The organism is Methylococcus capsulatus, from assembly GCF_036864975.1.
Classification (GTDB): Bacteria; Pseudomonadota; Gammaproteobacteria; order Methylococcales; family Methylococcaceae; genus Methylococcus.
Genome location: NZ_CP104311.1, coordinates 115,343 through 173,013, shown reverse-complemented (window position 1 = coordinate 173,013; position 57,671 = coordinate 115,343). Strand labels below are relative to the sequence as shown.

Below are 57,671 nucleotides of genomic sequence, written 5' to 3'. Positions count from 1 at the left end.
GTCGGCGGGGTGGCACTCGGCGAAAGGCTCGGGCATGTGTCCGGTGAGGCGCGGGGTCTTGCCGGTCCGGGTCATGGTGTGCCATTGGTCGCGAATGCGGCCGGTGTTGAGGACCAGCGGATAGTCGGCATCGGGTGCATGGGCCGGGGGTTGTGGCCGGACGGCGACGAATTTCAGCCTGCCACGCCTGCTGTCGAAAGTGAGTCGGGGCGTGCCTTGAGGATGTCCGGCATCGACCGGCCACTGGGTCGGCGCCAGGTCGTCGTAAGCGGTTTGCAGCCCGGACAGGTCGAAACGGCGTTGTCCGGCGCCGGCGATTGCAGAGAGCCTGGCGTGTTCGGCGAATATGTCGGCAGCGCTCCGGTAGTCGAAGGCGGCGCCAAAACCCATGCGTTTGGCCACCTCGGCGATGATCCACCAGTCCGGCCGGGCTTCGCCGGGGCCATCGAGAAAGGCGCGCTGGCGTGAGATGCGCCGTTCCGAATTGGTGACCGTGCCGTCTTTCTCGCCCCAGGCCAGCGCTGGAAGCTGAACATGGGCGAAGCGGGCCAGATCGGTGTCGCGTTCGCAGTCGGACACCACGACGAAGGGACAGGCGCTCAAGGCGCGGCGCACGGCATGGGCGTCTGGAAGGCTCACCGCCGGGTTGGTGGCCATGATCCAGACCGCGCGTATCTTGCCTTCGCCGATGGCCCTGAACAGATCGACGGCAAGATAGCCGGGCCGGTCGGCGATACGGGGAGAGCGCCAGAATTCCTGCACTTGCCGGCGGTGGCGGGGATCGTCGAGGTCGAGGTGGGCGGCGAGCTGATTGGCCAGTCCGCCGACCTCGCGGCCGCCCATGGCGTTGGGCTGGCCGGTCAGCGACAACGGGCCCGCTCCGGGCTTGGCGATACGGCCGGTGGCGAGATGCACATTGAGGATGGCATTGACCTTGTCGGTGCCTTGGGTCGACTGATTGACGCCCTGCGACCACAGCGTCACCGTCCGTTCGGTCGCGGCGAACATCCGGAAGAACCGTGCCACGTCGCTTTCCGCAAGCCCGCAGCCGGCGGCGACGGCCGGAAGGGTGGGCGCGGTTTCCTTCGCCGTGCCCAAGGCTGCGGCATAGCCTTCGGTATGCCGTTCGATGAATTCGAAGTCGAGGCAGTCGTTGTGCCGCAGATGGTGCAGCAGCCCGTTGAACAGCAGCACGTCGCTGCCCGGCCGGATGGGGAGGTGGAGGTCGGCCGCTTCCGCGGTCGCCGTCCGGCGCGGGTCGATGCAGACGATGCGGCGTTTCGGCTCGGCGCGCCGCGCCGCCAGGATGCGCTGGAACAGCACGGGGTGGCACCATGCCGTGTTCGAGCCGACCAGCACCACCAGATCGGCCAGTTCCAGGTCCTCATAGCAGCCCGGCACCAGATCCTCGCCGAAGGCGCGCTTGTGGCCCGCGACGGTGGAAGACATGCACAGCCGGGAGTTGGTGTCGATGTTAGCCGAACCGATGAAGCCTTTCATCAGTTTGTTGGCGACGTAATAGTCCTCGGTCAGCAATTGCCCGGAAACGTAGAAGGCGATCGAATCGGGGCCGTGCCGATCGAGGGTTTCGCGGAACCGGTCGGCGACCGTGTCCAGCGCCTGGTCCCAGCCGGTACGGATGCCGCCGATTTCGGGATGGAGCAGGCGGGTGTCGAGCGACAATGTCTCCCCCAGCGCCGAGCCTTTGGAGCACAGGCGGCCGAAATTGGCCGGATGATCCGGGTCGCCCTGGATTTCCACGCCCGCAGCGGTGACCGTGGCCAGTACGCCGCAGCCTACGCCGCAGTAAGGACAGGTGGTTTGGACGGTCCGCCGGAACTGAGGGTTCATGTCAGGTTCCCACCAGTGTATCCGGGAGGACGATCGCCACCATGCCGTCCTCGATGCGGACGGGGAAACGGCGGACACAGCCTTCGTCCGGTGCGACCGCCTGGCCGGAATCGAGCTCGATCACCCAGTTGTGCAGGGGGCAGGTGACGCGAGCGCCGTGGACGATGCCTTCCGACAGCGGTCCGCCCTTGTGCGGACAGCGGTCGAGCAGGGCAAAGACCCGGTCATCGAGGGTGCGGAAAACGGCAATGGCGCCTTCCGGCGTCGCGACGATGCGGGCGCCCTGGCGGGGAATGTCTTCCAGGCTGGCGATGGGAGTCCATGAGTTCATAGCACTTTCCTCAGGCGATGCAGGCATGGTTATTCCGCTCCTGGGGTGTCAGCGGCTCGAACTCGTGTTTTTCCGCACCTTGTGCGCGCTCGGCCCAGGGATCGGTCTGTGCTTTGCGCTGTGACGCCAGGAAGCGGGCACATAGCGCCTTGCGGCCTTCGGCGTCGTCGACGAGGCGGCTGTGTACGTACGGCAATCCCACCCTTTCGATCCAGTGCGCCGTGCGTTCCAGGTAGCGGGCTTCTTCCCGGTATAGTTGCAGGTAGGCTGCGGCGTATTCCATGACATCCTCATCCGTCTGTACCTTGCACAGGAAATCGGTCGCCCGCACTTTCACGCCGCCGTTGCCTCCGACATGTAATTCCCAGCCGGAGTCGACCGCCACCACTCCGAAATCCTTGATCGTGGCTTCGGCGCAGTTGCGGGGACAGCCGGACACCGCCATCTTGACCTTGGCCGGCGTCCAGGAGCCCCAGGTCATCTTCTCCAGCTCGATGCCCAGGGTGGTCGAATCCTGCGTGCCGAAACGGCACCATTCCTTACCGACGCAGGTCTTCACCGTCCGCAGCGATTTCCCGTAGGCATGGCCGGACACCAGGCCGTGCTTGCCCAACTCCGCCCAAATGGCCGGTAGCCGTGCCTTGGGTACGCCCAGCAGGTCGATGCGCTGGCCGCCAGTGATCTTGACGCAGGGGACCTGGAATTTCTCGGCCACATCGGCGATGGCCCGCAGTTCGCGCGGATTGGTCACGCCGCCCCAGATCCGGGGAACAACGGAATAGGTGCCATCCTTCTGAATGTTGGCATGGACACGTTCGTTGATGAAGCGGGATTGCGGGTCGTCCCGGTATTCGTCCGGCCATTGGCACAGCAGGTAGTAATTGAGCGCCGGGCGGCAGGTGTGGCAGCCGTCTGGCGTTCGCCAGCCCAGCGCACCCATGAGTTCCGGGATGGTTTTCAGACCCTGGGTGCGCGCGGCTTCCCGCACCTCCTCGTGGGTGAGGTCTGTGCATTTGCAGAGGGGCTTTTTGGCGGGACTGACCGAGTAATCGCTGCCCAGGGTGCTCTGCAGGATCTGTTCGACCAGACCGGTGCAGGAACCGCAAGAGGCCGAGGCCTTGGTATGGGTGCGCACTTCATCCAGCGTAAACAGTTTCTTCTGGATGATGGCATCGACGATGGTCTTTTTGCAGACCCCGTTGCAGCCGCAGACCTCGGCGTCCTCCGCCAGCCGGACGGCATGGCTTTCGGCGCCGTGGCCGGAATCGCCCATGTGGGCCTGGCCGAACAGGATGTGCTCGCGGAAGGCGGAGATGTCGGTACCGTCACGCATCATCTGGAAATACCAAGCACCATCCACGGTGTCGCCGTACAGCACCGCGCCGGTAACCTTGTTGTCGCGGACCACCAGTTTCTTGTAGACGCCGCGCGAAGGGTCCTGGAACAGCAGTTCCTCGCAACCGGGTCCACCCTGGTATTCCCCGGCGGAGAAGAGGTCGATGCCGGTCACTTTGAGCTTGGTCGAGGTGACCGATCCTTGATAGCGGGCGATGCCGAATTCGGCCAGATGGTTGGCGCAGACCTTGGCCTGTTCGAACAGCGGCGCGACCAGGCCGAACAGTTCACCGCGGTGCTGCACGCATTCACCGACCGCATAGACCTGAGGATCGAAGGTCTGCATCGTGTCGCTGACCAGGATGCCGCGCTCGCAATGGATGCCGGCGGCTTTGGCCAGTTCTATATTGGGGCGGATGCCCACTGCCATGACCACCAGATCGGCGGGGATTTCCGAGCCGTCCTTGAAACGGACGGCGCGGACCCGGCCTTCGCCCAGCAAAGCCTCGGTCTGGGCTTCCAGCTTGAAGTTGAGGCCGCTGTTTTCCAGTGCCCGTTGCAGCAGGCCCGCTGCCGGTTTGTCGAGCTGCCGCTCCATCAGGGTATCGAGCAGGTGCACCACGGTGACGTTCATGCCGCGCTTCTTGAGGCCGTTGGCGGCTTCCAGTCCCAGCAGCCCGCCGCCGATGACCACGGCGTAACGGTGCTTTTCCGAGGCTTCCAGCATCCGCTCGACGTCGCGGATGTCGCGGAAGCCGACCACGCCTTCCAGGTCTCTGCCCGGTACCGGTAGGATGAAAGGCGTCGAGCCGGTCGCCAGCAACAGGCGATCATAGCCCGCTACGGTCCCGTCTTCGGTGCGGACGCAGCGGCGGACCCGGTCGATGGCGACGACTTTCTTGCCTTTGTGCAGAGTGATACCGTGTCCGGTATACCAGGCATCGTCGTTGAGGACGATGTCGTCCAGGGTCTTTTCGCCGGCCAGGACCGGCGAGAGCAGGATGCGGTTGTAGTTGGGATGGGGTTCGGCGCCAAACACGGTGATGTCGTATTTGCCGGGCGCCAGCTTCAGCAGCTCTTCCAGCGTGCGGACGCCGGCCATGCCGTTGCCGATGAGGACGAGTTTGGGCTTGCTCATCGCGAGTCTCCGTTATCGTGATTCAAGGGTTTTTTTAAGATGTAATGCCGCGCCGGCGGGTCGGCAGGACGGCAGCGACAGGCGCAGGCCGGCCACGGTCAGCAGGGTCAGCAGCAGCGCCGCGACGGCTTTCCAGAATTGCAGGGGATTGCGCTCGTACAGCGGCAGGCGCCGCCGCGGGCTGCGCCTGCCGCCGCCTTTTTCCAGCCCGGCCTCCAGCTCGTAAGCCAGTTCCACGGCATCGGCCGGGCGCTGCGCCGGATCGGCCGCGATGGCCCGGGTCAGCACTGCGTCCAGCCAGGCCGGCAGATCCGGCCGATGGGCGGTCAGCGGTTTCGGAACGCTGAAACGCGGTCTGCTGAACGGTTCGACCTCGCCATAGGGGTAGGCGCCGCCAGCGAACATCCGGTACAGGGTCACGCCGAGCGCGAACACATCGGTGGCGATGCTGCCACGTTCGCCCTGAAACATTTCCGGCGCCATGTAGCTGGGGGTGCCGGGGACGGGATCGGCCTGGTCCTCGTCCCAGGCCGGCAGCCGGGCGATGCCGAGGTCCAGCAGTTTGAGGCCGCCTCCCGGCTCCAGCAGAACATTGTCCGGTTTGATGTCGCGGTGGACGATCTGTTGCCGGTGCAGGGCATGCACCGCTTTGCACAGCTTCAAGGCGAGATCGATCCCGGCTTCCAGGTCGATGCGCGGCCGCTGCACCAGGGCGTATTCCAGGGTGACGCCGGGATAGAAAGGCATCACCGAATAGAGCCGGGTCTGGCGTCCGGGGGGCTGCTCGAGGACCTCGCCGACCCAGGGGCTCTTCACTCGGGCCCCGATCCATGCCTCACGCACGAAGGCATCGTAATATTCCCGTTCGCTGGCGACCCGCGGATGCGGAAACTTCACCACCACCGGCTTGCCCTGGCTCAGGGTATCGGCGGCGAGGAACAATGCGCTGTAGCGTCCGGAGGAAAGCAGCCGCTCCATGCGGTAGCCGTCCATCATTTCACCGGTCTTGGGCAGTTCCAGCAGGGGTAAAGTCTCGATGGCGAGACGCAGAGTCTGCCGTTCGGCCGGTGGCAGGGCGATGACATCCACCACCAGGGCCGTGATATTGTCCTGGCTGCCCTGTTCGAACGCCCGGAGCGCCAGCGCCTCGGCCGTGGTTTCGGGGGTGGCCCGTTCCTGCAGGATCGCCTTGATCTGTTCCTGTTCGAGGCTGCCGTGCAGGCCGTCGCTGCACAGCAGAAAACGGTCGTGCGGTTCCAGCGGGTACACGCTGTAATCGATCCGGAGGCCGGGATCGAGTCCGACCGCGCGGTACAGGACATGATCCAGCCCCGGCCCACTCAGGGTGTGATCCAAGGTCAGCAGCTCTGGATCGTCGCCACGCAGGCGGTAGATGCGCGAGTCGCCCACATGTGCGAGGTAAGCCCGGCGGCCGCGGAAGATCAATCCGCTGAAGGTCGTGCCCATGTGCGCCAGCTCGGGATCCACCCGGCCCATGGCATGCACCCAGCGGTTGACCGAGCCCAGGCAACGGTCCAGCAACTGTTCCATTCCCAAGGTTTCGGGCAGGCCGTAGTAGGCTTCCATGAAACCGCGCACCGACACTTCTGCCGCGACCCGGCCGCCGCGGGCGCCGCCGATGCCATCGGCCACGGCCGCTACGAAGCCGCGCGCAGCGGCATCCCGCAGCGGTGGTTCGGCGATAGCGGCAAAGTCCTGATTGTCTTCGCGCCGCCCTTGCAGGGTGACGATGGCAGCGCGGAGGACGGGTTGGCCGGAAATGGTCATGGCGCTGTCGGGATCCGGCTCGCGGTCAGACCTGTGCTCCGGAAACTGCGCCCCAGGTCGTGCGCCAACGTTTCCTCACCAGCACGAGCCCGCCCAGGCCGAGCAGCGGGAGGACGGCGAACACGCTGAACCCGAGCGCGAAGCCATGCTGTATTTCCCACGACAGGCCGAGGGTCTTCGCCAAGAAGAAGCCGCCCACACCGCCGGCGCAGCCGACCAGGCCGGTGACCACCCCGATTTCCTTGCGGAAGCGCAGCGGCACCAGTTGGAACACCGAACCGTTGCCCATCCCCAGCGCCAGGGTACCGGCGAAGAAGATGGCGACCGCTCCCCAGCCTTGCGCCGGCAGTTCCCCCAAGCTCCAGCCGGCCACCTTGGCAGTGCCCAAGGCCTCTGGCGCCGGCCCTTCGGGCATGAACGAGATGGCCAGGTAAGCCAGCGACACCACCACGAACAGCACCTGAAGAGCGCGGATACCGCCGATGCGGTCGGCCAGATAGCCGCCGACCGGACGGAACATCGAGCCGGCGAACACCACGATGGCGACCATCATGCCGGCCGCGATGCCGGAGACGTGATACCAGTTGGTGAAGTAAAGCGGCAGGGCATTGCCGAGACCGACGAAGCCACCGAAGGTGATGGAATAGAAGAACATGAACCACCAGGCGTCCGGGTCTTTCATGACCGCGACGTAGTTCGCCAGGGTGACCGGCGTCCGTTTGTCCGGAGCATCCTTCACCAGCACCGCATAGACGATCAGGACGATCACCAATGGGATGAGCAGAAAGCCGAACACCGCCTGCCAGCCGAACTTCTCGGCCAGCCAAGGCACGATCATGGAATCGAGCACCACGCCCATGTTGCCGGCCCCGGCGATGCCCATCACCACGCCCTGGAACTTGGGTGGATACCAGCGGCTGGCCTGCGGCAGGGCCACGGCGAAACTGGCGCCGGCCACGCCCAGCAGCAGCCCCAGGATTTCGACCTCCAGTTTGGAGTGCAGGCCGAACACGAACACATAGGCGAGGCCCAGGATCACCAGCAGCTGGGCCAGGATGCCGGTCAGCTTGGGGCCGATGTGGTCGGCCATGGAGCCCAGGATAATGCGGAACACCGCGCCGGAGAGGATGGGTACGGCGACGATGGTGAACTTCTCCTCGAGCGGCAGCGCCAAGTCCTTGGTGATGTAGAGGGAAAGCGGTCCGAGCATCACCCAGACCATGAAGGACACGTCGAAATAGAGAAAGGCGGAAAGCAGGGTAGGCCAATGTCCTGCCTGCTTGAATTCTTTGAAGTTCATGACTGCTGCTCCGGGTCTTGGGCCTTACGGTGCCATGTCGGGGTGGGTCCCGAGGCAAAAAAAAACGCCTTAGGCTTCGCAGAAGGTGTTTTTCCGCAAAAGCCCAAGACGCCTTTGTCCTGGTGCCGCGCCGCCGTTGGCGCAGGCTTCAAAAAGAGATAAGCATGATCTGTACCATATTTGGGTTTAGTGTGTATAAGATTGATTTAAAAAGGTAAATTACTCAAAAGGAGACGCCGCGCAGAATCGTTTGCGACAGGATGAAGTGCAATTGTGGAACACAGCGCATCGAAATGAGGCAGAAAATCCGGTTCGCTGGCAGGAAGCGCCGGTCCGTTGTCCATTCATACCGGGCGATCCGGACCGGCCCTTCCTACGCCGCCTTCTGCAAGGTAACGGCATTGTTTTGAATACTATTACCTTGAGGCAGGGCACATGACTGGCACACTGGCCAGCAAAGGGCAGGTCACCATTCCCAGAGTCGTTCATGTCGTGCTCGGGTTGGGGGCGGGAAGCGTGGTGGATTCAAGCTCCCGGAGGATGGACAAGTGCTGCGCTTGCCTACGGAAACCAAGCGGCCCGCAAACCCCTTTGCCTTCCTCCGCGGAGCCGCCACGGTCAAGATGAGTACGGATGAGATCATGGCTCTGACGCGGGGCGGGAGCAGACGTGGTCTTGGTGGAGATGGACGTCATTCCCCCGCCTGACTTTGGCGAAGCCGGGTTGAGCTGCTCATGCAATCCGCTGCGATGGCGCCGGTTTTTTTAAAGATGGTGGCCGCTGTCCCAGACAGGCCGCAAGTATCCCGGCAGTCGGTCATCTGAAGTAAGATCGGCATTTCCGGCTCGTAAGGGGGGGCAAATGAAAAGAATTGCGGGTTTGTTGACGCTCGGCCTGGTTCCGGCTGTTTCATACCCAGGGGCCAGTCACTGTACCGCCGAGGAGGAGACGGTGTTTTCCTGCGGAGTGGGCGAGAAGATCGTATCGGTCTGCGCGTCGAAGGAGCTGTCGCCGACGGCGGGTTTCATCCAGTACCGATTCGGCCCGGAAGGCCATCCGGAAATCAAGTTGCCCGATCCGGCCGCCCATCCGGCGACAGCCGTCAAAGGCGAAACCCTGATGTATTCCGGCGGCGGCGCCTTTCTGCGATTCAGCAAGGGCGAGTACAACTACGTGGTCTATACCGGCAGCGGCAAGGGCTGGAAAAAGGACGGCGTCGTCGTTGACAAAGGCGGCAAGCTCATCGCGAATTTCCGCTGCAAGGGCGCTCCGGTTTCCGAACTCGGTCCGGACTTCTTTCAAGGGTCCGGCACGCCGGAGGATGAGCGGGAGTTTGACATTCCCTGAGGACTCGCCGGTTAGGCAGCGCCTTGGGTTTGCCCATCGGGCGGGGGAGAAGGCATGAACGGTCGATCTCGGAGGTCTTTCTTTCAGCGGCTGGAGCGCCGGCTGGTCGGGCTGGTCATGGCCATCATGGCTTACGGGCTCGAGAAATCCATCCTGCGTTCGATCCGCAGCGGCGGTGCCAAGAGCCCGTCCTGCGACACATCAGAACTTTGAACCGGCCGGTTTGGGCAAACCGATCCGGTGCATCATGATCGACCCCTCGGGACTCAGTGCCGGCGCATCGCATCGGCGATCAAGCCGAGGGTCAGCACAGCGCCTCCGACGCCAAAGCCCGCGGGGATCCATTCAGCGACCGCCGCCGAGCCGGCCGTGAGTCCGGCGGCGAGCAGACTGGCGGCGGCCGTCAGCCCCAAGGCCACACGGTGTCCGGTTCGGTGCACGACGTCTTCGAGCGTGTTGGCGCGGAATTTCACCTCGAGCTTGGGTCCCGGCCGTGCGCCGACCAGCCGCTCCAGCGCGTCGATCACCCGCGTGGCGCGCACCTGCAGCTTCTGGGATTGGTAAAGCAGAGCCTTCGGATCGAGCCGGGAACGCATGCCCTTGAACATCGACCGCATCAGGAAATGGCCGGCGATGTCGAAAGGATCGAGCGTGGGGTCCAGCCGCGCCGTGGCCATCTGGACCTGGGCCAGCGCCTTGCCGATCAGTGTCAGGGACGCCGGCATCGGGACCTCGTAACGCAGCGCGATCTCGCACATTTCCTGGAGAATCACGCCGATCTGCATGTCCGCCAGCGCTGCAGTGCGGTATTTCGCCATCAGCTCGCCGATTTCGGCCTGGAAGCGGGCGATGTCCAGGTCGCTGCGATCGGTGGAGCCGGCCAGCATCAGCGTGACTTCGCTGAGGAACACGGCATCGCCCTGCCAGAACGCCATCAGCAGTAGCATGAGGTTTTCGCGGACCTCGGGGCCGACGTCTCCGACCATCCCGAAATCGAGAAAATAGATCCGCTCGTTCCACCATTTCAGGTTGCCGGGGTGCGGGTCGGCGTGAAAGAAGCCGTCGACGAGAATCTGCTTGTAGTAGCTTTCCAGCAGTTGCCGGGCGGCTTTCGACCGCTCCGGGCCTTCCGGTGCTTCCACCACCGGCACGCCCTGGATTTCTTCCATCACCAGGATGCGCGAGGTCGACAAGTCGTTATAGATCGCGGGGACGCTGAGACGATCGTAGCCCATGAGGACCTCCCGCATCCGCGCGATGTTCTCGGCCTCCTGCCGGAAGTCGAGCTCGCGGTGCAGCGACGAGGAGAGGTGCTTGAATACCGCTTCCATGTCGATGACTTTCTTCAGGGCCGGACGCTCTCCGACCTTTTCGGCGAACACCTCCAGCAGGGCTAGGTCCTGTTCAATCTCTTCCCGGGCGTTGGGCCGCTGCGCCTTGACGACGATCCGGTTTCCCCCCACCAGCGTGGCGCGGTGAACCTGGGCGATGGTGCCGGCGGCCAGCGGTTTCGGCTCGATCGACTCGAACACGTCCTCCCAGGGCACGCCGAGTTCCCGCTCGAACACTCCGACGACTTCCCGCTCGGTCAACGGCGGCACGTGGTCCTGCAGCTTCTCCAGCTCCTCGATGTACTCGGCGGGCAGCAGGTCGGGCCGAGTCGACAGGATCTGGCCGAGCTTGGAAAAGGTGGGGCCGAGTTCCTCGAGCGCCGAACGCAGCCGTTTGGCCTGCCGCCGCCGGCCGGTCGATCCTTCCTCGTCCGGACGTCCGAACAGCTCCTTCAATCCGTGCCTTGCCATCACCGCCGCGATCTGGGAGCCACGTGCCATCAATCGAGGCTCGGTGGGCGCCGGCTCTCTGCCGCGGACGAAAGTCTGGGAGGGTTTGGAGGGCTGGTCCCCGGTCGGCATGGTATTCACGATTACCACGGTGCAGCGGGCGTTGTGACTGATGCGGTTCGGGACGTTGCCCAGCAGGAATTCCTTCCGCCCCGCCATGCCCAGATTGCCGACGACCAGCACGTCGATTTTCTCCTGCTCGGCCGCGAGGACGATCGCCGCGGCGGGATCCGGGTCGATGAGAACCCGTCCGTGGCCGCGCGCACCGGCGAGCTGGCGGGCGTAGGCGGCGAGTTCCTCGCCCGCCAGCGCGGCCCGGGTGCGTTCGGCAGCGCCGTATTCCGTGGATGCGGGATTCTCGGGCGAAATCACCTGTGCCACGAAGAGTTCGGCGCCGTACCGTTCGGCGAACGATGCGGCCCATCGGACCGCTTGATCCGCCGTTTCGGACCTGTCGGTCCCGACCATGACGCGCTGGGTTTCGGTGTGTTCCGCTGGGCTTTTCATCTGCTCTTCTCGGCTGCTCTGGGTGGATGCATTCACGGCATTCTTTTGCTTGAGATCCTCCGGCTCCGGAGGCCAGACGGTTACACCGACGCCGTCGATTCGCTTCAGTTTTCAGCGGCTTCGATCATCGTTTCCGCGATCATGCCGTATACGGTTCTCCAGGCATGCTGGACTTCCGGCGTGAATTCCTCGGCGAGGAATTCTTCCAGGGTTCCGATCAGCACGCGCGACACCTTGTCGTAATCGATACGGCTGACGCCGTATTCGTGGTGGCGTTTTCCGAGCGCGCGCAGGCCGCCGACGATCTCGGGCATCCGGTTCAACCCTTTCACGGCGGAACTCAGGATGGACATGAGCATTTTGCTCTGTGCCGTGAGGTCGCTGCGGAACATCGGCCGCAGTTCAGGGTAAGTGTCGAAGAGGTTAGCGTAAAAGCGGTCGCCGAATGCGGCCGCGCGTGGCACAAGATTGTCGAAGGACGACTGCACCAGGAAGATCGTGTCGGGAGCGGTGAAACCCCGGCAGGGGTAGAGCTGCATGGGCGTGGTCTTGCCTTTGAGTGGAACCGCAAACGGCGGATCGAGCTGAAGCGCTCCGGGGAGCTGGCTGACTACGCTGTCGCTGAGCAGGATCGGGGTGGCGAACTGCTTGGTCATGCTCTCGATCCGGCTCGCCGTGTTGACCGTATCGCCGATCACCGTGATCTGCCGCTTGCCGGGGTGGCCGATGCGGCCCAGGATGGCGGTTCCGAAATGGATGCCGATGCCGATATGCAAGGGAACATGGAATTGCTGTTCGAGCGTCGGCGCAAGCCGGCGTGCGGCCTCCAGCATTCCGAGCGCTGCGCGGACCGCATTCCGGCAGGCGGTTTCCGGGGATTCGTCGCGGGTGCCGAACGCCGCCAGGATGCCGTCCCCGATGTACTTGTCGATGAAGCCGTTGTTGTTGAGCACCGGCTCGGCCGCCGCGGTGAAATAGCGGTTCAGCATGTGCACGATGTCGTAGGGCAGGTTTTGTTCGCTGTGGGTCGTAAAGTCCCTAATGTCGGAGAAAAGCACGGCCAAATCGAGCTCCTTCCCTTCGCCGGCGCTTCCCCCATGAAGTTCTTCCAGGTCGAGCACGATGATGTCCTGGGAGTTGTCGAGCAGCCGGCGAACGACCACGTCCCCGTGCACATGGGTCTGACAGGCCAGCCGGGTAAATTCGTCCCACCCGCGTTCGGACGCCACTTTCTCTTCCAGAGGGCTTCGCGGTGAGACATTGGAAAGTCCGTCGAGAATTTGGATGCGGCAGGTGGTGCAGCGCGCCTGGCCGCCGCACTGGTGAAGATGGGGAATCCTGTGATGAATCGAAACATCGAGCAGGGTCTGTCCTTCCGGGATGTCCTCGAAAGTGATTTCATGAAAATACGTGACCTTAGGCATACGGCTTCACTCGTCTTTGGGGCACCGCCCGATAGGCTGAAAGAAGGCGTTCTTCATGCTGAGCCAAGGAGATAAGCCTTCATCGGGCCTTTACCCCGGACGTCGATGGTGCCGCGTTCTTCGAACTCGAAACGGCCGCGGAGCAGTCCGTAGGTGCTGGCGGCCACCTGCGTACGGCCGGGTAGGCCGTGCGATTCCATGCGGCTCGCCGTGTTGACCGTATCGCCCCAGAGGTCGTAGATGAACTTCTTCTGGCCGATGGTGCCGGCGATGACGGGACCGGTGCAGATGCCGATCCGCATTTTCAGTTCGGCCGGGTACTGGGCGCTGATCCGGTCGATGGTCTGGTGCATGTCCTGCGCCATGCGGGCGGCGGCGGCCGCGTGGTCCTGGAGCGGGAACGGCAGGCCGGCGGCGGCCATGTAGGCGTCGCCGATGGTCTTGATCTTCTCCAGCCCGTGCCGGTCCGCCAGTTCGTCGAAGGCCGAAAATATCCGGTCGAGCAGGCGCACCAGCTGGGTGGGCGGCATAGCCGCGGACAAGGCCGTGAAACCCACCAGGTCCGCGAACATCACCGTGACCTCGTCGAAGGTGTTCACGATATGGCCTTCGCCCTTTTTCAACCGGTCGGCGATGGGCTGAGGGAGGATGTTCAGCAGCAGCCGTTCGGAACGCGCCCGTTCCCCGTCGATCTGCTTCAGGTAAACCTGCTCGAGGTCGCGCAGCCGCTTTTTCTCCAGCACGGCGCCGATGCGCGCGCGCAGCACGATCGGATTGAAGGGCTTGGCGAGGTAGTCTTCCGCACCGAGCTCGATGCAATGGGCGATGCCCTCCACCTGGTCCAGCGCCGAGATCATGATGACCGGCACGTGGCTCAGGGCCTCGTCGGATTTGATGCGGACCAGGACTTCGTCGCCGTTGAGTTCGGGCATCAGCATGTCCAGCAGTACCAGGTCCGGCAGGGTGTCGCGGACCAGCGCCAGCGCTTCCAGGCCGTCCCCGCACGTCGTGATGCGGTAGCCCAGCTTTTCCAGCCTTCTGCGCAGCAGGTCGCGATTGGGTTCGTCGTCGTCCGCCAGCAACAGATGACCGGTGCAAAGGTTGCGGGAGGGGGCTTCGGTGGGAGGGATGCTGACCCAGTGTTCCCGCAGGCTCGGGGAATTCGCGGCCGGAGGCGGTGGGTTCGAGGGTGGTTCGGGAGGCGGATTCGAGCGCTTGCCGAAATGTTCCTCCATCATCTCCAGCCAGGTGTGGGCGGCGGAAACGATCCTGGCGAGGTCCGGCTTCAGGTCCGGCTGGCCCAGTTCGTCGCACTGTTCGGCCAGCAGTTCGCCGTAGCCGATGATGTGATTGACCGGGGTGCGCAGCTCGTGGCTGAGGGCGTGGAGATCGGGTTCCGCGTTGGGCGTGCAATCCTCGCCCAGATGCCGGTTGATCAGCGCCAGCAGGATGTAGCCGCTGCTGTGAATCTTTTCCAGGTCTGTGACGAAAGCGGCGGGCAGGGTGTCGGCGGTTTCCTCCCGGAGGATTTCGGCATAGCCGATAATATGGTTGATGGGCGTCCGCAGGCCATGGCGGATTTTAGCCAGGCCCAGTTTCCCCCGGTTGTCGGGAGGCGGCGCCGTCGTGCCGGTCATGGCGCTGGCGGCCGATGAATCGGCGTCGAGTCCGTGGGGTCCATGGTGCCTCGCAAAGACTTAAGGGTCGGCTTCGAAAATCCATGCCCGGTAAGGCTTCGAAGGGGTTTCGAGCGACCTCATTGCCGTCCGGCGCAGGTCGGATATCCCTGCCGACCCTGCCAGGCTGGTCTCTGGAAGGCGCCTTGACATTCCACCGATTTCCGTAAACGCTGTCAACGGGGGTGGGCCGCCGGGCCGTGTGCGCCGTGCCGTGTGCGCCGTGCTCCCAGACGCCGGTCACTGCCCATCGGAGAGCCGATCATGTCAAGTCGAGAGATTTCCCCGGCAAGTCCGCCCAATCCGGAGAGTATCGAGCAGGTCTCGCAGCTGCGCTGGTTCTCCTACGGGCTCGTGCTCGTGGCGATAGCCGCGATGCTGTTGTTGTCCTGGCCGAGACTGGCGGCGAACCTGTTCGCGACCGGCGTCAGCGGCCAGTCCTTCATGCCGCACGGCATGTGCTACCTCTGGGTGCCGCAACTGTGGTGGCTGCACCTGAGCACCGATCTCCTGATCGGGCTCTCCTATGTCTGCATCTCGGCGACCCTGGTCTATCTCATCCATCGGGCCCGTCGCGACATACCGTTTTCCTGGATATTCCTGGCCTTCGGACTCTTCATCGTCGCCTGCGCGGTCACCCATTTCATGGGGGCGTGGACGATCTGGAACGCGAGCTACTGGCTGTCCGGATACACCAAGCTCCTGACCGCCGTGGTTTCGGTCGCCACCGCGCTGGTGCTGCCGCTGCAGGTTCCCAAGGTCCTGAGCCTGGTCGAGGCCGTGAAGCTGTCGGAACAGCGGAAGACGCAACTGGAAGCCGCCCACATCGAGCTGGCGGAAGCGCGCGATGCGGCCCTCGAAGCGACGCGACTCAAATCGGAATTCCTCGCCAACATGTCGCATGAGCTGCGCACGCCGCTCAACGCCATCATCGGCTACAGCGAGATCCTGGCGGAGGATGCCGAAGACGCGGGGCGCGAGGAGGAACTGGCCGACCTGAACAAGATCCGCGCTTCCGGCAAGCATCTGTTGGCGCTGATCAACGACGTGCTGGATCTTTCGAAGATCGAGGCGGGGAAAATGGAGGTCTACCTGGAGACCTTCGAGGTGGTTCCCATGCTCGACGACGTGGTGGCGACCATTGCGCCGGTGGTCGCCAAGAACAACAACCGCCTCGAGGTCCGATGCGCCGAAGGCATGGGTTCGATCCGGGCCGACCTGACCAAGGTGCGGCAGGCGCTGTTCAACCTGCTGAGCAATGCCTCCAAGTTCACCCGGGACGGCGTCATCACCCTGGCCGTCGACAGGGAAAGCGTCGATGGAAGGGAATGGCTGCATTTCGCGGTCCACGACACCGGGATCGGCATCACCCCGGAACAGATGAGCCGTTTGTTCCAGGCGTTTTCGCAGGCCGATGCATCGACCACACGGAATTTCGGCGGCACCGGCCTGGGGCTGGTCCTGAGCCGCCGTTTCTGCCAGATGATGGGCGGGGACATCACCGTGGAGAGCGAGGCAGGGGCCGGCTCGACCTTCACGATTCACCTGCCCGTAGACGGCGGCGTGCCGGAAAAGGTGCCGGCCGCGGAGTCCGGATCGGCTTTGGCCAAGGGGATTCCCACCGTGCTGGTGATCGACGACGATCCGGCGGCACGCGACCTGATGCGGCGCTTCCTGGAGAAGCAGGGTCTGCGTATGGCGGAGGCGGACAGCGGCCAGGAAGGGCTGAAACTCGCCAGGGAATTGAGGCCGGGGGCGATCATTCTGGACGTCATGATGCCGGGAATGGGCGGCTGGGCGGTATTGACGGCGCTGAAGGCCGATTCGGAACTGGCGCCGATTCCGGTCATCATGGCCACCATTCTGGACGAGAGGAATCTGGGATTCGCCCTCGGCGCCACCGATTTTCTGACCAAGCCCATCGATAGGGACTATTTGGCCAAGGTGCTGCAGAAGTACCGCTGCGCCCATCCGCCTTGTCCCGTGCTGCTGGTGGAAGACCACGCCGACCTCCGGGAGCTGATGCGGCGTATGCTGGAGCACGAGGGCTGGGTGGTCGAGGAGGCCGAAAACGGGCGGGTGGCGCTCGAACGGGTGGCGGAGAACCGGCCCGAATTGATCGTTCTCGACCTGATGATGCCGGAAATGGACGGCTTCAGTTTCCTGGAGGAATTGCGCCAGCAGGAAGCCTGGCGTTCGATACCCGTGATCGTCGTCACCGCCAAGGATCTCACCGCCGAAGATCGCCAGCGCCTGAACGGCTACGTAGAATACGTGGTCAACAAAGGGACGCGGGGAAGGGAGGAGCTGCTGCAGGAGCTCGGCGACCGGATCGGCGCGTGCCTTGGGATCACAGCCTAGGAGAATCGGCCATGGCGAAGATATTGCTGGTGGAAGACAACGAGATGAATCGGGACATGCTCAGCCGGCGTCTGCTGCGGCGCGGCTACGAGCTGGTCATCGCAGTCGATGGTGCGGAAGGTGTGGCGGTGGCCCAGGCCGAAATGCCGGATGTCGTCCTGATGGACATGAGCCTGCCGGTCATGGACGGATGGGAGGCGACCCGGAAACTGAAGGCCGAAGAAGCGACCCGCGGCATTCCGGTCATCGCACTGACGGCCCACGCCATGTCCGGCGACCGCGACAAGGCCATCGAAGCCGGTTGCGACGACTACGACACCAAGCCGGTCGAATTCGACCGCCTGCTGGCCAAGATCGAAGCCCTGCTCGTCCCGCGGACCTGACCGTCACCCGGCTTTCGGAGTTCAGAATTCGAAAACCTGTCCCTGCCGGACGAAGCCGTGGAAACCCGCACCGGCTGCATCGGGCAGGGGCCCGTCCTGGTAGTGGTATAGCCACATTTTTTTCCGGATCGACGCCGGAAGTCCGCAAAGCTCATCGTAGTGCGCGTGGATGCCGGATCGCCGCGGGGCCGTCTCGCAGTCCTGGAAAATGACGTCCGCGCTGTCGTAGAGTCCGGCGAGGCGGTCGGGGCAAAATTGGGTATCGGTCGTCAGCACGATTCTGCAACGAGGCTCGGTCATTTCCGGCGCCGCGGCTTCCGGATGAACGTCGATCACCAGACCGTAGCTCGGAGCGAGCTCACGGCAGTCGAAATAATGCAGCGTCGAGAAAAGACGTAAGCCGAGGCTCCCGAACCGGAATGCCCCGCCGGGGGAAAGGCGGTGGACCGTAGAGAAGAAGTCGTCCAGACGCATCGACCTTCCCTGGACGGACGCCATGCCCCCTCGCAGCGATCGTTCCCAGAGATGCTCCGCCAGCCGCTTCTCGATGAAGAGTTCCGGCCGCATCCCGCCGGAAAAATAACGCGAAAAGCCCAGCCATTCGATGCCGCCGATATGATCGGCATGCAGATGACTGACGTAGAGGGCGTCGATGTCTTCCGCCCCGAGTCCCAGCCGGTGCAGGGCAAAGCGCGCATCGCTGCCGCAATCGATCAGGAGTTTCCTGCCCTGGCTCTCGATCAGGACATTCGACTGATAGTTTTGCAGGGCAAAGGCAGAACCGACACCGATGAACGTCAGCTTCATGAGATAACCCGCGAGCGGCCTGATCCGTTGGGGCTAGTGTATGACGGTGACGGCGCCGGATGTCAAAAAATCGGCGTCTCGGAACGGGGAGGCCGCCGCCCGTTGCGGGCGGCGGCTGGTGTCGTCAGAGGACGTCGAGGATGGCGCGCTTGACCGAATCCAGCTCGGCTTCGATGGTGAGCGGCTTCTGGGTGCACTGGGCGATGGCGGTGTCGGGATCCTTCAGGCCGTTGCCGGTCAAGGTCAGCACCACCGTGCTGCCTTCGGGGATCTTGCCGTTCCGGATGTCGCGCAGGGCGCCGGCCAGGGAGGTGGCGGAGGCCGGCTCGCAGAAGATGCCTTCGTGCTCGGTCAGCATTTTCTGCGCGGCGAGGATTTCCTCGTCGCTGCACTCGTCGAACCAGCCGCCGGATTCGCGGCTGACCTGCCAAGCCTGATCCCAGCTTTGCGGGTGGCCGATGCGGATGGCGGTCGCCACCGTCTCCGGATGGTCCACCATGTGGCCACGCACGAACGGTGCCGCGCCGCCGGCCTGATAGCCGACCATCTTCGGTCGGCTGGCCGAGACCGGGCCGCCGCTCACGAAGCGGCAGTCGCCGTTGCAGAAGGTGCAGGACTCAGTCACGCAGTCGCGGCCGCCGCAGGCGTATTCGCTGTAGCCGATCCAGTGCGCCGTGATGTTGCCGGCATTGCCGACCGGCAGGCAGTGGTAGTCCGGCGCCCGGCCGAGTTCGTCGACGATCTCGAAGGCCGCGGTCTTCTGACCCTGCAGCCGGTACGGGTTGATTGAGTTGACGATGGTGACGGGCGCTTCGCCGGCCACTTCCTTGACTAGCCGCATGCCGTCGTCGAAATTGCCCTTGATCTGGATCACCGCCGAGCCGTACATCATGGCCTGGGCCAGCTTGCCCATGGCGATCTTGCCGTCCGGAATCAGTACGAAGGCGGTGATGCCGGCGCGCGCGGCATAGGCGGCCGCGGCGGCGCTGGTATTGCCAGTGGAGGCGCAGATGATGGCCCGGCTGCCTTCTTCGACCGCGCGGGTCACGGCCATGGTCATGCCGCGGTCCTTGAAAGAGCCGGTCGGATTGAGGCCCTCATACTTCGCGTAGAGTTCGATGCTCCGGCCCAGCAGGCGGGGGATGTTTTCCAGCCGGATCAGCGGCGTATTGCCTTCGCCCAGGCTGATGACGCGGGTGTCCGCGCCGACCGGGAGGCGGTCGCGGTAGCGTTCGATGAGGCCGGTGTAGCGTGTCGTCGTAGTCATGGTTTTTCAACGTGAAACAACGCGAAGCGTTTCTTCGTCCACCTCTCCCGCGAGCGGGAGAGGGCTGGGGTGAGGGAAACTATCATGGCAAACCGTTGCTTTCATCATCGAGGGCGACTGGTCGCCATGATCGTTAACCCAGAGTTTCGAGCCGGATGCGTTTGACCGCACCCTTGACCGTAGGCAGTGCCTCGATTTCCCGCACGGCGGCGTTCAGCTCGCGCTCGGTGACCTTCTGCGTCAGCATGATCACCGGGAGATGGCTCTCGCCCTCCGGCATTTCCTTCTGCAGCACGGCCTCGATGCTGATTTGGTGGCTGGCGAGGATGCGGGTCACGTCGGCCAGCACGCCGGGCTTGTCCTCGGCGGAGAGCCGCAGGTAATAGGCGGTCTCGACCTCTTCGATCGGCAGGATCGGGATCTCGGATATCGCAGCGGGCTGGAAGGCCAGGTGCGGCACCCGGTTCTCGGGGTCGGAGGTCAGGGTGCGGACCACGTCGACGATGTCGGCGACCACCGCGGAGGCGGTCGGTTCGGCCCCGGCGCCGGCGCCGTAAGAAAGCGTCGGCCCGACCGCGTCGCCCTTGACCAGCACGGCATTCATCACCCCGTTGACGTTGGCGATCAGCCTCCGCGCCGGAATCAGGGTGGGATGGACCCGCAGTTCGATGCCCTTGGGGGTGCGGCGGGCGATCCCGAGCAGTTTGATGCGATACCCCAAGGCTTCGGCGTATTTGACGTCGGCCGCGGTGATCCCGGTGATGCCCTCGATGTACACCTTGCCGAACTGGAGGGGGATGCCGAAGGCGATCGAGGCCAGGATGGTGAGCTTGTGGGCGGCGTCCACCCCTTCGATGTCGAAGGTCGGATCGGCCTCGGCATAGCCCAGCCTCTGGGCTTCCTGCAGGACGTCGGCGAAGTCCCGGCCCTTTTCCCACATCTCGGTGAGGATAAAATTGCTGGTACCGTTGATGATGCCGGCCAGCCATTCGACTTTGTTGCCGGCCAGACCTTCGCGGATGGTCTTGATGATGGGGATCCCCCCGGCCACGGCAGCTTCGAAAGCGACCATCAGGCCATGCTTGCGGGCGGCGGCGAAGATTTCGTTGCCGTGCAGGGCGATCAGCATTTTGTTGGCGGTGACGACATGCTTGCCGTTTGCCAGCGCCTTCATGACCAGATCCCGCGCCGGGGTTTCGCCGCCGATGGTTTCGACCACGATCTGGATGTCGGGGTCGGCAACGATCTCGTAGGGGTCGGAGGTCAAGGCGATGCCGGTGGTGTCGCAGATGCGGGAGCGCGTCAGGTCGCGGGTCGAGGCGCGGCAGACCTGGATTTCGCGGCCGGCGCGGCGGGTGATTTCGTCGGCATTGCGTCGCAACACGTTGACCGTGCCACCGCCGACCGTGCCGAGGCCGAGGATGCCGATTTTTACCGGGTTCAAGCTGCGCTCCTCAAGACTAGGGGAAAAAGCATAAATTATACGGCGTTGTCCTTGCGCATCATATCGCGGATGCCGCGAATGGCCTGACGGGTGCGGTGCTCGTTTTCGATCAGGCCGAAGCGCACGTGGTCGTCGCCGAATTCGCCGAAGCCGATGCCGGGGGAAACTGCGACATGGGCGTCGAGCAGCATCTTTTTTGCGAATTCCAGCGAGCCCAGGTTCTGGTAGCGTTCGGGAATCCTGGCCCAGACGAACATGGTGCCCTTGGGTTTCTCCACCGGCCAGCCGATGTCGTTGAGGCCCTTGCACAGGACGTCGCGGCGGTTCTGGTACATCAGCCGGATGTTCTCGACACAGTCCTGCGGGCCTTCCAGTGCCGTGATCGCGGCCACCTGGATCGGTGTGAAAGTGCCGTAGTCCAGGTAAGACTTGATGCGTCCCAAGGCCGAGACCAGCTCGCGGTTGCCGCACATGAAGCCCACTCGCCAGCCAGGCATGTTATAGCTCTTGGACAGCGTGAAGAACTCCACGGCGATGTCCTCCGCGCCCGGCACCTGCAGGATCGAAGGGGCGATGTAGCCGTCGAACACCAGATCGGCATAGGCGAGGTCGTGCACCACCCAGATTTTGTACTCGCGGGCGATTTCCACGACCTTCTCGAAAAATTCCAGCTCCACGCATTGCGCCGTGGGATTGGCCGGGAAATTCAGGATCAGCATCTTGGGCTTGGGCCAGGAGGTCTTGATCGCCATTTCCAGTTCCGCAAAGAAATCGATGCCGGGCAGCAGCGGCACGTGTCGGACGTCGGCGCCGGCCAGGACGAAACCATAAGGGTGGATCGGATAGGCCGGGTTCGGCACCAGAACGGCATCGCCCGGCCCCACCGTGGCGAGTGCCAGATGCGCCAGGCCCTCCTTCGAGCCGATCGTCACGATGGCCTGGGAGTCCGGGTCGAGCTCGACGCCGTAGCGGCTCAAATACCAATTGCAGATGGCCCGCCGCAGACGGGGGATGCCTTTGGACACCGAATAACGGTGGTTGGAGCCTTTACGCGAAGATTCGATCAGTTTGTCGACGATGTGCTGCGGCGTGGCCTGATCCGGATTGCCCATGCCGAAATCGATGACGTCTTTGCCCTGCGCCCGTTCCTTCGCCTTGAGTTCGTTGACGATGTTGAAGACGTAAGGGGGCAGGCGTTTGATGCGCTGAAATTCTTCCATCCTGGGGCCTGGCTGGGGGTTGTGCCTCGAATCGGGACCGGTCTTCGCAAGCTGAGCCGGAAATCCGGAAAAAACGCCCAACGTTACCGGCCGGCGCCGCACATGTCAAACGGTCGGTACGGACCGTGCCCGTCGCCGTTCCTGGATCCAGCAGTCGTAGGTTTCGAGTCGCTCCGCGGTGCCGATGTCGAGCCAGAAGCCGGCGTGCAGCTCGCCGCTGACACGTCCGGCGGTCATGGCCTGCCGGAGCAGCGGCGCCAAGGGGACCCGCCCGGGCTGGAGCGAGGCGAACAATTCCGCGCGGTACAGACCGATCCCGGCGAATGTGCAGGTGCAGGCGCCGTCGCCGGGCGGCGTCACCTGGTCCCCCTTCAGTACGAAATCGCCTTGCGGATGATGGGGCGGGTTGGGTACGAGCACCAGGTGGGCGTCGCCGGCCGGTGCGCGGTGCAGCCGGGCGAAGTCGTAGTCCGTGCCGATGTCGCCATTGACGACGATGAACGGCTCCGGGCCGAGCAGCGCCAGGGCCTGGCGGATCCCGCCGGCGGTTTCGAGCGCATGGTCGCCCTCGTCGGAATAGCGGATGCGGGCGCCGAAGCGTCCGCCATCACCCAGCCGTTCGCGGATCTGCCGGCCGAGATGGGCGAGGTTGACGACGATCTCCATGAATCCGGCCCGTACCAGCGCTTCCAAGGTATGTTCGATCAGCGGGCGGCCGCCTGCGGGCAGGAGCGGCTTCGGGGTGTGGTCGGTCAAGGGGCGCAGGCGCTCGCCGCGGCCCGCTGCGAGGATCATGGCTTTCACGCGGCGGCCTCGTTGAGGAGGGGGCAGACCCGGAGGTCGAGGAAACGGCGGAATTCCGCCGTTTCCGGATATCTGCCGGCGACATCCAGGATGTAGCGGAGGGTTCGGGGGATGTGCGGCAGGTAGCCGCTCTTGCCGTCGCGCAGATGGAGCCGGGCGAAGATGCCCACGGCCTTGAGATGGCGCTGCAGACCCATCAGATCGAACCAGCGCTGGAAGGTTTCGCCGTCGGTCGCGGGGCATGCGCCGCCGTCGGCGAGGCGCTGTCGGTAGTCGTCCAGCCAGCGTCTGACGCGGGTGTCGGGCCAGGCGATGTAGCAGTCCCGGAGCAGGGACACGAGATCGTACGTCACGGGGCCCACGACGGCATCCTGGAAGTCGAGCACGCCGGGATTGCATTCGCCGGTGACCATGAGGTTGCGGGAATGGAAGTCGCGATGGACGACGACCGCAGGCTGCTGCAAAGCCGAGGCCATGAGGTTCAGGGAGAGCCGCTGGTACAGCGTCTGCTCTCCCCGGCTCAGTTCCAGCCCCAGCAGTCCCGCCAGGAACCAGACGGGGAAAAGTTCCAGTTCCCGCTGGAGCAGGGCTTGGTCGTAGGCAGGCAGGCCGCAGCCGGCGGCGTCGATTCCGCGTTGCATCCGTACCAGCGTTTCCAGCGCATCGGCGTACAGGGCGTCGGCGTCCCCCGCTGCCAGTTGCTGCAGGTAGCTGACGTCGCCGAAATCGGACATCAACAGGAAGCCTTGCGCCTCATCGACGGCGAAGATGCGGGGAACGTTGACCCCGGCTTGTTGCAGCAGCCCGGCGGCGTGAATGAAAGGACGAAGCTTTTCCAGCTCCGGCGGGGCGTCCATCGCGATAAAACTGGACTCGCCGGCTCTGACCCGGAAATAACGGCGAAAACTGGCATCTCCCGAGACCGGCCGGATGTCGCCGGGACGGTGTCCCAGTACGCCTGGAAGCCAGTGCAGAAGTGCTTCAGAGCGGTTGTCGGTGGCAATGCCGGGAGAGTTAATCAAATGTCCAAACCTTGGGTTACAATGATTCGATTTTCCATGGCTCCTAATGATATAGGATTTGCGCGTTGCATGGCTGTCGGTTCTATCGACCTGGATACAAGCATTTCCTGGACCATCTTTCCCCTGCTTTTTCCTCACCTATGATCAGGTGGTTCCTCATCGCCGTTCCGGTTTTCTGGCCCGGCTCCTTCGCAGGAGTGCAGGTTTGATCGTGCGCGGGTCGGGACTGGCTTCTGCGAATCCGGAAGATTCGTCCGCTGCCGCGCGTGCGTCCGTCCCGCTGCGCACTGCGGTGTTCGTTGCGCTGGCTGCGAGCTGGCAACAATCAGCCGTCGCGGTGGGCAATTGGAACTGCGCACGCAGTACCGACAACAAGCAGTGGGAGTGCGTAGCCAATAGAAAGGCCGGCGGCGCGGACACGCCGGCGGCGCCCGCGCCCAAGGCACCGCCTGCCCCGCTGGCAGCGCCGGGGGAGGCCGCCTTGCCACAACCTGGCCGTGCCGCACCTGCGACGTCCCTTTCCTCTACGCCGACCGGGATGGCGCCGGTGGCCGGAACCGCTTCCAGGCCGCCGCCGGAGCCTTCCACCGAGCCGGTATCGCCCGTCATGAGCGCGGGCAGCCCTGCCAAGGACGAGGAAAGCGAGTCGGTGGAAACCGAAAAGGCAGCGCCGGCTGCGGCACCCGAGGTGGCTGAAAGCGAATCCGCTGGCGACCAGGAAGGTGCCGCGCCGGCCCGGGCGTCCCGTCCGGCGACGGCGCTAGCCGCCTCGCGTTTCATCTCCTCCGGAACCGTGTCTGTGCGGCCGGAGCCCGTCCTGCCTCCGTCCGTAGCCGCTCAGGCTACGGCCGCGCCCCCCGGCTGGACCTGTAAGCCGAATAAGGAGAGCAGGAGCTGGGACTGCAATCTGGTGGGGCCGGACCCTCGTGGGGTCGCACGACCGGTCGGCGCTGCGGAAGCGTCACCCGAGGACTGGGCCCAGGCGGCGACGATTACCGAATACGACGAGCAGCGCTTCGACCGCCTGCTCGGCATGATGCCGAGCAACCCGTGGGCCGGAACCTGCGCCCGCGGAAAGCGCGAGTCCGATGCCGCCAAGGATTTCCTCCTCTCCTCGAAAGACCGGCTCGCCCGTAAACGGGCGCCAGTGGAAGTCCACGGCAATTACGGTGAAATGGATGACCAGGAGGTTGCGACTTTCACTGGCAACGCCGAGGTGACGCGTTACGACCAGCACATCAAGGGCGATTTCCTGAGTCTCAACACCGAGGCCGACGTCGTGAATGCCCGCGGCAGTGTGTTCTACCGCGAAAAAGGTCTGGCCTTTGCGAGCGATACCGCCTTCCTGCGGATGGAAGAAGACAAGGGTGTGCTGCGCAACAGTCAGTTCATCGTCGAGACCATGCCTTCGCGCGGGGTCGCCCGGGTTGCCCACATGGACAGCGACACCCGTTCGCGCTATGAAACCGCCACCTATACCACCTGTCCGCCGGGCAATACGGACTGGATGCTGCACGCCGACGAAGTCACGATCGACAAGGAGACTGGACGGGGGGGCGCCACCCACGCTTGGATGGAGTTCAAGGGGGTGCCGATGTTCTACACCCCCTACATGGATTTCCCAGTGGATGACCGGCGGCAATCCGGATTCCTGTCGCCGACCTTCGGTCAGTCCAAGGTCAACGGCTTCAACCTGTCCGTTCCGTATTATTTCAATCTCGCGCCCAATTACGATCTGACGGTGCAGGCCCGGGAGATGACCAGCCGCGGGCCGCTGTTCGGCGGCGATTTCCGCTGGCTGACGGAGCACCAGCGCCTCCGCCTGCTGGGAGAAATCATCCCGGAAGACAGTCAGACGAAGACGACCCGTGGTCAAGCCGGCTTCGACGCGATGGGGCGGTGGACCGACAGTCTCTTCACCCTGGTCGATTTGAACTATGTTTCCGACAGCCAATATCTGAACCAGTTGAACAATACGCTGGGTCTGGTGTCAAACACCTTCGTCCAGAGCCAAGCGTATGCCGATTACATGTATTCGAACGGGTCGGTCCGGCTGCTGGGCGACTATTACCAGAACATCGATCCCTCGATTCCTGCCGAACAGACCCCTTATTACCGTCTGCCGAGCCTGCGGGGAAATTACAGCGCGCAGATCGGTGATTCCGGGTTCCATTTCCAGACCAATGCAGAGGTCGTGAATTTCGGTCATGGCGGGAGCAACGTCAAAGGCCAGCGTCTGAACATCCGCCCGCAGATCTCCTATCCCATCCAGTCCACGGGCAGTTTCCTCGTTCCCAGCGTCGCTTTGCAGAACACGACCTACATGCTGCAGAACCAGGCGGCGGGCACCAACAGCAGCCTGAATCGTGTCGCTCCCATCTTCTCGGTGGACAGCGGTCTGGTTTTCGACCGGGATTTCGAGCTGGGGTCCGCCTCGTTGCGGCAGACGCTCGAACCCCGCGTGTTCTATACCTATGTGCCGAAGATCAACCAGAACGACTATCCGATCTTCGACAGTAATTACTACGACTTCACGTATTACCAGCTGTTCCGTACCAACCGTTTCGCAGGCGCCGACCGCCTGGCTGACATGAATCAGGTGACACTCGGTCTGACTTCCCGTTTCATCGATCGCGACACCGGCTGGGAGCGCCTGACAGCGAGTCTGGGCAAGGTATTTTTCATCACCGACCCTTCGGTGACGCTGGTCAATCCTTACGGTGCCAACCCGCTTGGCGTGGTGTTGGGGCCAGATCAAGGACAGTTCGTCTACGAAAACTACAACAAGAGTTACGCCAACATCATCGGGAGGGTCGATACCCGGCTGACGGAAACCTTTTCCCTCGGCGGGGAAACTCAGCTCTCGCCTTATACCGGCCGCTTCGAGCGAGGTTCGGTCGGCTTGCAATACAACGACCGGCAGAACAACCTGATGAATCTGAGCTACCGTTACCGTGTGCCGCTTCCCAACCAGCCGGCAATAGAACAGGCGGCCACGATAGGTCAGAACACGACTGCCCTCAACAATACGGACATATCTTTCCGGATACCCTTCTTGAAGGATTGGCATGTGATCGGCCGTTGGCAGTATTCGCTGCTCTACAATCGGACGCTCGAGAGTCTGGTCGGGCTGGAGCATGAAACCTGTTGTTGGCGCTTCACCTTGCTGGGCCGTGAATATCTCAACGGCGTCAATCAATCCAATGCCCCCACGACCAATACCGCGATTTTCGTCCAGATGGAACTCAAGGGTCTGACCCGACTCGGTGATCAGGTCGACCGCTTCCTGTATCGAGCCATCACTGGTTACCGGATGCCGAATGAAGATTTCTAGTTTCGAAAAAGGGCGGCGGCTGGCCTCCCTCGCCTTGTTTGCCGTGGTTTGCTGGTCGATGGCGGATGCAGCCGTCGACCGTATCGTGGCGGTGGTGGATGACGGTGTCATCCTCGAGAGTGAACTGGTCCGCAAAGTCGAGGAGATCAAGCGCAGCCTCCGTGCCAGCCGAACTTCCTTGCCGCCCGATGCGATCCTGGTCCGGCAGGTGCTCGAGCGCATGATCGTCGACAAGATCCAGATCCAGATGGCCGAAAAGATGGGCATCCAGGTGGACGACGAGACCTTGCGCATGGCGGTGAGCCAGATCGCCCAGCGCAACAACCTCACACCCGACCAGTTCCGCCGTTCCCTCGCCCGTGAGGGGCTCGATTACGGCGATTTCCTGGAACAGGTGCGGGGCGAAATCGCCATGGGCCGGCTCCGCGCCAGCCAGATCAACAACCAGATCAAGATCAGCGACCGGGAGGTCGAGCATTACCTGGAGGCTCAAGGCAGTTCGGGGGCTCTTTCGGACCGCGAATACCGGCTGGGCCATATTCTCATCGCGACCCCGCGCGAAGCGTCACCGGACGAAGTCAAGAAAGCCAGGGATCGCGCCGACAAGGTCGTCAAGGAATTGAAGGCCGGCCTCGATTTCAAGGATGCTTCGATCCGCTATTCCGACGATCCGCAGGCGCTGGAAGGCGGTGACCTCGGCTGGCGCAAGCTCAGCGAGATTCCCAGCGATATCGCCGAGGTGGTGGGCAGCATGAAGGAGGGCGAGGTGAGCGATCCCATTCGCGGTCCAGGCGGTTACCACATCGTCAAAATGATGGCTATGCGCGGCGTGGGCGAGGCCAAATTGACCAAAACCCACGTCAGACACATTTTGATCAAGCCGAACGAAGTGCTGTCCGACGAGGATGCCAAGAACAAGCTCATGGCCCTGAAGACCCGGATCGAGAACGGTGACGATTTTGCCGAGCTGGCACGCGGCCACTCCGATGATAAGGGTTCGGCGATCAAGGGCGGGGATCTGGGCTGGGTCAAGCCGGGCGCCTTGGTGCCGCCGTTCGAGGAGGCGATGAATGCGATGGACGAAAACCAGCTCAGCGATCCGGTCCAGACCCAGTTCGGCTGGCATCTCATCCAGGTGCTGGAGCGGCAGGAGTCGAGCGACACCAATGAGGTTCTGAAAAACCGGGCGCGCGAAGAGCTGTTCAAGCGCAAGGTGGATGAAGAAACGGAACTGTGGCTGCGGAAGATCCGCGATGAGGCCTACGTCGAAATCCGCCTCGACGAGACGCCGGCATCCTCGGGCGAAGAGACGCCTGGCGGTGAAGATTCGCCTGAAACCTTCATGCGTTGAAACGGCGATTTTTCATGTCTTCCCGCCTGTTGCTGACCAGCGGAGAACCGGCCGGTATCGGCCCGGATTTGTGCGTGCTGCTGGCCGGGCGTCTGCTTCCCTACAGTATCACGGTGCTGGGCGACCCGGCGCTACTGGAAAGCCGGGCGCGCCTGCTCGGTGTCTCACTGGAACTGCGCCAGGTCGCCCCCGGCGATGTCGTGCCGCCGCATGAACCAGGCGTGCTGCACGTCCAGCCGACCCGCCGGCGGGCGGGAACGGTGCCCGGCACGCTCGATGCGGCCAATGCCGCCTACGTGCTCGAAACCATCGCCGAAGGTGCGCGAGCCTGTCTGGCGAGGCATTACGATGCCCTGGTCACGGCTCCGGTGCAGAAGTCGGTCATCAACGATGCCGGCGTCGCCTTCACCGGCCACACCGAATTCATTGCGGAGATCACTGGCGGCTGGCCGGTGATGATGCTGGCCACCGAAGGTCTGCGGGTTGCGCTGGTCACTACCCATCTGCCTCTGGCCGAGGTGAGCCGGGCCATTACCGGCGAACGGCTGACGCGGACGCTCAAAGTCCTCCATCATGACATGGCCTACTGCTTCGGCCTCCCCAGACCCCGTATCCTGGTCTGCGGGCTCAATCCGCATGCGGGCGAGGGTGGGCATCTGGGAGGCGAGGAGATCACCGTGATCGAACCGGTGCTCGCGCGGCTGCGGCAGGAAGGGATGGATCTGACCGGCCCGTTGCCGGCCGATACACTGTTTCTTCCCCGAAATCTCGCGCGCGCCGACGTGGTGTTGGCGATGTATCACGACCAGGGGCTGCCGGTATTGAAATATGCGGGATTCGGCCGAGCGGTGAACATCACCCTAGGCCTCCCCATCATCCGCACCTCGGTGGACCACGGGACGGCGCTGGATTTGGCCGGCACCGGCCGGATCGACACCGGCAGCCTGGAAGAGGCGGTCCGGGTCGCTGCGGAAATGGCCGAAGCTCGGCGCGGTGTGAAGGCATGATGCACATTCCGCGTAAGCGTTTCGGCCAGAATTTTCTGCGCGATCACTGCGTCATTCGTGAGATCGTCGCCGCCATCGGTCCCAGGCTGTCGGACCGGCTTTTGGAAATCGGCCCCGGCGAAGGGGTGCTGACCCGCGAGCTGCTGCAGTCCGGAGCGCATCTGGATGTGATCGAGTTGGATCGTGATCTGGTCGCGGCGTTGCAACAGCGGTTTGCCGGTGCAGGGAGGCTGCGGATACACGCAGGCGATGCCTTGAAGTTCGATCTTCGCACCATCGCCTCAGAGGCGAGGCTCCGGGTTGTGGGCAATCTGCCTTACAACATTTCCACCCCGCTGCTGTTCCGTTTGTTCGAACAACTCGATGTGATCGAAGACATGCACTTCATGCTGCAGAAGGAAGTGGTCGACCGATTGTGCGCGGGGGCGGGTGACGACGATTACGGCCGGCTGAGCGTCATGGCCGCGCTCTATTGCCAGGCACAGCATTTGTTCAATGTGGGACCGGAGTGCTTCTACCCGCGGCCCAGGGTGGTATCGGCGGTGGTGCGGCTGGTGCCGCACACCGTCCTGCCCGATGCCGGCTTGGTGAAGCAGGTGTCCGCGGTAGTCGCGGCGGCGTTCGGCCAGCGCCGGAAGACGCTGCGGAACGCGCTCAAAGGATTATTGGATGAATCGGCGCTGGCCCGTGCCGGAATCGATCCCCGTGCGCGTGCCGAGGAACTGTCGCTGGCCGACTATGTCGGCCTGAGCCGGCAGTTGCATCCGTAAAGGCGCAACTCACCCGTCCGCATTTCCTGCGGGCATAATAAAACCCCGGCAGCGGATGCCGCCGGGGTTTTATTCGGTCTTACGTCTTCAAGAGGTCGATGATTATTTCATCATCGATTTCTTGAACATGCGGTCCAGCTTGCTGTTGGTTTCTTCTGCTGCGGCTGCAGCGCGGCGAGCAGCGGCTTCTGCAGCACCGGCCTTGGATTCAGCTGCCTGAGCAGCGGAAAGAGCCTCGTCAGCCGTGCTCTTGATGGAAGCCTGCTCGGCCTTCAGACCGTCGATCTGGGTCTGCAGGTTGGTGATATCAGACTTCGAAGCGCACCCGACGGTCAGACCGGCGGCCATCAGAACCACTGCGAACTTGGTTGCTTTCATCATGTCGCTTTCCTTCTTTTGCGGTGAACGAAATTTAATACACGAGTATCCATTCCGGAGGGAGTGATCCCGCGGCGTAGTTTGCCGCGAAATCGCAAGCCTTTCCAGTGTTTTTTGAGTTTCTTGGAAGGCTTTCAATCCCGTCAGCGTATGACCACCAGGGTGCCTTTTCTGACCCATGGGGTGAGCTGGTCGATTTGTTCGTTGGTCAGGGCGATGCAGCCGTGGGTCCAGTCGAACATCTCATGCACCTGCCGGTTGCCTGCGCCGACGCCGTGTATGCCGATCTGCCCGCCCAGTGGGGTATCCTGGGGCGGCGTCGCATCCACCAGATGGGCGCGGAGGATATGGCGCACCAGGTGCTCGTCGATGAGGCCGCGGATGAAGCCGCGCTTGGCGATCTCGGGATTCGGATAGGTCAGTCCGAAGAAGCGGTGGAACTTGCTGTTTTCGTTGATCCAGCCGATGCGGTATTCGCCCAACGGCGTCTTGTTGTCGTTGCGGCGCTTGTCGACGCCCGCGCCGTGCTGCCCGATGGCGATCTTGGTGAACACTTCCAGCGGCGTGTCGCCCTGCATCACTTTCAGGACGTGGGGCTTGGTTTCCACCAGCAGCCAGGGGTCCGAATTTTCGCTCTGCGCCGCACCAGGGGCCAGTGACAGTAACAGGAAAAGCATCGATGGATGGAAACGCTTGAACACCTTTTCTGTTCTCCTCAGTGAAGCAAACGGTAGAATACTAGCGAAAAATCTCAGCAATCAAAATGCGTTTCGAGTTTCCGGAGAATGCTTTGGCGGCCGGCAATAACAACAATCAGGTCCCCCACACTTAAGGCAAAATCAATATGATGGCAGTGGAAATCCGCAATACGACGCCCTATCCGGACCAGAAACCGGGCACTTCGGGTCTGCGCAAGAAGGTGAAGGTCTTTCTCCAGGAGAACTATCTGGAAAATTTCGTCCAATCGGTGTTCGATACCGTCGAAGCGGCAGACGGCGCCACGCTGGTGGTGGGTGGCGATGGCCGCTATTTCAACCGCCAGGCGATCCAGATCATCTTGCGCATGGCTGCTGCCAACGGCGTGGGACGGGTGCTGGTGGGGCAAGGGGGCTTGCTGTCAACACCGGCGGCATCCTGCGTGATCCGCAAGCACAAGGCCCTCGGCGGTTTCGTACTATCGGCCAGCCATAATCCCGGCGGCCCTGACGAGGATTTCGGCATCAAGTTCAACGTCGCCAACGGCGGTCCCGCACCGGAGAGTTTCACCGACCGGGTGTACCAGCGCAGCCGGGTCATCGATGCTTACCGTATCCTCTCCGCCCCCGATCTGGACATCGACACCCTGGGCCGATCCCACATCGGAGACACGGAGGTCGAAGTCATCGATCCGGTGGCCGATTATGCGGAGCTGATGGAGCACCTGTTCGATTTCGGACTGATCTGCTCGGGTTTCCGCTCCGGCGCGCTGACCCTGCGCTTTGATGCGATGCATGCGGTCACCGGCCCTTACGCGAAGCGCATTCTGGAAGAGACGCTCAGCGCGGCGCCCGGATCGGTGGTCAATGCCGTGCCGCTGGAGGATTTCGGCGGCGGCCATCCCGACCCGAACCTGGTGCATGCCCATGAACTGGCGGCGGTGATGTACAGCGGCCGGCCGCCGACCCTGGGGGCAGCGTCCGACGGCGACGGCGACCGCAACATGATCATGGGCGCCAACTGTTTCGTCACGCCCAGCGACAGCCTGGCGATTCTCGCTGCCAACGCCCATCTGGTGCCGGGCTATAAGGACGGCTTGCGCGGGGTGGCCCGGTCCATGCCCACCGGTCGCGCGGTTGACAGGGTGGCAGCGGCGATGGGGATCGAATGCTACGAGACGCCGACTGGCTGGAAGTTTTTCGGCAACCTGCTCGATGCCCGCAGGATCACCCTGTGTGGCGAAGAGAGCTTCGGCACCGGTTCCGACCATGTCCGGGAAAAGGACGGCCTGTGGGCCGTGCTGTTCTGGCTGAACCTGGTGGCTTTGCACAAGCAGTCGGTGGCTGCCATCGTGGCCGACCACTGGCGCCGGTTCGGGCGTGATTATTATTCGCGGCACGACTATGAAGGTATCGAGGTGCCCGTGGCCGAGGGAATCATGGGACGTCTGCAGGATCTACTGGCCGAGCTTCCCGGCCGCGCCTTCGGCGATTACCGGGTAACGCTGGCCGACGACTTCCGCTACGTCGACCCGGTCGACGGCAGCGTCAGTGAGCACCAGGGTATCCGCATCGGCTTCGACAACTCATCCCGTATCGTGTTCCGCCTCTCGGGTACCGGCACCGAGGGCGCTACCCTGCGCGTCTATATGGAGCGCTACGAGCGCGATCCGAACCGGCATGATCTGCCGACCCAGGAGGCGCTGGCGGACTTGATCGCGATCGCCGAGGAACTGTGTCAGGTTAAAAAGCGCACGGGAACGGCCCAGCCCAGCGTCATCACCTGAGTGCAGCGGATCGTTGCCCGGAACCTACAGGCAGGGTGACCAAGCTAAGCGCATCCACACGGCATTGTTTTACCTCAAAGCCACTGCCAGTGCTCGAACACTGCAGCCTGTCCGGCGGGGGCGCCGAGCTCGTCGAGCAGGTTCCAGACCACGGCGTCTTGGATGCGGAATCGGCGTCCCTCGCGGTTGATCCGCACGCCGGAATAGCTGTCGACATAGCCCTGAGCCTCCACTTTTGCCAACAGCGCTTCCCGTGCCTCCCGGTTACCGGCCTCGGCGGAAAGCCGTGAAGGCAGGGCGGTGATTTCCTCCCAGCTCAGGCCGAACAGCGCCATCGCCGTCTGGTTGGCGTAGGTGAAGACGGGATCGGGCGCGGTGTCGTGTGACAGCAGTGCCAGCGGCGCCCGGAACAGATGGCGCGCGGCTTCCGGATCGGTCATACGCGCAGGTACCAGATCCTGTCCGGTGAAGTGACGGAAACTGCGGCGCAGGACTGCAATGTGGGAAGCCAGAAACGCGTTGTCTTCGCTGGGGCAGGGCAATGGCATCGGGCGGAAAACTCCAGGGAGAAAAGCTCACGTTATACTATGAGGTCTTTCCTCGTCCGTCCAATTGCCCCCATGCCTCTCGTCCGACTCTCGGCTATCGGTATCGCCTTCGGCGTCAAACCCTTGCTCGAATCCGCCCACTTTCAAGTCGATCCGGGCGAGCGGATCGGCATCATCGGCCGCAACGGCGAAGGCAAGTCGACCCTGCTGAAAATCCTGGCCGGGCAGATCGCACCCGACAGCGGTGACGTCTGGCAGCAGCCGGGTCTGCGCACCGGCTTCCTGGAGCAGATGCCTGTGCTGCCGGCCTCGGCGACGATCTATGATGCCGTAGCCGACGGTCTGGGCGGGACCGGCCGGCAGATCGCCGAATACCACCGCCTGTCTGAACGTGTCGCGGATGGTGACAGCGCCAGTCTGGAGCGGCTCGGAGTCTTGCAGCAGGCGCTGGAAGCAGCGGATGGCTGGAGCCTGCGCCAGAGGGTGGATCTGGTGCTCCAGCGTCTCGATCTGCCGCCCGACAAACCGGTCGAAGGGTTGTCCGGCGGCTGGCAGCGCCGGGTCGCGCTGGCCCGCGCTTTGGTGATCGAGCCGGACCTGCTGCTCTTGGACGAACCCACCAACCATCTCGATCTCGAAACCATCGTCTGGCTGGAGCAGCAGTTGCTCCAGTTTGCCGGCGCCGTCGTGCTCATCACCCATGACCGTGCCTTCCTGCAGCGGGTCGCTACCCGCATCGTCGATCTGGACCGCGGCAAGCTGACCTCCTGGCCCGGCGATTACCGGGACTACCTGGTGAAGAAGGCGGCGGCGCTGGAGGAAGAGGAAAAGCGCAACGCCGAGTTCGATCGCAAGCTGGCGATCGAGGAGAGCTGGATCCGGCAGGGCATCAAGGCGAGGCGGACCCGCAACGAAGGCAGGGTGCGGGCGCTCGAGCGGATGCGCAGCGAGCGCGCCGAGCGCCGCTTGCGCCAGGGGGTCGCAAAACTCGAGCTGGAGCAGGCCGAGCGCAGTGGCAAGCTGGTGTTCGAGGCCGAACACCTCTCCATCGCCTTCGGCGGTGTGCCGGTGGTCAAGGATTTCTCCGCCCTGGTGGCGCGCGGCGACCGGGTGGGCCTCATCGGCCCGAACGGTGCCGGCAAGTCCACTCTGCTGCGGCTGCTGCTGGGGGAGCTGCAGCCCGATGCGGGGATGATCCGGACCGGGACGCATCTCAAAGTCGCCTATTTCGACCAGCTGCGCGCGCAGCTCGATCCCGACCAGACCATCGTCGAGGCGGTCGGCGATGGCAAGGAGTGGATCAGCCTGAATGGTCAGCAGATCCATGTCATGTCCTACCTCGGCAATTTCCTGTTTTCCCCGGAGCGCGCCCGCGCGCCGGTGCGCAGCCTGTCCGGCGGAGAGAAGAACCGGGTGCTGCTGGCGCGTCTGTTCAGCCAGCCCTGCAACGTGCTGGTGCTGGATGAGCCCACCAACGACCTTGACCTGGAAACCCTCGAACTGCTGGAGGAACTGCTGGGTGAATTCGACGGCACCGTACTCCTGGTCAGCCACGACCGGGCCTTCGTGGACAACGTGGTGACCAGTGTATGGGTGTTCGAAGGCAACGGCGTCGTCGCCGAATACGTCGGGGGTTATTCCGACTGGCTGGCCCGGCATCCCGCCGAGGTCGAGCGGACGCCGGCGGCGCAGCCGGCTGCGGCCAGTTCATCCGCGCCGAAGCCGGCCGGGTCACGTACCCGGCTCAGTTACAAGGAGCAGCGGGAGCTGGAGAGTCTCCCGGCGGCGATCGAAAGCTGGGAAAGCCGGCAGGCGGAGCTGACGGCCCGGGTGAACGAGCCGGATTTCTATCGTCGCGATGCCTGTGAAGTCAAACGGGTTCTGGAGGAGCTGGAAGCCCTGCAGGTCTCTCTGGAAGAAGGTTACCGGCGTTGGGAGGCCCTGGAAGCGCGGGTGGCGGAGGCGTCGTGAGGCGCCTCAGATGAGGTGGCTCACCATGGCGCGCTCTTCCAGAAGCTCTGCTTCGGTGAGCCGCAGCCGTTCGCGGCTGAAGGTGTTGAGCGGCAGATTCTGCACGATTCGGAAACGGCCGTTTTCGATGGTGACCGGGAACGAGAACATCAGACCTTCCGCAATCCCGTAGCTGCCGTCGCTGGCGACGGTCATGCTAACCCAGTCGTCCTTCGGCGTTCCCACAAGCCAGCTCCGCATGTGATCCAGCGCCGCGTTGGCCGCGGACGCCGCACTGGATTTGCCCCGGATCGCTATGACCGAGGCGCCCCGCTGCTGCACGGTGGGGATGAATACCTCGACATACCAGGCCGGATCCACCAGGGACAGCGCCGGTCTGCCCTTGACCAGGGCATGATGGAGGTCGGGGTACTGGGTGGGCGAGTGGTTGCCCCAGATGGCGATGCGGGAAATTTCCGCGACGTTGCAGCCGCAGTGTCTGGCCAACAGACTGGTGGCGCGGTTGTGGTCGAGCCGGCTCATGGCGGAGAAGCATTCCGGAGCGAGATCCGGCGCGTTGCGCTGGGCGATGAGGGCATTGGTATTGGCCGGGTTGCCCACGACCAGGATCTTCACCCTGCGGCTCGCCGCCTCGTTCAGTGCGCGGCCCTGGGCCGAAAAGATGTCCGCATTCACCTGCAGCAGGTCCCGCCTTTCCATCCCCGGCCCGCGCGGCGTGGCGCCGAGCATGAAGACTGCCTCGGCGCCGTCGAACACCTCGCCGGCGTCGCTGGACACCCTGATTCCATGAAGCAGAGGCGATGCGCAGTCGTCCAGTTCCATGGCCACGCCTTCCAGTACGCGCTCTGCGGAGGGAACGTCGAGCAGCTTCAGAACCACCGGCTGGTGCGGTCCGAACAGATCGCCCGCGGCGATCCGGAACAGCAGGGAATATGCGATCTGTCCCGCGGCTCCCGTGACCGCGACGTGCACCGGTGTTTTCATTCCATCACCTTTCCGAATTCTGTACTTGGGATAAGGGCCGTCCTCATTCGATATCGCCCTGATGCACGAGTAGCCGCTGCGGATCGGACACTCGGGATGGATGTCCGGCGAAGGCACCGCCAAGGTTCATGCGGTGGCCGGTTATTGGAAGGCATCCCGCCTTGAAAATCAATATTCCAGGTGCATGTTTCGCCGCCGCGCCGAGATGGTTCAGGCCACCGTGTATCCCTGGCCGGCAATCGCCTGGCGGATGGCCTCGGGATCGGTCCGGGCCGGATCATATTCGACGTCGACCCGGTTTTCCTTATGCGAGGCCGTCACTGAGGTGACGCCGGCGAGCGCGGTGACGGCTTTGATGACGGTGTTTTCGCAGCCGCTGCATTTCATGCCGGTGACTTGAAGCTGGATGGTAGCCATGGTGGTCTCCGTGTGAGATGAGAGGGATGGCCGGGTCGTCCGGATAGTCCGCGATTATATCCGATGCATCCGGCGGGAGCGCCGGTGTGTCGCCGGAACCGTCGCCGCGAGGCCTTCCTCCAGGTCGTAGGGCGGCTGCCAGCCGAGGCGGCTGCGCAGGCGCGAGTCGTCGACGGCGAGATCGCCCAGCAGACGGCTGGTTTCTGCGCGCTTTCCCGTCACAATACCGGCCAGTCGCAGCAGCGCCGGCGGAATGGCCAGTAGTCTGGGTTTGCGGTGCATTGCCCGTGCGATGCTCCGGATCAGTTCCGCCGTGGAAAGGGGCGCGCCATCGCTGATCAGGAAGGTCTGGCCGATAGCCTCGGTGCTCAGCAGGCTGCTGGCGATGGCATCGGTCAGATTGCCGACATAGACCAGGCTGCGGCGGTTCCGCACGGCGCCGAAGGGCAGCGGAATGCCGCGTCGCACCATTTCGACCAGCCGCCCGAAATTGGCCCGGACGCCGGGGCCATACACCAGCGGCGGCCGGAAGACGGTCAAGCCCAGCCCGGTTTCGGACGCGATCCCGGCGAGCGCCTGTTCGGCCTCCCATTTCGACCATCCGTAAGTATCTTCCGGCGCTGGGGTCATGGCTTCGGTGAAGGGTAAGCCTTCCGGACTGGTTTCGCCGTGGACCTTGACCGAACTCAGATAGACCAAATGTCTTACACCGGCTTGCGCCGCAGCCCTGGCGAGGCATGCCGTGCCGAGCACGTTGACCTGGCGGAACCGGCTCGAGGGGTCGGGGTCGGTCTCGCGCATGACATGGACCCGGGCAGCCAGATGGACGACCGCGTCGATGCCTTCGACCATGCCGGTCCAGTCGGTGGCCGGGCCGATATCGCCGATGGTGCGGACGCCGGCGATTCCCGCCGGCAATGCGACGTCGTCGCGGCGGACGGCGGCGATCACCCGATGCCCACGTTCGACCAGTGCCTGCACGAGGTGGCAGCCGACGAAACCGTTTGCGCCAGTGACCAGAACGTTCATCGCGCCAGCATCTCACGGTACAGTGACAACGTCTGGGCCACGACGCTGTCTAGCGAAAACTCTTCTTCCGCGCGGGTCCTGCCGCGGGTGCCCAGGGTCCGGCGCAGTGCCGGATCGGCGATCAAGCGTTTCAGGGCGGCGGCGAGCTCCGCCGGATCACCGCGCGGAACCAGCAGTCCGTTTTCCTCGTGGCGGACCGCCTCTCGGCAGCCGGGCACGTCGGTAGTGACGATGGCCCGGCTGCAGGCGGCGGCTTCGAGGAGGGATACCGGCAGACCTTCCCGGTAGGACGGCAGGCAGACGATGTGGCACTGCGCGAGCACCTTCGGCATGTCGCTCCGAAAACCCCAATATTCGACCACGCCCGAATGCTCCCATTCCCGCAACTGCGCCTCCGCTATGGCCGACGGGTTCTCTGCGTCGCGCTGACCCACCAGGGCGAAGCGGGCCTGTACCCCCTCCTCACGCAGCCGACGGGCGGCTTCCACGAATTCGCCGACACCCTTGTCCCACAGCATACGGGCAGGCAGTACCACGAGCGGCGGACCCTCCGGTTCCGGAGTCGGCGAGAATTTCTCCAAGTCCACGCCCGAGCCCCGGATTAGGCGGATGCATTCGGGTTCGACCACGCCGTCTTCGGTGAGCTGGCGCAGGTCGTCGGGATTTTCCACGATGGTCCGGCAGCACGGCGCATTCAGCAAACCGCGGAAGGCGGTTTCCACCGCCGGCCGCAGCAGCCTCGCGCTCATCCGATCCGAAGTGAACAGAAAGCCGAGGCCGGTCAGCGCATTGACCACTGCGCGCCGGCCCGTCAAGCGCGCGGCGAGTGAGCCGTAGATCACCGGCTTCATGGCAACGTGGTGGACGATGTCCGGGTGCTCACGCCTGTACAGGCCCACCAGGTCGGTGATCAGCCGGACTTCGGTCAGCGGATTCCTGCTGCGCCGTGACAACCTCAGCGGGATCAGGCGCAGTCCGGCGGATTCGATCACCTGTCCATGTTCGGCGACGCGGGTCGCGACGCTCACCTCGAAGCCGGCCTGTTTGGCTGCCACTGCCAGGGATAGTCGATGGAGGCAGAAGAACCAGTCTTCGGTAACGACGAACAGAAGGTATGGGCGGGGCATGGGAATTCGTTTTCCTCAAGAATCTTCGAAGACCTGTCAGAAGAGACCGGAGCTGTGGGCCGGCCTGGGCGGATGCAGTCCGGGTCGCGATTCTACACGGCGACACCGAGTTTGTGGGATGCAAGCCCGAAGGGGCCGCTTTCGCCCCTGGATTTGCACCGGTCGGCGGCGTATCGCTAGAATCCTTACGTTTTGCCCCCCAGCATACCGGCCGATTCGGGCAGCCGTGCTGGCAAACCCATCCCTCGGCAGTGATTTCATGCTGTTCAATTCCTACGGATTCATTTTTGGCTATCTGCCCCTGGTCTGGGGTGGCTTTTTTCTTATCGCAAGACACAGCCATAAGCTGGCCGCCCTATGGCTCGCCGCGGCATCGTTGTTCTTTTATGGCTGGTGGAATGTCAAGTTCCTACCGCTGTTGCTCGCGTCGATTGCATTCAATTACGCGGTGGGCTATGCCATCGGACATGCCAGTGATCCCCGGACAGCGAGGCATCTTCTGGCCGGCGGTATCGTCGCGAACCTGCTGCTACTTGGGGTGTTCAAGTACGCCAATTTTTTCATAGGCAGCATCAATGATGTTCTTGGCCTCAACATCGAGCTGGCAAGAATCGTCCTGCCTTTGGGTATTTCCTTTTTTACATTCACGCAAATTGCTTTTCTCGTCGATGTTTTTCGCGGTATCGCCAAAGAGTACGACTTTATTCACTACGTGCTGTTCGTAACCTATTTTCCGCATCTTATCGCGGGACCGGTATTACATCATAAACAGATGATGCCCCAGTTCGCATCGGCTTCCATCTACAGGCCGCAGTATTCGAACATGGGGATAGGACTGACCCTGTTCACGATCGGTCTGGCCAAGAAAGTGCTGCTGGCCGATTCCTTCGGGGAATATGCGGATCCCGTGTTCGCCGCGGCAAAGGAGGGCTTCGAACCCAGGCTCGTCATGGCCTGGACCGGAGCTCTGGCTTACACGTTCCAATTGTATTTCGATTTTTCAGGATATTCCGACATGGCGGTTGGTCTGTCACGGATGTTCGGTGTCCAACTCCCGGTGAACTTCAATTCGCCCTACAAAGCGTGGAACGTCATCGAATTCTGGCGGCGCTGGCACATGACCTTGTCGGCCTTTTTGCGGGATTATTTGTATATTCCGCTGGGGGGTAACCGCCTGGGACCGGCGAGACGCCACGTCAACCTGATGATCACGATGCTGCTCGGCGGGTTGTGGCACGGCGCCAACTGGACTTTCGTCGTCTGGGGCGGGTTACATGGCTTATTCCTGGTTGTGAATCATGTCTGGCACGGGTTGCGCAGGCGGTTCGGGTTTACTCCGGGCGAACCGACCGGTGCGGCTAGAATAGCAGGGGTTTTAGTCACATTTTTCTGCGTGGTCATTGCCTGGATAATGTTCCGGGCCGATTCCCTGGCTTCCGGTTTGGTCATAATCAAGGGTTGTTTCGGTATGTCTGGTATTGCGTTATCGCCAAGCCTCGGCGCTGTTGCGGAAGCATGGGGTCTTTATTCCAAGGAATATGAGGGGTTCGTTGTTTTGACGGGATGGTTTGAGGGAAATGCTGCGCTTAACGTTCCTGGTCCGCTGAAACTGGTAATCATGGTGCTCACCGGTTTTGTTTTGGTTTGGACGCTTCCGAACAGCCAATCCATGGTTCTGCCCGAATATCGTAGCGAAAGATCGATATTCTCGAGCCGTCAGGCCATGCTGGGGCTTGCGGTATCGGCAGGTTTGATGGCGGCCGTTGCGTTGACTAGCGTCAGTAGAGTAAGTGCATTTTTGTACTATCAGTTTTGATGTGAGTGAATCGAAGTTATTAAGTCAAGATTAATGTATTACGATCAGAAATATATTTTATATTTTTTTTCGGCGCTTGTGGCAGGTTTGCTGTTGATTATTTCGTTCGGGTTTTATGTTGAACCCGTTACTGGGGATTTGACGCGGGTAGGAGGCTGGGCGGAAAGAGATTACGGCTGGGTAAATATATTGCCAGAGATACCGGTCGATGACAATGTCAAGGATGTTGGGTCCGCAGACATACTCGTGCTGGGCGATTCATTCTCTTGGGCCAATATGTGGCAATCCGTGCTTGGAAGATCTCTCAGCCGTCGAGTCGCCTCGCATAACTATGTGCAATTCAACTGTATTGCTGACTGGTTGGAAATGCTCGTCAGGGGTGGGCACGTGGCGGGAAAGGAAGTGATCGTTGAAAGTATCGAGCGCCTGTTCGTAAGCCGGTTTAGTGAGGTCGAGGATTGCCGTGGGTCCAGATCGAGTGAAGCGCTTGCAGTTCAGCCATTCGATGTTTCGGCGAACAGGGAAGTTCCGACTTATAAGCGAACTGGAAGAACGATTCCAACTGATGTTGTTTATCTGTTGAAGGTCGCTATGAATTCTTTGCTATTGGAGATGGGGGGAGGTCGGCGATCTATTTCAGGGTTGGCCGTCAACGCGCCGCTTGCTTCACGCGATCTTTTTTCCAATCGTCGTTCTGATCGTATTCTTTATTATTACGAAGATGATGCGGAGAGCACCTGGAGCGATGAGCAGATCGGCAAGGCCGTCTTCTCTATATTAGCCATCCAACGCCGTATCGAGGCGGCGGGAGGGCGGTTTCTGTTTGTGCTGGTGCCGAATAAGTCGAGTGTTTACGCCCGTTTCATCGTAGGGAGACCGGACGTGGAGCGGTATACCCCCATCGTTCGGAGGCTGCGTGATATGGGAGTGGGGGCCGTTGATGTATTGGCGCCGTTTAGCGAGCATGCGGAAAAAGAAGCCGATTTCTATCTGCCGGATGATACCCATGTCAGTACGAAAGGGTATCGGGTCCTGGGCGAAGTCATCGCCGGGGAGATGAGGAAGATGGCGGCTCGCTGAATGTGTCCGATGCTATTTTGCCGCCAGCAACAGCCGGTTCCTGAGATATTCGAACAGGGTCGGATGATGCCACAGGCGTGAAGGAAAAACGCCCGGCACGGTCCGCAAGTTGTGGGCACGCACGTCTTCCAGCGCCGATTGCATCAGGGGGATGGCCTTGGCGATCTGGTGCAGGGGATAGGTGTTGAAATCGTCTTTCTCGTCGACTTCTATGATGCCCTGGTAGAGGACGCCGCCGGTGTCGATACCGGCATCCACCAGGTGGACCGTCACCCCGCAGTTTTCGCGGTCGTCGTTCGCAATCGCCCAATAGCCGCCATGTACACCGCGGTAACGTGGGGTAATGCCCATGTGGGTGTTGAGGAAGGGCACCTCGATCGCGTCGAGAACTTCCCTCGAGATGATTCGCGTGCCGTTGACGACGACGGCCTGGGGAGCCAATTCGCGAAGCAAGGCGATGGTCCGATGCGAGTTGACGGTGTCGACCGGGATTACCCGGTCTTCGGGCAGTGGCGCGTCGTCGAGGCCGTAAGCCGAAATGAGCTCACGGATTCTTTTGGCGGAAAACCGCGCCAGAAGCTTATTGCAGGCAATGAATAGGATCTGGCCCATGGTTGCCATCAGTCCCAGTTTTTCCATTCTCCTCCGTGCGAGGCGGGCCAATGAAACGGGCGTTTCGACGATTATGGCGGCAACCTGGGCATGGGGCGCCAGGCCGTGATACATCATGCGGGAATAACGGCTGTCGGTGCACAGAAATACGATTCGCGTTTTTCCTTCAGGCATGGGCGGATTCCGCCAGGGTGTATAGCTCTCGCATGTTCAGCGAGCGCATGCCGTGCTCTTCGCGCAGACGGTCGTAGTGATGGGCGATGCGTTCGAGGAACGCCATGTTCTGGGCCGTGTTCGTCCCGAAATTATGCGGATGCCACCAGAGGTGGAATATGCGCTTGTGGACAGCGGCATCGTCCATCGCTTGGGTGATGCGCTTGAGGCGCAGTCCGTCCAGCCATGAGAGCTTTTTGGAATAAGGACGCAGGAACCGGCTCGCTGGGAAATTATACGGCCGGCTGGCGACGGTCGCCGCCATTGCATAGGTGTGGTGTCCAGAAACATTGAAATAGGTATCGAGGAGCCGGAGTCCACGTCTCAGCCGGTGTTGACCGGAATCGCCGGTGGCCCGATGTATCCAGCCCGATTCATTGCCGCGATAGGATTTGATTCCCATTTCGTTCAGGGTGGCAAGATAGTCCGTATTCCATTGGTTTCTGGGAAAGACCAGGCTTTCGACCGATATTCCTTTACTCTGTGCCACAGCCTTCGCCCTTGCGATATCGGCCTTGAAGTCATCCACCGACTGGCCGTCCTCCAGGCAATAGTAGTGCGAGAAGGTGTGGGTGGCGATTTCCTGGCCATCGTGGGTGGCAATATGCGCTATCAGTTCCGGTGCGAAATGATAGCGGGGATCCAGCCGGTCGGCGTTTTCCAGATATCGGTAAGGGCATAGTTCCTTCCGCCGATATTTCGGCAACGAGACCGGCAGATTCCGTTTGAGCTGATCGAGGTTTTCGAAAAACAAAAAGCCCACCGTGGCCCATGTGGCGTGGATCCCATGGGTTTCGAATACTGTGAGCATTTTCCGGACGGCGGTTGCGACGCCGGCCAGGTTGTCCTGGTACTGGTCGAGGCGGAATTTGTCCCTTACCCCCCAGTACAGCTCGAAGTCTAGGGAAACGGTGAATACGCCATGGTCCAGGTTCATGAACGGCTCCTTCGGCGGCTTGGGGGTGGGCAGGTGGATGCCAGAATTTCCTGCAGGCGGGGGAGCTGGCTTTGCAGGGAGTAGGCGCGCACGACCTTTTCGCGGGCCGCCTGGCCCAGGCGCTGGCGCAGGACGGCATCGTTGGCCAGGGTCGTGATGGCCTCCGTCCATTCGCCATCATTGGAGGCGAGAAAGCCATTGACGCCGTGTTCGACGATCTCGGTGTTCACACCCACCGGGGAGGCGATGACGGGTTTGCCGCAGGCCATGTACTGGACCAGCTTGTAGCCGCATTTCCCCCGTTCCCAGGGAAGATCGGCCAGGGGCATGATGCCGACGTCCAGCGTGTCGAGCAGCTCGTGTTCGCGCTGCTCCGACCAGGCGGGGCGCTCGGCCCCGGAAATCCCGACATCCGTATCGCCCGCGCCGATGAGGACCAGGCGCAAGGCCGGCGCGTCGGCGACCCGCTGTAACGGGATACGCACGGGACGCAGAAATGGGGCGGTCGAGGGCGTACCGATCCAGCCGATCCGGACCGGCTCGGCAGGGTCCCGCGGCCGCAATTTCGGCTCGGGATAACGGTTGAGATCGATGACGCTGGGGACGATTTCCACCCGCCTCGCGCCCGCCTGCCGTGCCCGTTCCCCCAGATAGGGGTTACCGGCGACCACAACCGCGGCGTGGCGCATCACCTCATCGATCTTTGGGCCCAGCAAGGCTCGGAACAGCGGATTTCGGTGCCGGTCGTAGTTGTGGAAAACGGCATCGTCGTAGTCGGCCACATACGGGATGCCCAGCCGTTGCAGCAGGGTCTCCGCCAGCGCCGGCAGCCAGGGGAACAGTTCCTTTTCGATCCACAGCAGATCGAAACGCCGGGCCTTGCAAAGTGCTGACAGACGCTGGAAATAGGCCGCGATGATGTGGCGAAGCCGCCGACGGTGCCGTCCGTACAGGGCTGCCAGGTAGGCGTTGGACAGGAAGAAGGAAGTTTCGATCTCGATTCCACTTTCGGCCAGATAAGGGAGGTATTGATAGAACCGCACGCGGCTGCTGGCGCCGAGCGTATCGTAGCGGGTGAGGGCGAGAATCCTCATCGGCGGTTCCCCCCCCCCAGCCGGCTGAGCGAGGCATAAAGCCAGCCGAACGCCTTCCAGGTGTCGGAAAACTCGCCCAGGCTGCCTCGGCCCAAGGCGTAGGCCGAGCGCGCCAGCGGTTCCAGCAGCAAGACGGCGCCCGCGACCAGAAAGGCTTCGATCCCGGCCAGGTGCTTCCGGGCGTACAGCAATTTGCTGTTCGTAAGGTAATAGAGGCGGCGCGCGCTGATCTGGCGGGATACGCCACCGCCCCGGTGGAATATTTTGGCCCTGGCGAGGTAACGGCTGTCCCATCCGGCACGGCGGGCGCGCAAGGCGAAGTCCAGGTCTTCGTAATAGACGAAGAAGCGTTCGTCGAAACCATCGAGTTGATCGAACACGGCGCGCCGCACGAAAAAGAAAGCGCCGATCACTTGATCGACGTCACGGTCGGTGTCGTGGGGCCACTCGTTGAGGAAATGCGGACTTATCCAGCCCGGAAACAGGCGGTCCAGCCCGAGCGCTTGGCCGATGAGCCGCCAGGCCGTGGGGAAACGGGCGCAGCATCGGGCGATGCGGCCGGCATCGTCCAGGCACTGCACGCCGCAAATGCCGACCTGCCTTCCCGCTTCCGACTCCATGAACTCCAGAGGGATGCTCAGGGCGCCAGGATGGAGGCGTGTATCCGGATTCAGGAACAGCAGATAGCCGGCATTTCCTTCGCGTGCGCCGAGATTGCTGGCCCGGCCGAAGCCGAGGTTGGCCGGGTTGCGGATGACGCGCAAGGCATAGGACGGCGATGGCAAGCCGTCCGCTGACCCGTCGGAGGAGGCGTTGTCGACGACGGTGACCGTAAGGGGGGCGGCTTCGTTTCGGGAAGTCTCGATCGATCGCAGGCATTCGCGGAGCTGGGTTCCGGAATTCCAGTTGACGATGACGATATCGATGCCTTTCATGCTTGTGGCTTCGCGCATGGCAGCGGGATTTTTAGAGTCTGTCTTGAAAAAGAATATGGAGGATCGTAGGGCGGATAAGCGGCAGCGCATCCGCCAAATTCGGCTCCGCCGCTCTCCGAGTCGGCTCCGCCGCTTTCCGAGTCGGCTCCGCCGCTTTCCGAGTCGGCTCCGCCGCTCTCCGAGTCGGCTCCGCCGCTTTCCGAGTCGGCTCCGCCGCTTTCCGAGTCGGCTCCGCCGCTCTCCGAGTCGGCTCCGCCGCTTTCCGAGTCGGCTCCGCCGCTCTCCGAGTCGGCTCCGCCGCTCTCCGAGTCGGCTCCGCCGCTTTCCGAGTCGGCTCCGCCGCTTTCCGAGTCGGCTCCGCCGCTTTCCGAGTCGGCTCCGCCGCTCTCCGAGTCGGCGCGGAGGTGGATGCGCTACGCTTATCCATCCTACCTGAGCGGAGAATTTTCCTGATTTCAACTGATTGAGTTCGCTTGAATAGATTTTTCAAGACAGGTTCTTAGAATTTCGGCCGTTCCCAGCTCAGCGAGAAGTCGTAGTTGTCCCAGGCCAGGTTGGGACTGTAAGCCGGGTCGTTGCGCAGAAAATCGCCCCAGCGCTCGCGCATGTAGGCGCATTCCCGCAGGAACCGTTCGATCTTGTCCGGCGCGGTGTCGTTGCCGCGGCTCAAGGATTCGTGGTGGTAAAGTTCCGCGGCGGGCGTCCAGACGTTCCGGTAGCCGGCGGCTTTCAGGCGCAGGCAGAGGTCTACGTCGTTGAACGCCACGGCTAGGTCCGGGTCGAAGCCGCCGATGTCGGCGAAGCTCGTCTTGCGGATCACCATGCAGGCTGCGGTGACGGCAGAGAACTCCTGCAGCAGCACCGCCCGGTCACAGTAGCCGGGCAATCCGCGCGGCAGGAACTTGTGGGCATGCCCGGCCACCCCCCCGACCAGGATCACGCCGGCATGCTGCAGACGGTCGTTCGGGTACCACAGGCGCGCGCCCACGGCGCCGATCCCGGGCCGGGCCGCGAGGCCGAGCATCTCACCCAGCCATTCTGGGCTGATCACCTCGATGTCGTTGTTCAGAAAGGCCAGATACTGCCCCCGGGCATGTTCGGCCGCCCGGTTGTTGATGGTCGAAAAATTGAATGGGCTGGGGTCTGGAATCACCCGTACCCCGTGGGCTGCGATCTCGCGGAAGTATTCCAGCGTCTGCGCTTCGTCGCTGCCGTTATCGATCACCAGGATCTCGTAGTGGTCGTACGCCGTGCGCGTTTCGATGCTTTCGATGCAATTACGCAGCAGGTCGGCCCGGTTCCGGGTCGGGATGATGATGGAGACCAGCGGCCGGTCCGGCGTCGGCGGGAAATGGACCGAAAGGCCGCGGGTCGCTTCCCGGCTGCGTTCTATCCTCGCTGGCTCCCCGCGCCGTGCCAGATGGGCCGCAACCGCCTTGCCGTAGACGTCGAGTTCCCCACTGCAGTCCTCGCGGCGGGAGTACGGGTGATGGCAGAGAACCGCGGGAATGTGGGCGATGCTTTCGCTGCCGTGGTTTTCGTAGATTTTGAATACGACTTCGGGGAGGGAGCAGGGGCCGGAGAGTTTCGAGAACCCCAGCTTTTCCAGACTGGCGGCGCTGAAGAAAACCGGCGTCTGGAGGTAAAACCGAGCCAGGGAAAATTCGTAGTTCCAATCCGGTTTGAACTCGGCGAAACAGCGGTGTTTGCCCTTGATCAAGTAATCGTGGTCGTTGTAGATCAGTTTGAATTTCGGATAGCCGTCCATGCATGCCGCGACCCGGCTGATTGCATCGGGGGTGAGTCTGTCTCCCGCCTGCAGGAAACACACGAATTCCGAACCTTCCGGCACGACCGGCCGGAATGTGAGCGGCGGCAGGTCCGGTTCCACGACGGCGACATGGCTGACGAGGCCCTGGAAATCCTGGGTGCGGATCGACTCCAGCGTCACCTCGATGTCTTCCGGAGACGCCGAACCGGTGGAGCCGACGATGAATGCGATCTCCAGCGTGTGCGTGTGGGAGATCTCCACCTTGGAGCGTATCTTCGCCTCGCCCCAGGGATGGCGGACCCAGAGGGCATAAAACACAGTGTAATTCAAGGTGCCCAGGAGCAGCATGGCTGGCTTCTTGACCTCCCCGGCCAGCACCATGCCCAGCGCGCGCTTCAATGCTTGTCCCAGGGGTTGCCGGTAGATGGGGATGAACGGAAGACCGAATATCGCCAGAGCGGTGTAGCGCAAGGTTTTCACCACGCGCGAGCGCTTCAGGAATCCTGGCATCAGGGTATGGCGAGGGATCGTCGGGCGGATCCGGAAACGGACGGTACGCATCGAGGGGTACGGAGGAGGGGAGTCGGGCTACTTCGTGACAGCCGGGATGGGTTGACGCATCAGGCAGCGAAAAAGCAGCTTGAGTATATAGCTTTTGGGGCCTTTCCAGGCCATCGCCGAGTTCAGATAAGACAACAGGACGGTGGGGCCATGGTGAGCGGAGCGTCCGCAGGCCGAATACCACAGCAGGGCGAAATCGCGATGGAGCCGTCCCAATGGAATGCCGCATCGGTCGGACACTGCCCGTGCCAGCGTTTCCAGCCAGTGGCGGGCTTCGGCCAGCTGGTCCGGGGAGCCCTGAAAGGCGAGGGAAAACAGGTCGATGTGGAGCATCTTTTGATCGGCCGCAGGCGCCAATCCGAACGATTCCAGATGTTCGAGTCTTACCCGGTCGCGGGTGGCTATCTGTTCCCCCTTGTTGGTGTTACTGATGTTTTCGGGATGGGAACGGTAGCGCACCAGGACCTGGGGCAGGTTGCCGATGTACGTATGTCGGGCGAGCCTAGCCCAGAGCTCATAGTCTTCCGCGTGCCGATAGTCCTCCCGGTAGCGGAGGCCGTGGCGGTTCAGGACCTCCATACGTACGATCACCGAGCTGTGAAGAAACACATTATCGTCGAGCAGCCCGTAAACGATCTCCTCGTGCCGACACGGCGGGCGGATCGTTTGCCGGAGCGACTCGTGGAACAGTTCGTAGGCGGTTCCGCACATGCCGATTGCGGGGTTCGCATCCAGGAAAGCCACCTGCTTTTCCAGGCGTTCCGGAAGTGCGATGTCGTCGCAATCCATCCGGGCCACGAACTCGGTCTGCACCAGGTCGAGTCCCCGGTTCAGCGTTTTCACCAGCCCCAAATTCTCGGGATTCCGCTCCACCTGCACGCGGGGATCGCCGAAGGACTGGGCGATGGCGAGGCTGGCGTCTCTCGACCCATCGTCGATGATCAGCAGGATGAAGTCTCGAAAGGTCTGGCCGAGAATGCTCTCCATGGCGGCGGCGAGGTACTTCTCGCCGTTATAGACCGGCATAAGGATGGTCACGCGCGGGGTTGGGCCGGGAGGGCTGAAACGATGTGTCATGTCGCGGTGGCGGACATGGGGGGTCCATTATGCACTGTGAAACGGGCAATCATACAATGTCGTTGGTACGGCTGACGCGAAGGATAACAAGTAGTCGCCGTCGTGTCTCACGCGATTTTGATACGCTTCCAGCAACGGTAGGCCAGCTTCAGCGTGTATGCCGGATTTCCTAGAATACCGAACGGCTGTCGGAGGAACTGAACGAACACTTGCAGGCCTTGATCGGCAAGCCTGCCGCAGGCTGAATACCACAGTCTGTTGAATTCGAGAAAAGTCTTCAAGGGGTGCTGGCGGCAACGCCGGACGCCGACACGATAGAGCTTCGCAAGCCAGATGCCCGCCGCCTTCAGCTCCGGCAAACCGCCTTCGAAGCGCATGTCGAACAGTTGCCGATGCAACACGGCATCGGCGGCCTGGGGCTCGAGCCCGAGATGGGTCCGGTGGATATGCCTTATCTTCGCCGCGGCGATCTGCTGCTCCTGCCTGAAGCGGGAACTGGTATTGGCGGGATGAAAGCGGTACCGGACCAGCACGCGGGGCAGGTTGGCGAGACGGCTGTAACGCGCGAAACGGACCCATAATTCGTAATCCTCGGCGTGGGCGAATGCCGGATCGTATCTGAGCCGGTAATGCTCCAGCACGCTGCGCCTGAACATCACGGTATTGTGAGCCATCACGTTGTCGAAGATCAGCGCATAACTGATGTCTTCATGAGTGGTTGGAGGGCGCACCACGATGCTTTCGGTGTCGGTAAATCGCTCATAGTACCCGCCACATAATCCGACGTCCGGGTGGGCATCCATGAATGCCAATTGCTCCTCCAACCGGTAGGGTGTCGCAATATCGTCGGCGTCCATGCGGGCGATATACTCGGACTGAATGAGATCCAGGCCTTCATTCAACGTCCGGATCAGCCCTTTGTTCGTAGGATTGACCTTCACCGAAATGCGAGGGTCCTTGATGGATCGAAGGATTTCCAAACTGGAATCCGTCGAACCATCATCAATCGCGAGCAGTGAGAAATCCGCGTAAGTCTGAATCAGGATGCTTTCCAGAGCTTCGCGCAGATATATTTCGCCATTGTAGACGGGAAGCAGAACAGTAATTCGTGGTGCAGGTACCTGAGTCGTCACGAGTCGTGTCTGTGAGTCGCAAAACAAAAGCTACACGGTAAATACGATGGGCCTAATCGGGAAGCTCATAGGAGTAGCCGAAATTGGAGAAATCATCACGGTATCTGGCGTAAACCGCTTCCTGGCTCTTCTCGTCGTAGAATTCGCGAAGCCTGCTGCGGCCTGCTTTCGTCTTGTTGAGGTGTCGAAGCTGTGGGATGTCCGTGTGCGGAATACCCAGTTTTTCGAACGTCGCCTTATAGTCGAGCGCATAGTTTTCAAAACGCCCGATATGGGTGTAGGTAATCCTGCCAAAATGGATATTGATCGTCTGGCTTCGCCAGTGCGGATCCATCTCTTGATCGGTCTGTCCGACGACCGCTTCGATGAATTCCAAAAAATCGCCTGGCGCTGTACCATGAGGCATCCTCCGAGCCTGAGGATTATCCATCGTCGCATTGCTGTCGAATTTATTCAGATAACAGGAAAGCAAGCGCTGATAAGGGTTTCTCACGAAAGTGACGAAACGGTACCCTTGTGCTGCCAAGCTGCTTAGTGTCGGGTTTGGAAAAATGGGTGCGAAAGACTTGAGCGGAGACGCATCATAATGAATGACCTCCGGATTCAGTGGATCGAGATTGCTCTCGCTTCCCCGAAGTTCCAATTCGGCCATGGCGGATTTCAGGGAGGTGCATCCGGTCTTTGGGTTGTCGATATACACATAGCGATAGCGGCGTGATACATAAACTCCGAAGATGAAATCCGTGAGTGGAATGGCGCGCAAGGCATTGCGGGTGATTGGGCAGGTGAGTTTCGTGATCGTAACTCTTGCGCGTTCGATGCTGGTCAATCTGTTATGGAAGGCCATGCTTTTTTCTGGGATCGGTGGGAATGGAGGCGGATGCGTAATTCAATTGAACCGGGGAAAAAATTTATTGTATGCCTTATGGACGATTTGTCGCGCATTATGTCTTTTGGGTGTGGAGTATTGATCGCCAATATCAAGACGGAGTCCATGCTCGCCGAGAGTGCGTGCGAAAAGATCCAGCCGTTGCTTATATGTGTCTCGGAACTCCGTGAATGCTTGCTGGGTGAGTAAGTGATCGACCAGGTCGTGCGCTTTGGCGTCGCCGATGTCGGCAACAGAAATATTCGGCAGTGCAAAAAAGTCGGTCAGTTCGCGAGCACGTTGATCGTTCCAGATAAAAATGGCTGATATTCCGGCTTGCATGGCCACTATCCCGCCATGGAACCGATCCCCGAGATAGAAATCCGCTTGGGTGCAGAAAACCCGCCATGCATCAAGATTTTGAAAATACCAGAAATTGTCGAATGGAATCTTGCTGCCAAGAATATGCTCCAATACCGGCTTGCAAAGCTCCGTCCGGACTCGACCGGTCGCATCGTTGTACAGACTTTCGTCGCCCTTGCAGGTGCGTGCGATGGTCAGGAGCTCGTCCTGCATGATGTAGTGGCTTTTAGTGTCACGGAACAGCGAGATCAGTTTCTGACTTCGCGGCGACGGGTTAGTGAGGTGTCCAGAGGCAATCGCTGTGGCAGTGTTTCCCCCTGAGGGGGGGGGCCACGGCAAGCATATTCTGCGGATACACATAAAGGCTCGGGCATCCAAGTGCTTTTGCGCGACTGAATCCCACGCTATGGAGCCAATTTTCCGTTTCTCTTCCTCGCACTCCGAAGATCAGTGCCTTCTGGTCAAATAGGTACAACAGCCGTTGCGAACCTTCGGGTAAGGTCGAAAGTGTCGGAGGTAGAGAATCCTGCATGCCGATGCCGAAAACCATGAGGTCGGTTTCGAGTGCGCTGACAGCATCGGCAAGGTCGCCCAGGTCGAAATCCTGCCTGATAGCATTTGCCATAAGGAACACAACTAGATCGAAGTGTTTGCGGATTTCGTCCCGTATACGCTCAGCACTCCATCCTAGTGCCAGTAGTCGCGTGAGGTTTAGATGGCAGGATCGGGCACGGTCAATTTCAAGGATTCGGCTCAGTGACTCGCCGATAAGCATGTTACCGGTATTTTCGGTGAGCGAAACATTCGTTTCTATATTACGTAAGGATGTTCGGGCCGGGCGTGGCATGCTGTCCGAAAAAGGCAGTTGGCCTTCGAATGGATAGCGAGTGTCTGTCGGAAGGCGTGTAAAAAGAACACGGGGCAATCGCATGGCTATTCGTTAATCGTGTTGATGGCTTTCTGATGCGGGGAGAATTTGAAGTGCAATGGGGGCGTAGCATCCCAGTTTGTCTCCTCTGCGCCTACTGATATTTTGAATCAGGCGATCGTCCGTGCTGGCCGCAAATAGATCGATGGTAATAATGTTTTCTTGCTCGAAAAGGTGTTCCTCGGAGCCCCATAAGTCAAGTCTGACAAAATAGGTGCCGGGCGTCAGATGGTGGTCCCTAATGTGGAGGCCGAATCGATGTAGTCCAGGTTCGAGATCATCCAGTTGAGCTTTACATGTCAGTACCAGTGCCCCAATGGTGTTTATGAAACTGAGGGTGAATACAAGCCGAAAGGCGCGCTGCGTCGTGATAAATCCTAGTGCAAAATTCAGCGGCTTATTGAAGCCTGCAGCGGTTTCTTCCCGTAGCCATCGGAAGTTTAGCCCACGAAGCCAATCAACTTTGGTTTTCAATGGCAAGCGACCGTCTTCGGTGGCCTCGGCACTTAAATATTTGGTAATGGTTTGGCTGGTATCAGAATCGCAAACTATTTTTCCATGATCGAGCAGCAATGCCCGCTGCGTCAATTGCATGATGGAATTCATGTTGTGGCTGACGAACAATAAGGTGCGCCCTTCCTGTCCGATTTCGTGCATTTTTCCGATGGATTTTTTCTGGAATCGGGCGTCACCAACAGCAAGGACTTCATCAACGATCAAAATCTCGGGATCAATATGGGCCGCGACGGCAAAGCCAAGGCGGACATACATGCCGGACGAGTAATGCTTGACCGGGGTATCGAGGAACTGCTCGACCTCGGCGAACTCGACGATTTCGTCGAATTTCCTGCTGATTTCGGCCTTCGACATGCCCAGCATGGCGCCATTGAAGTAGATGTTTTCTCGCCCTGTCAATTCAGGATGGAAACCGGTGCCCACCTCGAGCAGGCTGGCGATGCGTCCCCGGATTCTGATCCTGCCGGTGGAAGGCTCCAGCGTGCGCGAGAGAATTTTCAAGAGGGTCGATTTGCCCGCGCCGTTCCGGCCCAGGAGTCCGATTCTTTCGCCGGGCCGGATTTGAAAAGAGATGTCCTTCAGTGCCCAGAATTCTTCCGTCTCGTCTCGCTGGTTTCTGCGGGCGCGGCGGAGGAGGGAACGGCTGAGGTGGGATAACGAGCCGGCCAGGGCGTCCCGTAGACTGTCGTTGGGGCGGTTGCGCTGATGGTGGAGGATGAAAGACTTGCCGACGGATTCGGCTTGGATTGCGTAAGACATGTTCAGAGCAGTTCGGCGAAACGCTTTTCGATGCTGCGGAAATAGGCGATGCCGCTGGCAGTTGCGAGGGTGGCCATGCCCAGCGATATTGCAAGCTCCTGGACGGGTGGCGTTGGTGAATTGGCAAAGACCGACCAGCGCAGTCCCTCGATGATCCCGGTGAAAGGGTTGAGCGCGTACCAGGCGCGCCAGCGCTCGGGGATGATCGCCGCGCTGTAGGCGATGGGCGAAATATAGAGGCCCATCTGCAAGGCGAACGGCACGATTTGGCGGAAATCGCGGAAGCGTACGCTCAATGCGGAAACCCAGACGGCGCAACCGAAAGTGAGCAGCAGGGCCAACAGAAGGATGAGCGGCAGGAAAAGTATGTTCAGGGTCACCGCGACCTGCTGCCAGGCCAGCAACACGGCCAGCATGGCCAGCCCGACGGCGAGTTCGACCAAATTGACGATGACCCCGCTGATCGGAATGATGATGCGCGGGAAATAGACCTTGGTGATGATGTTCTCCTTGTTCGCAAGGCCAAGGCTGGCTTCGTTGACCGCACTCGCGAAAAACTGCCAGGGAATCATCCCCACCAATACCAGGGCGGCGTAGGGCGCTCCTTCGGAGGGAAGGCGGGCGAGCCGTCCGAAAATCAGAGTGAACACGATGATGGTGAACAAAGGCCGGACCAGCGCCCAGGCTAAACCGATCGCGGTCTGTTTATACCTGACCAGAATGTCGCGCCAGGCCAGAAAATAAAACAGCTCACGGTAACGCCAGACATCTCTCCAGTAATGGCGTTCGCTTTTTCCTGCTTCTATGATGATTTCTGGATGGCTGGACACGGAGATTGGATTTGCAGTGAAAGTAAAGTTTTCGAGCGCGTTTAAGTTGGGCGTTTTCAATGAACTGATTTCGGTGATTGTTATTCTTTTTCGGGTTGCTGATGATTCCTATCGGAATATAATGAGGATAAAATCAACGGCAACGTACCCGCGTGTAACGTGAAGGACGTGCCGATGATACTATTTATGCCTCGCCACCACGCCCTTGCGCTCTAGATGTGGCATCGCAGGCGTCTATCGGACGCAAATTTTACCAGGAAATGCCGGAGGGCGTCCAAGAGTCCGCTGATTACCGTATGCGCGGCCGCGTATAGACCAAAGAGGAGCAGATCGCGCCGAGGCGCCGGGCTCATTGGAATGCGTGTCGGATCGTTCGAGCAGTTCGCTTTTAAGGAGCGACAAGCCGCTTTGATGCGGCTTGATCGGTTCGGCATATCTTTGGTCCGAAGAGAGAGTGGAACCGTAGCAGGCGTAGGAACTGCGTTTTGATAATGGGGGTTGTCTCACAGTCTATGGGATCGATCCCGTCAAGTCGTGTTGTCCGCTGAGCGGCTAGCCCTGAGCGAGGTTGAAGGGAGTCGAAGCGATCTGTCGCGAGCTTCGACTCCGCTCGGCCTGCGGTGGATTGGGTTTGACTAAAGGTATTCTTGGGGTGCGCAGCGTTTCCCAAAGCTTAACGTATTGGCGTGGTGTCCTGAATGCGGTGATAATGAAATTTTTGTCTTCATACTGACTTTGGTTTTTTTATGGTGATTGACTTTAAGTTGTTAGTAGATGGATTTCGTAAATAATGGGATTTAGTGAGATCAAGAGCGATCAATACGGATTCGGTGCGGACGGTATGTATGGCCTTGGGGCCTTACCGCAATCTGACGACGTTGACCGCATCCATTCTATTTCTCCATCCTAAATGTCAAGTGCTGAATCACGGCGGCCAAAGAATATTTGGGGATGGCAGGCTGGACTGGATTGCGAGCTATGATTATAAGGTATTCCAGAATTTCTTGCGTTACTCTATCTATATATCGAAAGGGGGGATGCGAGGGCAGTATGGTGGGTCTATAATTCACTCGCATGCCTTTGATGAGAAATACAATACGTCAACTCTTTTCAGGGGGGCGGCTCTCGGTTTAGTGAAAGAAAATATTGACAGCTTGTTTTGGAAGGAATCTTTACGGATATCTAATCATATCCGGTCGAGTGGTGTTGAACTCTTCGAGTTGCTCGAGAAGGAACCAAGGATAAGGTTTTTGATGCCCATAAGAAATCCCATGGACTGTTCCAAATCAAACATTTTGACCGGGCATGTCGGTTTGTTTGGTCGGGAGCTCGAGCAGCCGTCCGAAGAAGATGTGCTGGAGTTGATCCTTGACGAAATTCTTTGGTTTAAGAGGCTTCAATCATCAAGGCCGGATCGTTTTTATTATTTTTTTGAATTTGATCTCGGCTGGAATGTATTGGTTGATATGGAGAAATTTCTCTGCCTGACCCCGAATGCCGAATGGGCTTCGATAGCATTAAAGGCGTGTTCCGTAGAGTCCAAGTATGATCACAGTGATTCATTCGTTTCGTATTTTCGTGATTCGGTAACAAGGAAATTTGCAGGATACCCTGAATTTGCTAATAACATGTTGAAATTTGCGGCCGGAGCGACTTGAATAGGGATCGCTCAGTTTTATTGGGCTCCGTGTCGGATGATTGAGCTTTTTCGGCTTATCGATGATCAAGCTTTACTATCCAATAAAAAAAAGAATCGTCCGTCGTCCGCGGACTGCCGACGCCGGTAACGGGAGTGGCCCTGCCGTGTGCATCGCGGAGCCGTTTCCACAGGCTAAGCCGCCGGATGCTTCGCCCCTGCTCACCCGCCTTTACCAAAGCCGTTCGGTTTTCGTGCCCGAAGATTTGGGGCGCTCGCTGAACGAACTTCCGCCGCCTTCGTTGTTGAAAGGCATGGATGCGATGACGGCGGAGCTCGAAGCTGCAATCCGCGGGCAGAAGTCGATCATGATCGTGGCCGATTTCGATGCGGACGGTGCGACGAGCTGCGCGGTGGCGATGCGGGGCTTGCGGGCGCTGGGCGCGGAGCAGGTGTCCTTCATCGTGCCCAATCGGTTTACTTGCGGTTATGGTCTCACACCGGAGCTGGTCGAACTGATATGTCGTGGCAGCGCCACTCCCCCCGATGTGCTTGTTACCGTGGATACCGGCATTGCCTGTCATGCGGGCGTGGCGGCGGCCAAGGCGAGGGGCATGAAGGTGCTGGTCACCGATCACCACTTGCCTGGGGAGTCGCTGCCCGCGGCGGATGCTATCGTCAACCCCAATCTGCCAGGCGACGAATTTCCCGGGAAGGCGCTGGCCGGTGTCGGCGTCATTTTCTATGTGCTTTCGGGACTGCGCAGCCGCCTGCGCGAGAGCGGCTGGTTCGAAGGCGCTCGGCAACCGCCCAACCTGGCGGAATTGCTGGACCTGGTAGCACTGGGAACGGTGGCGGATGTGGTTCCCCTGGACCGGGTCAACCGTATCCTGGTGCATCAGGGATTGCAGCGCATTCGCGCAGGGCGTGCCTGCCCGGGCATCCAGGCGCTGCTGGAGGTGGCCGATAGGAATCGGGGCGCGGCCGTTCCGACAGCGGGTACCCTTGGATTCACGCTGGGGCCGCGGCTGAACGCGGCCGGCAGGCTGGACGACATGAGCCTGGGTATCGCCTGCCTGCTGGCGGATGATATGGTCGCGGCGAGGGAGCTTGCGGAGCTGCTGGATCAGATGAACCGCGAGCGGAAGACGATCGAGGCCCAGATGCAGGCCGAGGCTTGGGAGATGCTCCAGATCGCGATCCCGCAGCAATCCGACCCTCGGACCGGCTCGGCCGCGATCGTCTTCGATCCCGCTTGGCATCAGGGGGTGATCGGTATTTTGGCCTCGCGGATCAAA

49 protein-coding genes (2 of these 49 running past the window's edge) are annotated in these 57,671 nt (G+C 61.5%); 14 read left to right on the top strand and 35 right to left on the bottom strand.

Annotated elements, in window-relative coordinates; all coding sequences use genetic code 11:
- The 5 genes in view from N4J17_RS00730 to N4J17_RS00710 are tightly spaced (at most 25 nt apart) and all read right to left on the bottom strand, a layout consistent with a single transcriptional unit that may run on beyond the window.
- Positions 1-1,851, bottom strand: the 5' portion of a protein-coding gene (locus N4J17_RS00730; protein WP_198322408.1) for a nitrate reductase. The gene continues 798 nt to the left of window position 1, outside the view; only the first 1,851 of its 2,649 coding nucleotides appear in the window; its start codon is at positions 1,849-1,851; its stop codon lies beyond the left edge, outside the window.
- A 1-nt stretch (position 1,852) separates the two neighbouring features.
- The gene (gene nirD, locus N4J17_RS00725; protein WP_232470353.1) at positions 1,853-2,182 is read right to left on the bottom strand and encodes a nitrite reductase small subunit NirD; all 330 of its coding nucleotides are present in this window, start codon (positions 2,180-2,182) and stop codon (positions 1,853-1,855) included.
- Between the two features lie 10 nt (positions 2,183-2,192).
- Entirely contained in the window at positions 2,193-4,655 is a 2,463-nt protein-coding gene (nirB, locus tag N4J17_RS00720; protein WP_198322410.1) for a nitrite reductase large subunit NirB, read from the bottom strand.
- 12 nt (positions 4,656-4,667) lie between these two features.
- Positions 4,668-6,443, bottom strand: a complete 1,776-nt coding sequence (locus N4J17_RS00715) for a bifunctional protein-serine/threonine kinase/phosphatase (protein WP_232470354.1) — start codon at positions 6,441-6,443, stop codon at positions 4,668-4,670.
- Positions 6,444-6,468: 25 nt separating this feature from the next.
- On the bottom strand, positions 6,469-7,743 hold the full coding sequence (locus tag N4J17_RS00710) for a nitrate/nitrite transporter (RefSeq protein ID WP_198322411.1): 1,275 nt from the start codon (positions 7,741-7,743) through the stop codon (positions 6,469-6,471).
- An 861-nt stretch (positions 7,744-8,604) separates the two neighbouring features.
- Here N4J17_RS00710 and N4J17_RS00705 point away from each other — a divergent pair.
- The gene (locus tag N4J17_RS00705; protein WP_198322412.1) at positions 8,605-9,090 is read left to right on the top strand and encodes a hypothetical protein; all 486 of its coding nucleotides are present in this window, start codon (positions 8,605-8,607) and stop codon (positions 9,088-9,090) included.
- Between the two features lie 54 nt (positions 9,091-9,144).
- Positions 9,145-9,303 carry a hypothetical protein gene (locus N4J17_RS00700; protein WP_198322413.1) on the top strand — a complete coding sequence of 53 codons (159 nt, stop codon included), beginning with the start codon at positions 9,145-9,147 and terminating at the stop codon, positions 9,301-9,303.
- A gap of 53 nt (positions 9,304-9,356) precedes the next feature.
- Here the strand turns inward: N4J17_RS00700 and N4J17_RS00695 are convergent, their stop codons facing one another.
- The 3 genes from N4J17_RS00695 to N4J17_RS00685 form a co-directional block, all read right to left on the bottom strand.
- Entirely contained in the window at positions 9,357-11,438 is a 2,082-nt protein-coding gene (locus N4J17_RS00695) for an AarF/UbiB family protein (RefSeq protein ID WP_198322414.1), read from the bottom strand.
- Between the two features lie 104 nt (positions 11,439-11,542).
- A complete protein-coding gene (locus tag N4J17_RS00690) occupies positions 11,543-12,862 on the bottom strand; it encodes an adenylate/guanylate cyclase domain-containing protein (RefSeq protein ID WP_198322415.1) in 1,320 nt (439 codons plus the stop codon).
- Between the two features lie 53 nt (positions 12,863-12,915).
- Positions 12,916-14,499 carry an adenylate/guanylate cyclase domain-containing protein gene (locus N4J17_RS00685; RefSeq protein ID WP_198322416.1) on the bottom strand — a complete coding sequence of 528 codons (1,584 nt, stop codon included), beginning with the start codon at positions 14,497-14,499 and terminating at the stop codon, positions 12,916-12,918.
- Between the two features lie 303 nt (positions 14,500-14,802).
- Between N4J17_RS00685 and N4J17_RS00680 the strand changes: the two genes are divergently transcribed.
- Together N4J17_RS00680 and N4J17_RS00675 are read left to right on the top strand one after the other, a co-directional pair.
- Positions 14,803-16,899, top strand: coding sequence for an ATP-binding response regulator (locus N4J17_RS00680; RefSeq protein ID WP_198322417.1), 2,097 nt, complete (start codon positions 14,803-14,805; stop codon positions 16,897-16,899).
- Between the two features lie 11 nt (positions 16,900-16,910).
- The gene (locus tag N4J17_RS00675; protein ID WP_169604422.1) at positions 16,911-17,282 is read left to right on the top strand and encodes a response regulator; all 372 of its coding nucleotides are present in this window, start codon (positions 16,911-16,913) and stop codon (positions 17,280-17,282) included.
- A gap of 21 nt (positions 17,283-17,303) precedes the next feature.
- Here N4J17_RS00675 and N4J17_RS00670 read toward each other — a convergent pair whose 3' ends face one another.
- The 7 genes from N4J17_RS00670 to N4J17_RS00640 all read right to left on the bottom strand — a co-directional run bounded on the left by N4J17_RS00670 (position 17,304) and on the right by N4J17_RS00640 (position 24,455).
- Positions 17,304-18,089 (bottom strand): MBL fold metallo-hydrolase, encoded by a 786-nt coding sequence (locus N4J17_RS00670; protein WP_198322418.1) that lies wholly within the window; start codon positions 18,087-18,089, stop codon positions 17,304-17,306.
- 124 nt (positions 18,090-18,213) lie between these two features.
- Positions 18,214-19,356: a threonine synthase gene (gene thrC / locus N4J17_RS00665; RefSeq protein WP_198322419.1), complete on the bottom strand. Its 1,143-nt coding sequence runs from the start codon at positions 19,354-19,356 to the stop codon at positions 18,214-18,216.
- Between the two features lie 133 nt (positions 19,357-19,489).
- Positions 19,490-20,800 (bottom strand): homoserine dehydrogenase, encoded by a 1,311-nt coding sequence (locus N4J17_RS00660; protein ID WP_198322420.1) that lies wholly within the window; start codon positions 20,798-20,800, stop codon positions 19,490-19,492.
- Positions 20,801-20,835: 35 nt separating this feature from the next.
- Entirely contained in the window at positions 20,836-22,020 is a 1,185-nt protein-coding gene (gene alaC / locus N4J17_RS00655; RefSeq protein ID WP_198322421.1) for an alanine transaminase, read from the bottom strand.
- Positions 22,021-22,125: 105 nt separating this feature from the next.
- On the bottom strand, positions 22,126-22,824 hold the full coding sequence (gene murU / locus N4J17_RS00650; RefSeq protein ID WP_198322422.1) for an N-acetylmuramate alpha-1-phosphate uridylyltransferase MurU: 699 nt from the start codon (positions 22,822-22,824) through the stop codon (positions 22,126-22,128).
- The gene (locus N4J17_RS00645; RefSeq protein WP_198322423.1) at positions 22,821-23,846 is read right to left on the bottom strand and encodes an aminoglycoside phosphotransferase family protein; all 1,026 of its coding nucleotides are present in this window, start codon (positions 23,844-23,846) and stop codon (positions 22,821-22,823) included. Before N4J17_RS00645 ends, murU begins: the two co-directional genes overlap by 4 nt.
- 156 nt (positions 23,847-24,002) lie before the next feature.
- The gene (locus N4J17_RS00640; protein WP_338457622.1) at positions 24,003-24,455 is read right to left on the bottom strand and encodes a hypothetical protein; all 453 of its coding nucleotides are present in this window, start codon (positions 24,453-24,455) and stop codon (positions 24,003-24,005) included.
- On the opposite strand from N4J17_RS00640, the gene N4J17_RS00635 reads away from it, so the two are divergent.
- From N4J17_RS00635 to rsmA, 4 genes are read left to right on the top strand one after another with little or no spacing between them, the layout of a single operon-like run.
- Positions 24,454-27,180: an LPS-assembly protein LptD gene (locus N4J17_RS00635; protein WP_338457621.1), complete on the top strand. Its 2,727-nt coding sequence runs from the start codon at positions 24,454-24,456 to the stop codon at positions 27,178-27,180. The two genes, N4J17_RS00640 and N4J17_RS00635, sit on opposite strands and share 2 nt — an antisense overlap.
- Positions 27,167-28,531: a peptidylprolyl isomerase gene (locus N4J17_RS00630; protein ID WP_198322425.1), complete on the top strand. Its 1,365-nt coding sequence runs from the start codon at positions 27,167-27,169 to the stop codon at positions 28,529-28,531. The genes N4J17_RS00635 and N4J17_RS00630 overlap by 14 nt, the downstream gene beginning before the upstream one ends.
- A 14-nt stretch (positions 28,532-28,545) precedes the next feature.
- Complete coding sequence (gene pdxA, locus N4J17_RS00625) at positions 28,546-29,538, top strand: 4-hydroxythreonine-4-phosphate dehydrogenase PdxA (RefSeq protein WP_198322426.1); 993 nt, start codon at positions 28,546-28,548, stop codon at positions 29,536-29,538.
- Positions 29,535-30,308 (top strand): 16S rRNA (adenine(1518)-N(6)/adenine(1519)-N(6))-dimethyltransferase RsmA, encoded by a 774-nt coding sequence (gene rsmA / locus N4J17_RS00620; RefSeq protein WP_198322427.1) that lies wholly within the window; start codon positions 29,535-29,537, stop codon positions 30,306-30,308. Before pdxA ends, rsmA begins: the two co-directional genes overlap by 4 nt.
- Before the next feature lie 102 nt (positions 30,309-30,410).
- On the opposite strand, the gene N4J17_RS00615 is transcribed toward rsmA, so the two are convergent.
- Positions 30,411-30,689, bottom strand: coding sequence for an Lpp/OprI family alanine-zipper lipoprotein (locus N4J17_RS00615; protein WP_026045896.1), 279 nt, complete (start codon positions 30,687-30,689; stop codon positions 30,411-30,413).
- A 140-nt stretch (positions 30,690-30,829) separates the two neighbouring features.
- On the bottom strand, positions 30,830-31,387 hold the full coding sequence (locus N4J17_RS00610; protein ID WP_277458332.1) for a L,D-transpeptidase family protein: 558 nt from the start codon (positions 31,385-31,387) through the stop codon (positions 30,830-30,832).
- Between the two features lie 146 nt (positions 31,388-31,533).
- Between N4J17_RS00610 and N4J17_RS00605 the strand changes: the two genes are divergently transcribed.
- Positions 31,534-33,168, top strand: a complete 1,635-nt coding sequence (locus N4J17_RS00605) for an alpha-D-glucose phosphate-specific phosphoglucomutase (protein ID WP_198322533.1) — start codon at positions 31,534-31,536, stop codon at positions 33,166-33,168.
- 74 nt (positions 33,169-33,242) lie between these two features.
- On the opposite strand, the gene N4J17_RS00600 is transcribed toward N4J17_RS00605, so the two are convergent.
- Entirely contained in the window at positions 33,243-33,716 is a 474-nt protein-coding gene (locus N4J17_RS00600) for an MEKHLA domain-containing protein (RefSeq protein ID WP_198322428.1), read from the bottom strand.
- A 72-nt stretch (positions 33,717-33,788) separates the two neighbouring features.
- On the opposite strand from N4J17_RS00600, the gene N4J17_RS00595 reads away from it, so the two are divergent.
- Complete coding sequence (locus tag N4J17_RS00595) at positions 33,789-35,687, top strand: ATP-binding cassette domain-containing protein (RefSeq protein ID WP_198322429.1); 1,899 nt, start codon at positions 33,789-33,791, stop codon at positions 35,685-35,687.
- Between the two features lie 6 nt (positions 35,688-35,693).
- On the opposite strand, the gene N4J17_RS00590 is transcribed toward N4J17_RS00595, so the two are convergent.
- From N4J17_RS00590 to N4J17_RS00575, 4 genes are all read right to left on the bottom strand, one after another.
- The gene (locus tag N4J17_RS00590) at positions 35,694-36,671 is read right to left on the bottom strand and encodes a malate dehydrogenase (RefSeq protein ID WP_198322430.1); all 978 of its coding nucleotides are present in this window, start codon (positions 36,669-36,671) and stop codon (positions 35,694-35,696) included.
- A 210-nt stretch (positions 36,672-36,881) separates the two neighbouring features.
- A complete protein-coding gene (locus N4J17_RS00585) occupies positions 36,882-37,088 on the bottom strand; it encodes a heavy-metal-associated domain-containing protein (RefSeq protein WP_198322431.1) in 207 nt (68 codons plus the stop codon).
- A gap of 54 nt (positions 37,089-37,142) precedes the next feature.
- Positions 37,143-38,117 carry a UDP-glucose 4-epimerase family protein gene (locus tag N4J17_RS00580; protein WP_198322432.1) on the bottom strand — a complete coding sequence of 325 codons (975 nt, stop codon included), beginning with the start codon at positions 38,115-38,117 and terminating at the stop codon, positions 37,143-37,145.
- Positions 38,114-39,244: a glycosyltransferase family 4 protein gene (locus N4J17_RS00575; RefSeq protein WP_198322433.1), complete on the bottom strand. Its 1,131-nt coding sequence runs from the start codon at positions 39,242-39,244 to the stop codon at positions 38,114-38,116. Before N4J17_RS00575 ends, N4J17_RS00580 begins: the two co-directional genes overlap by 4 nt.
- Positions 39,245-39,503: 259 nt before the next feature.
- On the opposite strand from N4J17_RS00575, the gene N4J17_RS00570 reads away from it, so the two are divergent.
- Positions 39,504-41,060: an MBOAT family O-acyltransferase gene (locus N4J17_RS00570; RefSeq protein ID WP_198322434.1), complete on the top strand. Its 1,557-nt coding sequence runs from the start codon at positions 39,504-39,506 to the stop codon at positions 41,058-41,060.
- Positions 41,061-41,093: 33 nt separating this feature from the next.
- Complete coding sequence (locus tag N4J17_RS00565; protein WP_198322435.1) at positions 41,094-42,140, top strand: alginate O-acetyltransferase AlgX-related protein; 1,047 nt, start codon at positions 41,094-41,096, stop codon at positions 42,138-42,140.
- Positions 42,141-42,152: 12 nt separating this feature from the next.
- On the opposite strand, the gene N4J17_RS00560 is transcribed toward N4J17_RS00565, so the two are convergent.
- The 13 genes from N4J17_RS00560 to N4J17_RS00505 all read right to left on the bottom strand — a co-directional run bounded on the left by N4J17_RS00560 (position 42,153) and on the right by N4J17_RS00505 (position 54,737).
- Positions 42,153-42,926 carry a formyl transferase gene (locus tag N4J17_RS00560; protein WP_198322436.1) on the bottom strand — a complete coding sequence of 258 codons (774 nt, stop codon included), beginning with the start codon at positions 42,924-42,926 and terminating at the stop codon, positions 42,153-42,155.
- Positions 42,919-43,902: a polysaccharide deacetylase family protein gene (locus tag N4J17_RS00555; RefSeq protein ID WP_198322437.1), complete on the bottom strand. Its 984-nt coding sequence runs from the start codon at positions 43,900-43,902 to the stop codon at positions 42,919-42,921. The genes N4J17_RS00560 and N4J17_RS00555 overlap by 8 nt, the downstream gene beginning before the upstream one ends.
- Positions 43,899-44,996, bottom strand: coding sequence for a glycosyltransferase family 4 protein (locus N4J17_RS00550; RefSeq protein WP_198322438.1), 1,098 nt, complete (start codon positions 44,994-44,996; stop codon positions 43,899-43,901). The genes N4J17_RS00555 and N4J17_RS00550 overlap by 4 nt, the downstream gene beginning before the upstream one ends.
- Positions 44,993-45,931: a glycosyltransferase family 2 protein gene (locus N4J17_RS00545; RefSeq protein WP_198322534.1), complete on the bottom strand. Its 939-nt coding sequence runs from the start codon at positions 45,929-45,931 to the stop codon at positions 44,993-44,995. The genes N4J17_RS00550 and N4J17_RS00545 overlap by 4 nt, the downstream gene beginning before the upstream one ends.
- 31 nt (positions 45,932-45,962) lie before the next feature.
- A complete protein-coding gene (locus N4J17_RS16540) occupies positions 45,963-46,358 on the bottom strand; it encodes a hypothetical protein (RefSeq protein ID WP_370525837.1) in 396 nt (131 codons plus the stop codon).
- 72 nt (positions 46,359-46,430) lie between these two features.
- The gene (locus N4J17_RS00540) at positions 46,431-48,263 is read right to left on the bottom strand and encodes a glycosyltransferase family 2 protein (protein WP_277458331.1); all 1,833 of its coding nucleotides are present in this window, start codon (positions 48,261-48,263) and stop codon (positions 46,431-46,433) included.
- Positions 48,264-48,290: 27 nt separating this feature from the next.
- On the bottom strand, positions 48,291-49,301 hold the full coding sequence (locus tag N4J17_RS00535) for a glycosyltransferase family A protein (RefSeq protein ID WP_338457620.1): 1,011 nt from the start codon (positions 49,299-49,301) through the stop codon (positions 48,291-48,293).
- A gap of 146 nt (positions 49,302-49,447) precedes the next feature.
- Complete coding sequence (locus N4J17_RS00530) at positions 49,448-50,473, bottom strand: glycosyltransferase (protein WP_198322441.1); 1,026 nt, start codon at positions 50,471-50,473, stop codon at positions 49,448-49,450.
- Positions 50,474-50,525: 52 nt separating this feature from the next.
- Entirely contained in the window at positions 50,526-51,320 is a 795-nt protein-coding gene (locus N4J17_RS00525) for a sulfotransferase family protein (RefSeq protein WP_198322442.1), read from the bottom strand.
- A 42-nt stretch (positions 51,321-51,362) separates the two neighbouring features.
- Positions 51,363-51,917 (bottom strand): polysaccharide pyruvyl transferase family protein, encoded by a 555-nt coding sequence (locus tag N4J17_RS00520; protein ID WP_232470360.1) that lies wholly within the window; start codon positions 51,915-51,917, stop codon positions 51,363-51,365.
- Between the two features lie 61 nt (positions 51,918-51,978).
- Entirely contained in the window at positions 51,979-52,635 is a 657-nt protein-coding gene (locus N4J17_RS00515; protein ID WP_232470361.1) for a polysaccharide pyruvyl transferase family protein, read from the bottom strand.
- 9 nt (positions 52,636-52,644) lie between these two features.
- Positions 52,645-53,907 (bottom strand): ABC transporter ATP-binding protein, encoded by a 1,263-nt coding sequence (locus N4J17_RS00510; protein ID WP_198322443.1) that lies wholly within the window; start codon positions 53,905-53,907, stop codon positions 52,645-52,647.
- Between the two features lie 2 nt (positions 53,908-53,909).
- The gene (locus N4J17_RS00505; protein WP_198322444.1) at positions 53,910-54,737 is read right to left on the bottom strand and encodes an ABC transporter permease; all 828 of its coding nucleotides are present in this window, start codon (positions 54,735-54,737) and stop codon (positions 53,910-53,912) included.
- A gap of 845 nt (positions 54,738-55,582) precedes the next feature.
- Here N4J17_RS00505 and N4J17_RS00500 point away from each other — a divergent pair.
- Positions 55,583-56,395 carry a hypothetical protein gene (locus N4J17_RS00500; protein ID WP_198322445.1) on the top strand — a complete coding sequence of 271 codons (813 nt, stop codon included), beginning with the start codon at positions 55,583-55,585 and terminating at the stop codon, positions 56,393-56,395.
- Positions 56,396-56,540: 145 nt separating this feature from the next.
- Positions 56,541-57,671 carry the 5' portion of a single-stranded-DNA-specific exonuclease RecJ gene (gene recJ / locus N4J17_RS00495; RefSeq protein ID WP_277458329.1) on the top strand. The gene runs 600 nt beyond the window's last position, so 1,131 of the gene's 1,731 nt are visible here — the first part of the coding sequence; the start codon lies at positions 56,541-56,543; its stop codon lies beyond the right edge, outside the window.

Excerpts from the sequence above, each read along its gene's own strand:
- nirD (WP_232470353.1), bottom strand. The coding sequence starts at position 2,182 with ATGAACTCATGGACTCCCATCGCCAGCCTGGAAGACATTCCCCGCCAG.
- nirB (WP_198322410.1), bottom strand. The coding sequence starts at position 4,655 with ATGAGCAAGCCCAAACTCGTCCTCATCGGCAACGGCATGGCCGGCGTC.
- N4J17_RS00715 (WP_232470354.1), bottom strand. The coding sequence starts at position 6,443 with ATGACCATTTCCGGCCAACCCGTCCTCCGCGCTGCCATCGTCACCCTG.
- N4J17_RS00710 (WP_198322411.1), bottom strand. The coding sequence starts at position 7,743 with ATGAACTTCAAAGAATTCAAGCAGGCAGGACATTGGCCTACCCTGCTT.
- N4J17_RS00705 (WP_198322412.1), top strand. The coding sequence starts at position 8,605 with ATGAAAAGAATTGCGGGTTTGTTGACGCTCGGCCTGGTTCCGGCTGTT.
- N4J17_RS00700 (WP_198322413.1), top strand. The coding sequence starts at position 9,145 with ATGAACGGTCGATCTCGGAGGTCTTTCTTTCAGCGGCTGGAGCGCCGG.
- N4J17_RS00695 (WP_198322414.1), bottom strand. The coding sequence starts at position 11,438 with ATGAAAAGCCCAGCGGAACACACCGAAACCCAGCGCGTCATGGTCGGG.
- N4J17_RS00690 (WP_198322415.1), bottom strand. The coding sequence starts at position 12,862 with ATGCCTAAGGTCACGTATTTTCATGAAATCACTTTCGAGGACATCCCG.
- N4J17_RS00685 (WP_198322416.1), bottom strand. The coding sequence starts at position 14,499 with ATGACCGGCACGACGGCGCCGCCTCCCGACAACCGGGGGAAACTGGGC.
- N4J17_RS00680 (WP_198322417.1), top strand. The coding sequence starts at position 14,803 with ATGTCAAGTCGAGAGATTTCCCCGGCAAGTCCGCCCAATCCGGAGAGT.
- N4J17_RS00675 (WP_169604422.1), top strand. The coding sequence starts at position 16,911 with ATGGCGAAGATATTGCTGGTGGAAGACAACGAGATGAATCGGGACATG.
- N4J17_RS00670 (WP_198322418.1), bottom strand. The coding sequence starts at position 18,089 with ATGAAGCTGACGTTCATCGGTGTCGGTTCTGCCTTTGCCCTGCAAAAC.
- thrC (WP_198322419.1), bottom strand. The coding sequence starts at position 19,356 with ATGACTACGACGACACGCTACACCGGCCTCATCGAACGCTACCGCGAC.
- alaC (WP_198322421.1), bottom strand. The coding sequence starts at position 22,020 with ATGGAAGAATTTCAGCGCATCAAACGCCTGCCCCCTTACGTCTTCAAC.
- N4J17_RS00635 (WP_338457621.1), top strand. The coding sequence starts at position 24,454 with ATGAGCGCGGGCAGCCCTGCCAAGGACGAGGAAAGCGAGTCGGTGGAA.
- N4J17_RS00640 (WP_338457622.1), bottom strand. The coding sequence starts at position 24,455 with ATGACGGGCGATACCGGCTCGGTGGAAGGCTCCGGCGGCGGCCTGGAA.
- N4J17_RS00630 (WP_198322425.1), top strand. The coding sequence starts at position 27,167 with ATGAAGATTTCTAGTTTCGAAAAAGGGCGGCGGCTGGCCTCCCTCGCC.
- pdxA (WP_198322426.1), top strand. The coding sequence starts at position 28,546 with ATGTCTTCCCGCCTGTTGCTGACCAGCGGAGAACCGGCCGGTATCGGC.
- rsmA (WP_198322427.1), top strand. The coding sequence starts at position 29,535 with ATGATGCACATTCCGCGTAAGCGTTTCGGCCAGAATTTTCTGCGCGAT.
- N4J17_RS00615 (WP_026045896.1), bottom strand. The coding sequence starts at position 30,689 with ATGATGAAAGCAACCAAGTTCGCAGTGGTTCTGATGGCCGCCGGTCTG.
- N4J17_RS00605 (WP_198322533.1), top strand. The coding sequence starts at position 31,534 with ATGGCAGTGGAAATCCGCAATACGACGCCCTATCCGGACCAGAAACCG.
- N4J17_RS00600 (WP_198322428.1), bottom strand. The coding sequence starts at position 33,716 with ATGCCATTGCCCTGCCCCAGCGAAGACAACGCGTTTCTGGCTTCCCAC.
- N4J17_RS00595 (WP_198322429.1), top strand. The coding sequence starts at position 33,789 with ATGCCTCTCGTCCGACTCTCGGCTATCGGTATCGCCTTCGGCGTCAAA.
- N4J17_RS00590 (WP_198322430.1), bottom strand. The coding sequence starts at position 36,671 with ATGAAAACACCGGTGCACGTCGCGGTCACGGGAGCCGCGGGACAGATC.
- N4J17_RS00585 (WP_198322431.1), bottom strand. The coding sequence starts at position 37,088 with ATGGCTACCATCCAGCTTCAAGTCACCGGCATGAAATGCAGCGGCTGC.
- N4J17_RS00580 (WP_198322432.1), bottom strand. The coding sequence starts at position 38,117 with ATGAACGTTCTGGTCACTGGCGCAAACGGTTTCGTCGGCTGCCACCTC.
- N4J17_RS00575 (WP_198322433.1), bottom strand. The coding sequence starts at position 39,244 with ATGCCCCGCCCATACCTTCTGTTCGTCGTTACCGAAGACTGGTTCTTC.
- N4J17_RS00570 (WP_198322434.1), top strand. The coding sequence starts at position 39,504 with ATGCTGTTCAATTCCTACGGATTCATTTTTGGCTATCTGCCCCTGGTC.
- N4J17_RS00565 (WP_198322435.1), top strand. The coding sequence starts at position 41,094 with ATGTATTACGATCAGAAATATATTTTATATTTTTTTTCGGCGCTTGTG.
- N4J17_RS00560 (WP_198322436.1), bottom strand. The coding sequence starts at position 42,926 with ATGCCTGAAGGAAAAACGCGAATCGTATTTCTGTGCACCGACAGCCGT.
- N4J17_RS00555 (WP_198322437.1), bottom strand. The coding sequence starts at position 43,902 with ATGAACCTGGACCATGGCGTATTCACCGTTTCCCTAGACTTCGAGCTG.
- N4J17_RS00550 (WP_198322438.1), bottom strand. The coding sequence starts at position 44,996 with ATGAGGATTCTCGCCCTCACCCGCTACGATACGCTCGGCGCCAGCAGC.
- N4J17_RS00545 (WP_198322534.1), bottom strand. The coding sequence starts at position 45,931 with ATGAAAGGCATCGATATCGTCATCGTCAACTGGAATTCCGGAACCCAG.
- N4J17_RS16540 (WP_370525837.1), bottom strand. The coding sequence starts at position 46,358 with ATGGATAAGCGTAGCGCATCCACCTCCGCGCCGACTCGGAGAGCGGCG.
- N4J17_RS00540 (WP_277458331.1), bottom strand. The coding sequence starts at position 48,263 with ATGCGTACCGTCCGTTTCCGGATCCGCCCGACGATCCCTCGCCATACC.
- N4J17_RS00525 (WP_198322442.1), bottom strand. The coding sequence starts at position 51,320 with ATGGCCTTCCATAACAGATTGACCAGCATCGAACGCGCAAGAGTTACG.
- N4J17_RS00520 (WP_232470360.1), bottom strand. The coding sequence starts at position 51,917 with ATGCAGGACGAGCTCCTGACCATCGCACGCACCTGCAAGGGCGACGAA.
- N4J17_RS00515 (WP_232470361.1), bottom strand. The coding sequence starts at position 52,635 with ATGCGATTGCCCCGTGTTCTTTTTACACGCCTTCCGACAGACACTCGC.
- N4J17_RS00510 (WP_198322443.1), bottom strand. The coding sequence starts at position 53,907 with ATGTCTTACGCAATCCAAGCCGAATCCGTCGGCAAGTCTTTCATCCTC.
- N4J17_RS00500 (WP_198322445.1), top strand. The coding sequence starts at position 55,583 with ATGGCCTTGGGGCCTTACCGCAATCTGACGACGTTGACCGCATCCATT.